Origin of the sequence: Salipiger bermudensis, from assembly GCF_020171625.1 — a bacterium.
Classification (GTDB): Bacteria; Pseudomonadota; Alphaproteobacteria; order Rhodobacterales; family Rhodobacteraceae; genus Salipiger; species Salipiger bermudensis_B.
In genome coordinates, this window is sequence record NZ_JAIUZY010000001.1 from 1 (window position 1) to 56,796 (window position 56,796).

Annotated in this window: 45 protein-coding genes and 3 tRNA genes (1 of these 48 only partly in view); 21 read left to right on the forward strand and 27 right to left on the reverse strand. The window is 68.3% G+C overall.

The features are described 5' to 3' along the window. Positions 1-674: 674 nt before the first annotated feature. Entirely contained in the window at positions 675-1,790 is a 1,116-nt protein-coding gene (locus tag LCM15_RS00005; RefSeq protein WP_224852188.1) for a TAXI family TRAP transporter solute-binding subunit, read from the reverse strand. 273 nt (positions 1,791-2,063) lie between these two features. On the opposite strand from LCM15_RS00005, the gene LCM15_RS00010 reads away from it, so the two are divergent. The 3 genes from LCM15_RS00010 to LCM15_RS00020 all read left to right on the forward strand — a co-directional run bounded on the left by LCM15_RS00010 (position 2,064) and on the right by LCM15_RS00020 (position 6,650). After that, positions 2,064-2,846 (forward strand): HpcH/HpaI aldolase family protein, encoded by a 783-nt coding sequence (locus LCM15_RS00010; protein ID WP_224852189.1) that lies wholly within the window; start codon positions 2,064-2,066, stop codon positions 2,844-2,846. 9 nt (positions 2,847-2,855) lie between these two features. Continuing rightward, entirely contained in the window at positions 2,856-3,755 is a 900-nt protein-coding gene (locus tag LCM15_RS00015; RefSeq protein ID WP_224852190.1) for a hypothetical protein, read from the forward strand. A gap of 588 nt (positions 3,756-4,343) precedes the next feature. Beyond that, positions 4,344-6,650: an FdhF/YdeP family oxidoreductase gene (locus tag LCM15_RS00020; RefSeq protein ID WP_224852191.1), complete on the forward strand. Its 2,307-nt coding sequence runs from the start codon at positions 4,344-4,346 to the stop codon at positions 6,648-6,650. 96 nt (positions 6,651-6,746) lie between these two features. On the opposite strand, the gene LCM15_RS00025 is transcribed toward LCM15_RS00020, so the two are convergent. Then, positions 6,747-7,514, reverse strand: coding sequence for a sulfotransferase family protein (locus LCM15_RS00025; RefSeq protein ID WP_224852192.1), 768 nt, complete (start codon positions 7,512-7,514; stop codon positions 6,747-6,749). Positions 7,515-7,651: 137 nt separating this feature from the next. On the opposite strand from LCM15_RS00025, the gene LCM15_RS00030 reads away from it, so the two are divergent. Genes LCM15_RS00030 through LCM15_RS00045 form a run of 4 tightly spaced genes read left to right on the forward strand, consistent with a single transcriptional unit; the run spans position 7,652 to position 12,505 of the window. Next, positions 7,652-9,661 (forward strand): HAD-IIB family hydrolase, encoded by a 2,010-nt coding sequence (locus LCM15_RS00030; protein ID WP_224852193.1) that lies wholly within the window; start codon positions 7,652-7,654, stop codon positions 9,659-9,661. Further along, the gene (locus LCM15_RS00035; protein ID WP_224852194.1) at positions 9,654-10,796 is read left to right on the forward strand and encodes a glycosyltransferase; all 1,143 of its coding nucleotides are present in this window, start codon (positions 9,654-9,656) and stop codon (positions 10,794-10,796) included. Before LCM15_RS00030 ends, LCM15_RS00035 begins: the two co-directional genes overlap by 8 nt. Continuing rightward, on the forward strand, positions 10,793-11,764 hold the full coding sequence (locus LCM15_RS00040; protein WP_224852195.1) for a galactosyltransferase-related protein: 972 nt from the start codon (positions 10,793-10,795) through the stop codon (positions 11,762-11,764). Before LCM15_RS00035 ends, LCM15_RS00040 begins: the two co-directional genes overlap by 4 nt. Before the next feature lie 6 nt (positions 11,765-11,770). After that, complete coding sequence (locus LCM15_RS00045) at positions 11,771-12,505, forward strand: hypothetical protein (protein WP_224852196.1); 735 nt, start codon at positions 11,771-11,773, stop codon at positions 12,503-12,505. A 171-nt stretch (positions 12,506-12,676) separates the two neighbouring features. On the opposite strand, the gene LCM15_RS00050 is transcribed toward LCM15_RS00045, so the two are convergent. Then, on the reverse strand, positions 12,677-13,639 hold the full coding sequence (locus tag LCM15_RS00050; protein ID WP_224852197.1) for a DUF2332 domain-containing protein: 963 nt from the start codon (positions 13,637-13,639) through the stop codon (positions 12,677-12,679). A 285-nt stretch (positions 13,640-13,924) separates the two neighbouring features. Here LCM15_RS00050 and LCM15_RS00055 point away from each other — a divergent pair, with 285 nt between their 5' ends. The 3 genes from LCM15_RS00055 to LCM15_RS00065 all read left to right on the forward strand — a co-directional run bounded on the left by LCM15_RS00055 (position 13,925) and on the right by LCM15_RS00065 (position 17,404). After that, on the forward strand, positions 13,925-15,148 hold the full coding sequence (locus tag LCM15_RS00055; protein WP_224852198.1) for a glycosyltransferase: 1,224 nt from the start codon (positions 13,925-13,927) through the stop codon (positions 15,146-15,148). Positions 15,149-15,535: 387 nt separating this feature from the next. Next, on the forward strand, positions 15,536-16,804 hold the full coding sequence (locus LCM15_RS00060) for a cation:proton antiporter (RefSeq protein WP_224852199.1): 1,269 nt from the start codon (positions 15,536-15,538) through the stop codon (positions 16,802-16,804). A gap of 99 nt (positions 16,805-16,903) precedes the next feature. Beyond that, the gene (locus LCM15_RS00065; protein WP_224852200.1) at positions 16,904-17,404 is read left to right on the forward strand and encodes a ferritin-like domain-containing protein; all 501 of its coding nucleotides are present in this window, start codon (positions 16,904-16,906) and stop codon (positions 17,402-17,404) included. 190 nt (positions 17,405-17,594) lie between these two features. On the opposite strand, the gene LCM15_RS00070 is transcribed toward LCM15_RS00065, so the two are convergent. Further along, on the reverse strand, positions 17,595-18,056 hold the full coding sequence (locus LCM15_RS00070; RefSeq protein WP_224852201.1) for an Lrp/AsnC family transcriptional regulator: 462 nt from the start codon (positions 18,054-18,056) through the stop codon (positions 17,595-17,597). Between the two features lie 154 nt (positions 18,057-18,210). Between LCM15_RS00070 and LCM15_RS00075 the strand changes: the two genes are divergently transcribed. Continuing rightward, positions 18,211-19,230: a 1-aminocyclopropane-1-carboxylate deaminase gene (locus LCM15_RS00075; RefSeq protein ID WP_224852202.1), complete on the forward strand. Its 1,020-nt coding sequence runs from the start codon at positions 18,211-18,213 to the stop codon at positions 19,228-19,230. Positions 19,231-19,455: 225 nt separating this feature from the next. Here LCM15_RS00075 and LCM15_RS00080 read toward each other — a convergent pair whose 3' ends face one another. From LCM15_RS00080 to LCM15_RS00160, 17 genes are all read right to left on the reverse strand, one after another. Continuing rightward, positions 19,456-20,154 carry an SDR family NAD(P)-dependent oxidoreductase gene (locus tag LCM15_RS00080; RefSeq protein ID WP_224852203.1) on the reverse strand — a complete coding sequence of 233 codons (699 nt, stop codon included), beginning with the start codon at positions 20,152-20,154 and terminating at the stop codon, positions 19,456-19,458. Between the two features lie 475 nt (positions 20,155-20,629). Next, positions 20,630-20,950: an antibiotic biosynthesis monooxygenase family protein gene (locus LCM15_RS00085; protein ID WP_224852204.1), complete on the reverse strand. Its 321-nt coding sequence runs from the start codon at positions 20,948-20,950 to the stop codon at positions 20,630-20,632. An 18-nt stretch (positions 20,951-20,968) separates the two neighbouring features. After that, on the reverse strand, positions 20,969-21,757 hold the full coding sequence (locus tag LCM15_RS00090) for a heme ABC transporter ATP-binding protein (RefSeq protein ID WP_224852205.1): 789 nt from the start codon (positions 21,755-21,757) through the stop codon (positions 20,969-20,971). Further along, positions 21,757-22,836: a FecCD family ABC transporter permease gene (locus tag LCM15_RS00095; RefSeq protein WP_224852206.1), complete on the reverse strand. Its 1,080-nt coding sequence runs from the start codon at positions 22,834-22,836 to the stop codon at positions 21,757-21,759. Before LCM15_RS00095 ends, LCM15_RS00090 begins: the two co-directional genes overlap by 1 nt. Positions 22,837-22,840: 4 nt before the next feature. Next, positions 22,841-23,719 (reverse strand): heme/hemin ABC transporter substrate-binding protein, encoded by an 879-nt coding sequence (locus LCM15_RS00100; RefSeq protein WP_224852207.1) that lies wholly within the window; start codon positions 23,717-23,719, stop codon positions 22,841-22,843. Then, complete coding sequence (locus LCM15_RS00105; RefSeq protein WP_224852208.1) at positions 23,716-24,771, reverse strand: hemin-degrading factor; 1,056 nt, start codon at positions 24,769-24,771, stop codon at positions 23,716-23,718. The genes LCM15_RS00100 and LCM15_RS00105 overlap by 4 nt, the downstream gene beginning before the upstream one ends. A gap of 705 nt (positions 24,772-25,476) precedes the next feature. Beyond that, complete coding sequence (locus LCM15_RS00110) at positions 25,477-26,616, reverse strand: energy transducer TonB (RefSeq protein ID WP_224852209.1); 1,140 nt, start codon at positions 26,614-26,616, stop codon at positions 25,477-25,479. Continuing rightward, complete coding sequence (locus tag LCM15_RS00115; protein WP_224852210.1) at positions 26,613-27,002, reverse strand: ExbD/TolR family protein; 390 nt, start codon at positions 27,000-27,002, stop codon at positions 26,613-26,615. The genes LCM15_RS00110 and LCM15_RS00115 overlap by 4 nt, the downstream gene beginning before the upstream one ends. Further along, on the reverse strand, positions 27,002-27,391 hold the full coding sequence (locus LCM15_RS00120; RefSeq protein WP_224852211.1) for an ExbD/TolR family protein: 390 nt from the start codon (positions 27,389-27,391) through the stop codon (positions 27,002-27,004). Before LCM15_RS00120 ends, LCM15_RS00115 begins: the two co-directional genes overlap by 1 nt. Continuing rightward, on the reverse strand, positions 27,384-28,052 hold the full coding sequence (locus LCM15_RS00125; protein WP_224852212.1) for a MotA/TolQ/ExbB proton channel family protein: 669 nt from the start codon (positions 28,050-28,052) through the stop codon (positions 27,384-27,386). Before LCM15_RS00125 ends, LCM15_RS00120 begins: the two co-directional genes overlap by 8 nt. Beyond that, positions 28,049-28,492, reverse strand: coding sequence for a hypothetical protein (locus tag LCM15_RS00130; protein WP_412103270.1), 444 nt, complete (start codon positions 28,490-28,492; stop codon positions 28,049-28,051). The genes LCM15_RS00125 and LCM15_RS00130 overlap by 4 nt, the downstream gene beginning before the upstream one ends. Before the next feature lie 252 nt (positions 28,493-28,744). Further along, positions 28,745-29,719: an N-acetyl-gamma-glutamyl-phosphate reductase gene (gene argC / locus LCM15_RS00135; protein WP_224852214.1), complete on the reverse strand. Its 975-nt coding sequence runs from the start codon at positions 29,717-29,719 to the stop codon at positions 28,745-28,747. A 399-nt stretch (positions 29,720-30,118) separates the two neighbouring features. Beyond that, positions 30,119-30,193: transfer RNA gene (locus LCM15_RS00140), tRNA-Gly, on the reverse strand. 34 nt (positions 30,194-30,227) lie between these two features. Beyond that, a tRNA-Gly gene (locus LCM15_RS00145) sits at positions 30,228-30,302 on the reverse strand. A gap of 46 nt (positions 30,303-30,348) precedes the next feature. Beyond that, positions 30,349-30,423 (reverse strand) — tRNA-Gly (locus LCM15_RS00150). 396 nt (positions 30,424-30,819) lie between these two features. Beyond that, the gene (locus LCM15_RS00155; RefSeq protein WP_224852215.1) at positions 30,820-31,221 is read right to left on the reverse strand and encodes a rhodanese-like domain-containing protein; all 402 of its coding nucleotides are present in this window, start codon (positions 31,219-31,221) and stop codon (positions 30,820-30,822) included. A gap of 259 nt (positions 31,222-31,480) precedes the next feature. Beyond that, entirely contained in the window at positions 31,481-34,924 is a 3,444-nt protein-coding gene (locus tag LCM15_RS00160; protein ID WP_224852216.1) for a pyruvate carboxylase, read from the reverse strand. Between the two features lie 351 nt (positions 34,925-35,275). On the opposite strand from LCM15_RS00160, the gene LCM15_RS00165 reads away from it, so the two are divergent. Then, positions 35,276-37,726: an ATP-dependent helicase gene (locus LCM15_RS00165; protein WP_224852217.1), complete on the forward strand. Its 2,451-nt coding sequence runs from the start codon at positions 35,276-35,278 to the stop codon at positions 37,724-37,726. A 65-nt stretch (positions 37,727-37,791) separates the two neighbouring features. Here LCM15_RS00165 and LCM15_RS00170 read toward each other — a convergent pair whose 3' ends face one another. After that, positions 37,792-40,467: a hypothetical protein gene (locus tag LCM15_RS00170; protein WP_224852218.1), complete on the reverse strand. Its 2,676-nt coding sequence runs from the start codon at positions 40,465-40,467 to the stop codon at positions 37,792-37,794. 167 nt (positions 40,468-40,634) lie between these two features. Here LCM15_RS00170 and LCM15_RS00175 point away from each other — a divergent pair, with 167 nt between their 5' ends. Beyond that, positions 40,635-41,330 carry an SIMPL domain-containing protein gene (locus LCM15_RS00175; RefSeq protein ID WP_224852219.1) on the forward strand — a complete coding sequence of 232 codons (696 nt, stop codon included), beginning with the start codon at positions 40,635-40,637 and terminating at the stop codon, positions 41,328-41,330. Positions 41,331-41,382: 52 nt separating this feature from the next. On the opposite strand, the gene LCM15_RS00180 is transcribed toward LCM15_RS00175, so the two are convergent. From LCM15_RS00180 to LCM15_RS00190, 3 genes are all read right to left on the reverse strand, one after another. Further along, positions 41,383-42,660 (reverse strand): O-acetylhomoserine aminocarboxypropyltransferase/cysteine synthase family protein, encoded by a 1,278-nt coding sequence (locus tag LCM15_RS00180; RefSeq protein ID WP_224852220.1) that lies wholly within the window; start codon positions 42,658-42,660, stop codon positions 41,383-41,385. A 377-nt stretch (positions 42,661-43,037) separates the two neighbouring features. Beyond that, on the reverse strand, positions 43,038-44,048 hold the full coding sequence (locus LCM15_RS00185) for a hypothetical protein (protein WP_224852221.1): 1,011 nt from the start codon (positions 44,046-44,048) through the stop codon (positions 43,038-43,040). Positions 44,049-44,127: 79 nt separating this feature from the next. After that, on the reverse strand, positions 44,128-44,820 hold the full coding sequence (locus tag LCM15_RS00190; protein WP_224852222.1) for a metal-dependent hydrolase: 693 nt from the start codon (positions 44,818-44,820) through the stop codon (positions 44,128-44,130). A 403-nt stretch (positions 44,821-45,223) separates the two neighbouring features. Here LCM15_RS00190 and gatC point away from each other — a divergent pair, with 403 nt between their 5' ends. From gatC to LCM15_RS00210, 4 genes are read left to right on the forward strand one after another with little or no spacing between them, the layout of a single operon-like run. Continuing rightward, the gene (gene gatC / locus LCM15_RS00195; RefSeq protein WP_224852223.1) at positions 45,224-45,511 is read left to right on the forward strand and encodes an Asp-tRNA(Asn)/Glu-tRNA(Gln) amidotransferase subunit GatC; all 288 of its coding nucleotides are present in this window, start codon (positions 45,224-45,226) and stop codon (positions 45,509-45,511) included. Continuing rightward, entirely contained in the window at positions 45,508-46,995 is a 1,488-nt protein-coding gene (gene gatA, locus LCM15_RS00200) for an Asp-tRNA(Asn)/Glu-tRNA(Gln) amidotransferase subunit GatA (RefSeq protein ID WP_224852224.1), read from the forward strand. Before gatC ends, gatA begins: the two co-directional genes overlap by 4 nt. A 31-nt stretch (positions 46,996-47,026) precedes the next feature. Then, positions 47,027-47,668, forward strand: a complete 642-nt coding sequence (locus tag LCM15_RS00205; RefSeq protein WP_224853031.1) for a hypothetical protein — start codon at positions 47,027-47,029, stop codon at positions 47,666-47,668. Next, positions 47,629-48,324, forward strand: a complete 696-nt coding sequence (locus LCM15_RS00210) for an N-acetylmuramoyl-L-alanine amidase (RefSeq protein ID WP_224853033.1) — start codon at positions 47,629-47,631, stop codon at positions 48,322-48,324. The genes LCM15_RS00205 and LCM15_RS00210 overlap by 40 nt, the downstream gene beginning before the upstream one ends. Before the next feature lie 97 nt (positions 48,325-48,421). Here the strand turns inward: LCM15_RS00210 and LCM15_RS00215 are convergent, their stop codons facing one another. Beyond that, positions 48,422-49,813, reverse strand: coding sequence for a helix-turn-helix domain-containing protein (locus tag LCM15_RS00215; RefSeq protein ID WP_224852225.1), 1,392 nt, complete (start codon positions 49,811-49,813; stop codon positions 48,422-48,424). 98 nt (positions 49,814-49,911) lie between these two features. Further along, positions 49,912-53,682 carry a methionine synthase gene (metH, locus tag LCM15_RS00220; protein ID WP_224852226.1) on the reverse strand — a complete coding sequence of 1,257 codons (3,771 nt, stop codon included), beginning with the start codon at positions 53,680-53,682 and terminating at the stop codon, positions 49,912-49,914. A 217-nt stretch (positions 53,683-53,899) separates the two neighbouring features. On the opposite strand from metH, the gene LCM15_RS00225 reads away from it, so the two are divergent. The 4 genes from LCM15_RS00225 to LCM15_RS00240 all read left to right on the forward strand — a co-directional run. Continuing rightward, a complete protein-coding gene (locus tag LCM15_RS00225) occupies positions 53,900-54,802 on the forward strand; it encodes a metal ABC transporter substrate-binding protein (RefSeq protein WP_318246050.1) in 903 nt (300 codons plus the stop codon). A 20-nt stretch (positions 54,803-54,822) separates the two neighbouring features. After that, positions 54,823-55,713 (forward strand): manganese/iron ABC transporter ATP-binding protein, encoded by an 891-nt coding sequence (locus LCM15_RS00230; RefSeq protein ID WP_224852227.1) that lies wholly within the window; start codon positions 54,823-54,825, stop codon positions 55,711-55,713. Between the two features lie 61 nt (positions 55,714-55,774). Then, positions 55,775-56,650, forward strand: a complete 876-nt coding sequence (locus LCM15_RS00235; RefSeq protein WP_224852228.1) for a metal ABC transporter permease — start codon at positions 55,775-55,777, stop codon at positions 56,648-56,650. Then, positions 56,647-56,796, forward strand: the start of a protein-coding gene (locus LCM15_RS00240) for a metal ABC transporter permease (RefSeq protein ID WP_224852229.1). 684 nt of this gene lie beyond the right edge of the window; 150 of the gene's 834 nt are visible here — the first part of the coding sequence; it begins with the start codon at positions 56,647-56,649; its stop codon lies off the right edge, out of view. The genes LCM15_RS00235 and LCM15_RS00240 overlap by 4 nt, the downstream gene beginning before the upstream one ends.

The following is a 56,796-nucleotide window of genomic DNA, read 5'->3' on the forward strand; positions in this document are numbered from 1 at the left end:
CGACGCTCTTCCGATCTGCCTGTGCGTCGGGCCACTTTTCGTTTGGGGGAGGGGCATGAGGGGGTCGGGCGGTGACCGGCTTTGCGTGCACTCCCGGGCCACATGGGTTGCTGGCGGCCACAGCGAGGTGGCGCGCCTAAGGCGGCCCGCACTGAGACGCCGCCCTCGCAATATCTTCCCGCCATATTGCCGGTGACACGAAAAGGCCTCGCCTGTTGGTGCGGCAGGTGGGGCCTTCGTGGTCAGGTCTGGAGAGCCAAGCCGGTCGGGTGCGGGGCCAGTTGCCTGCGTTGGAGAGCGCCTCGGTCCGGGCGTCCTCGCATCCTTCGGCGCGATCGTCCGGCAGTTCGGCCCGGGCGAGGCTCAGGACCCTCCGCCTTGCGATGAGGGTCCGAGCGGGGGCGTCGGCCCCAACACTAAAGGCCCTCCTCCCTCCCGCAGTTCGGCCCGGGCGAGGCTCAGGACCCTCCGCCTTGCGATGAGGGTCCGAGCGGGGGCTTTGGCTCCGTCACTCCAGAGGCCCGCCTCTCTCCCGTAGCGCGCGCCCATCGCGAGGCCCTCCGGCCATGCCGCCGGTGACGCGCCGCCGCTGACACGAAAAGGCCCCGCCTGCCAGTGTGGCAAGCGGGGCCTTTGTGGTCAGGGCCGGACGGACCGGCCGCTCGCGTGTGGCGTCAGTTGCCCGCCTCGGAGAGGGCCTTGCTCCGGGCGTCGTCCCATCCCTCGGCGCGCTCATCCTCCGACAGCGCGTCCCACGCGGCGCTCAGGACCTCTTGACGTGCGATCAGGCTCTGATTGTGGGCTTCGGCCTCGTCGCTCCAGAGACCCGCCTCTTTCCAGTAGCGGACGGCGCCGGGGTGATAGGGCACGACCCACTGGAAGTCCTGCAGGTCACCGGCGAACCCGCGCAGGCCGCTTTCGGCGTCCGCATAGGACTCGAACTGCTCCTGCAGGGCCTTCGTGGTGTTGTAGACCACGTCCTCGTCCTTGTCGCCGTAGGTCACGATGACCGGGTAGGGGAAGCCCGCGCATTCCACCGGGGCATCCTCGGACAGGCCGGGTCCCACTGTCGCGCTGCGCGGCGAGAATTGCGGCTTCTCCTCCTGCAACCGGTCCCAGCCCTCGGTGTCGGCTTCCGGCAGTTCCAGCCAGCTCAGGCCGACCGGCGAAGCCGCGGCCTGCGTGGCGAAGGTGGTCGTGGTCAGCGAGGTGATGGCATCGACCTGACCGTTCAGGAAGGCATCCCACGAGGCCCCGAAGCTGGCCACTTCGACCTTCTCGACATCGTCCCAGGTGAGACCACCGAAGGCGAGGAAGGCGGCGACGTTGGCCTGCAGGGCCGGAGAGCTCACGACCCAGCCCACGCGCTTGCCGCGCAGGTCCTCGGCGCTCTCGATGTCGGTGTCGCCCTGCAGGGCCAGCGTAAAGCAGTTCGACGAGTTGGCACCGGCCAGAAGCGCGATGTTCTGCGGGCCAAGTTCCGGCGCGGCAAAGGCCTCGGTGCCCTCGAAGGCATTGTAGGCCTCGGACCCGATCAGGGCGAAATCGATGCGGCCCTGCTGGATCGGCAGAAGACGCGCCACATCCGAGGTGGCGGGCAGCACGCGCAGGCTGACGCCGTAGCCGTCGCTGATCGCTTTGCCGAGGGCGACGGCCTGCGCATAGCCGGACGAGCCGACATCATAGGTGGTCATCGCCAGTCGGGACGGAAGCTGCGCGTCCTGCGCCATGGCGGGCAACGCGCCGCCTGCCAGCAGGCCCGCCGCAGCAAGCTTGATATAGAAAGTCATGGAATCCTCCTTTTTCCCCGGGTCGCGCCTGATGGCGCACCCCTGACCGCGCGGAGGCCGCCGTTGCGAGCTCTGCCCGAACGTCCTTCGCCGCGTGGCATTCTCCCCGGCAAGCTACGTTGCGGGGCGGAATGCCTCAATATCGGCCCCGCACCCGTTCCGCGTGGCGGAATGCTAGGATGGCCAGCTTGCGCGGCGGCCGCCCTCGGCCCGATGGTCGCCGCATCGGGCCGGGGCGCACAGCCTCTGGCCCCGCGCCGACAAGGAGAACCCATGCACCACGCTTCATCCAATTTCAGGCGACGTTTTCAGGCGGGCGAGCGGCTGGTCGGCAGCTTCCTGAAGATCGCCCAGACCATGCCCGCCGAGATCATGGGCACGCTCGGCTATGACTTCGTCGTGATCGACGAGGAGCACGGCGCCCTGAATCGCGAAAGCATCGACCACATGCTGCTGGCTTGCCGGGCCTACGGCGTCGGTGGCCTCGTCAGGGTGCCGTCGAGCGAGCCCGCGGCGATCCAGGCGGTGCTGGACTGTGGCGGCGACGGGGTGCTGGTGCCGCATGTCGACAGCGCCGAGAAGGCCCGTCGCATCGTTTCCGCCGCGCGCTACCGCTCGGGATCGCGCGGCTATTCCTCGACCACCCGCGCCGGTGAGTTCGGCGGCCGCACGATCGCCGCACATCTCGACGAACAGGACGATCGCGCCACCGTTCTCGCCATGATCGAGGACCCCGCCGCGCTCGACGTGCTGGACGAGATCCTCGCGGTCGAGGGGCTGGACGGGGTCTTCATCGGCCGGGGCGACCTGACCGTCGCCTATGGGCAGGACAAGGCGGGCTCGGCCCCCGTGACCGCCGCGACCGAGAAGATCTGCGCCGCCGCGCAGAAGGCGGGCAAGGGCATCTGCGTCATGGCCTCGGGGCCCGAGGACGCCGCCGCCATGGCCGGGCTCGGCGCCACCGGCTTCATCGTCTCCTCCGACCAGACGCTCCTGCGCAAGGCTGCGGCGGCCAGCCTTGCAGAGACGCGGAAGGCACTCGACACCCGATCCTGAGAGGCTCTCATGTACGACAAATCCGACCCGCGGGCGCAGCTTGCCCCCGCCCCGAAAGGTGCCGCAAAGGCGGCCCTGACCGGCCTCGTGGCCGAGGAACAGCTTGCGACCTTCTACGATACGGCGCCGCAGATCGACGATGTGGCGGGCAAGACGTGGTTCCTGCGCGGCCACAACTTCGTGCTGGCCTATTCCGAACTCAACCCCGGCGGCTGCCTGACCCGCGAGGGCCAGGTCGACGAGTATGTCGCGCTGATGCCCGACGCGCCCTCGGTCCTGACCGCGGGCGACGACCGCGAGGAACTGGCCGGCGGCCATATCGCGTTCGTGCCGCCGGGGGAGAGCAGCGTCACCCTGCCCGAGGGCGGGGTGCTGATCCGGCTCTTCACCGTCCGCTCCCCCGACATGGTCGAGGCCTGCCCGAACGCGCGGGCCTACGACACGCCGCGGACGCATATCCCCGAGTTCGCTCCGTGGCCGGAGCCGCCCGAGGGGCTGAAGCTGCGCAGCTACTCGCTGGACGTGCCGCCCGAGACGGGCCGTTTCGGACGCATCTTCCGCTGCACGACGTTCATGGTGAACATGCTCGACGTGCGCGAGGGGCCGCGCGCGCCGTCCTCGGTCTCGCCGCACCATCACGACGATTTCGAGCAGTGCTCGCTGTTGCTGGAGGGGGCCTATGACCACCACCTGCGCTGGCCCTGGACGACCGACATGGCCGACTGGCGCGCCGACAAGGCGATCGAGGTCACCGGCCCGTCGGCGCTGGTGATCCCGCCGCCGGTGATCCACACCAGCCGCGCCAAGGGGGAGGGGGTCAACCGGCTCGTCGACATCTTCTGCCCCCCGCGTGAGGATTTCAGCGCCAAGCCGGGCTGGGTGCTGAACGCGGACGACTACCCGGCCTGACGCTGCGGCGGGTCCGTCTTTGCCGAGACGGACCCGCCATAGCCGACCGCCGGCGCGAGGCCGTGCCAGGCCGGTGTTGGCAATCCGCCGGGGGAGGGGCCTGCTCCGGTTGCGCTGGCTCTGCGTGGCGGAGGTTCTCGCGGCAGCGAGGCGTCCCGTTCCAGAACATTGCGGCGGCGGTCCTGCTGAATGCCGAGAGACATGGATTGCAGCCGGGGCCGTTGAGGGCGGCGTCGGTTTGCCTCGCCGCGGCCTCGCGCGCCACGTGGCTGAAGTCTCCGAGCTTTGGCGATCTCCGTCGCGAATTTGAGAGCGCGCGCGCTTAGCAGACGCGTCGGCCCAAGCCGGCACTTCGGCGACGACAGTCCTCAGGCACCGTCTTTGGCAAGGAAACGCCTCATTGCCGAGCGGTCCGACGCGTCTCACCTCCAGTCATCAAGACTCCAACACCATCGCGCTACGGCGCCGGGCCAAGGATGCCGCCCCCAACGCGGACGGTCCATCACGCCTCCACGCATCCGGACGGGGGAACCGCGTCGCGTCACAGCCGTTGGACTGTCAGGCCTTGTCTCTACGAAAGCTCCCCCCATGACCGATCATCCCTCGGACCGCGCCGCCCGCGATCACTCCGCCACCAAGCAGGACGCCGATACGCCGGTCTATGACCATGCCACGGGCGGCTGGGGGTCGCTGAAGGGCGTGGCGCATATCTTTTCCGAGAAACCCTCGGCGGTGGCGCTGAAGATCCTTGGCGGTCTCAACAAGCCGAAGGGGGTGATGTGCAGCTCCTGCGCCTGGGCGAAGCCGGCGGACCCCGCGACCTTCGAGTTCTGCGAGAACGGCGCGAAGGCGACGTTGTGGGAGCTCGACCGCAAGAAGGTCGGCGCGGCGTTCATGGATCAGCACTCGGTGTCAGAGCTGAAGACGTGGCACGACCACGATCTCGAGGCGTCGGGCCGGCTGACCGAGCCGATGCGCTACGACGCGGAAAGCGATCGCTATGTCGCGGTGAGCTGGGAGGAGGCCTTTGCCGGGATCGGCCGGACGCTGCGCGAGATGGACCCCAAGGAGGCGGTGTTCTACGCCTCGGGGCACGCGGGGCTCGAGGCGTCGTTCCTCTATGCGCTCTTTGCCCGCGCCATGGGGCACCAGAACCTGCCGCAATCGTCCAACATGTGCCACGAGACCACCTCGGTGAACCTCAAGAGCTTCATCGGGACGCCGGTCGGCACCTGCACGCTGGAAGATTTCGAGCATTGCGACGCGATCTTCTTCTTCGGGCAGAACACCGGCACCAACAGCCCGCGCTTCCTGCACCAGCTGAAGGCGGCGGTGGAGCGCGGCTGTCGCATCGTGACCTTCAACCCGCTGCGCGAGCGGGGGCTGGTGGAATTCGTCGACCCGCAGGACCCGATGCAGATGGTGTCCGGCAAGTCGACGCAGATCTCCGAGCGCTATTACCAGGTCAAGCCGGGCGGCGACATCGCGGTGCTGGCGGGACTGATGAAATGCGTGCTTGCGGCCGAGGAGGCCGCACCCGGGACGGTGCTCGATCACGACTTCATCGCCTCCGAGACCGAGGGCTTCGACGAGACCGTCGCGGCGGTGCGCGCCGCGCCATGGTCCGAGATCGAGCAGCATTCCGGGCTGACCCGCGCGATGATCGAGGAGGCGGCAGAGATCTATCTCTCCGCCGACCGCGCCATCGGGATCTACGGCATGGGGCTGACCCAGCACGTCAATGGCTGGCTGAACTTGGGGATGCTGTGCAACCTGCTGATGATGCGCGGGAACATGGGCCGGAAGGGCGCGGGCATCTCGCCGGTGCGCGGCCATTCCAACGTGCAGGGCCAGCGTACCGTCGGCGTCGGGGAGAAATCGTCCCACATGCCGGCGGGCAAGCTGCGCGAACTCTTCGGCATCGAAGCCCCGACCGAGGACGGGCTGAACGCGGTCCATGCCTGCGAGGGCGTGCTTGATGGCTCGGTCAAGGCGATGGTCTCGCTCGGCGGCAATCTCATTCGCGCCCTGCCGGACCGGCAACGGCTCGAAGAGGCGTGGCCCTCGCTGCGCCTCACCGTGCACATCGCGACCAAGCTCAACCGCTCGCATCTCGTACCGGGGCAGGAGAGCTACCTGCTGCCGTGCCTTGGCCGCACCGACGAGGACATTCAGGCCTCCGGTGCGCAGGTCGTCACGATGGAGGACTCGCTGTCCCACGTCTCGGCCTCGGTCGGACAGGCCACGCCGCCCTCGGAGCATGTCCTGTCGGAAACCGCGATCGTCGCGCGCATGGCTCAGGCGGTGCTTGATCCGAACCCCAGGCTCGACTGGGAGGGCTGGACGGCGAATTACGACCGCATCCGCGATCTCATCGCGGCGTGCTTCCCCGATGATTTCGCCGGGTTCAACGAACGCATGTTTGAACCGGGCGGCTTCTATCGGGGCAATCCGGTGCGCGAGCGCACGTGGCAGACCGAAAGCGGCAAGGCGCAGTTTACCGCGCCCATGACCCTGTCGGCCCTCGGGCAGGCCCCAAGCGCGCGCGAGATGACGCTGATCACCCTGCGCTCCAACGACCAGTTCAACACCACGATCTACGGCTACTCGGATCGGCTGCGCGGCCTCGAAGGCTGTCGCATGGTGGTGCTGATGAACCGGGACGAGATCGCCCGTCTGGGGCTGGAGGAAGGGCGCGAGGTCTCGCTGACCTGCGCCATCGAGGACGGAGTGACGCGGCGCGTCGATGGCCTGACCGTGACAGCCTACGACCTGCCGCCGGGCTGTGTCGCGGGCTACTATCCGGAACTCAACCCGCTGGTTCCGCTGGCCTATCACGAGAAGAACTCCGCAACGCCCGCCTACAAGGGCACCCCGGTTCACGTGCTGCCCTAAGCGCGTGGAGCGCGGCGATGTTACCACGGGCGGAGGCGTCGCAAGGCGCCTCTGTCGAGTCTATGTGGTGAGATGACCAGCGGCGTGAAGACCGCCTCAGCGCGGGTTCAGGCGCTCAAAAGCGGCCTCGCGCTGTGCGCGCAGCGGGTGGGCGACATGCGGCGTCCAGGGCTGCGTGCCATGACCCGTGCCGTAGCCCCAGCGGTCGGCAGCCCCCGCCCGCAGAATTGGCTCGACCGGGTAATCGGCATTGCCGTCGCGCACCTCCTGTCGAACCGGATGCGGGGGCAGGCCCATGAACGCGTGGATCCCCTCGATGGTGGTGCCGGGCCGTGCACACAGATCTTCGTAGCGGATCACGCAGGCCGCGTGCAGGTAGCGCAGGTCGTCCTCGAGCTGTCGGTGCGCGGCAATCCAGTGCGCCACGAGCTCTTCCGGCGGATCGGGCAGCCACTTCGACACCGCCTGAGCCACCGCCTCGGGATGGCGCAGGATGACGACGAACTGCGACAGGGGAAAGAGCTGCTGATAGAGCCGCATCCGCGTCAGGTTCACCGGCGATTTCTCCACCCGCCACGGCTTTGAGGCGTCGAACCACGGTGCCCAGTCGGCCTCCATCCGGTCGCGCACGGCTCGGGTGTCGTACTGGCACCCCTCGACCAGATGCTGGCGCGGATCGGTGGCGAAGCGCATCGGCGCGCCGTCCAGAGCGGTGTGCGGGATCGCGCCCTGCAGGTAGCAGCCTTCGTTCTCGGGCACGGGGGCGTCGGTGATCGCGCTGACCTGCGGGTGATCGGAGATCAGCCGCGACAGCAGGCTGGTGCCCGAGCGGTGCAAACCGCCGATGAAAAGATACCTGTGCATGGATCGCGTTCTGGGTCTGCGGAGGGAGAAGTCAACGCGGCACCGCCCGGAATTATTTTCGGAACATTCCGCGTTCGAGGCGGGTTGCTCTGCAGACGACGAGACATTCCCACATTTTGAACCGAAAAGGGGCGACCATGCGCGTCATGCACGTGGCTCTGGGCGGCTGCCTGAAGGCCCCGCCGGTGAACTTTGGCCTGACCGAGGACACGGGCGGCCACATCGCCTATGTGCTGGGCGCCGCGCAGGCGCAGGCCGCGCACCCCGATGTGGCCCATGTCGATATCGTGACGCGCGCCTTCGTGGACCCGGGTCTTGGGGCGATCTACGACCGCGCCGAGGAACGCGTCGGGCCGCGGCTTTCGATCCTGCGGCTGCGGACCGAGGAGCGGGCCTATCTCACCAAGGAGGCCCTCGCGAATGCCCTGCCGCAGCTCGAGCGCGCGTTTCTGGACCTGCTCGCGGCGATGTCGCAGAAACCCGATGTCATCCACGCGCATTTCGCCGATGCCGCGCGGCTGGCGCGAGCCGCGCATCATCGCTTTGGCACGGCTTGGGTCTACACACCCCATTCGCTTGCGCTGGAAAAGGCCGGCGGTGAGAAAGATGCCCGCCGCGTCGAGGCCGAGCGCAGCGCGATCCAGACGGCGCAGGCCATCGTCGTGTCGTCGCGGGACGAGGCCGAGCGTCAGGTGATGCGGTATTGTCCCGATGCCGCCGGGCGCGTGCATCGCGTCTCTCCCGGTGTCTGTCTGCTGCCGGCGCAGGGCACGCGCCGCGCCGAGCAGCTGATCGGCGCGTTCCTGCGCGATCCCAAAAAGCCCATCGTGCTGGCCGTTGCGCGCCCGGTGCGCAAGAAGAACCTCGCCGCGCTGGTGCGCGCCTTCGCCTCCGAGCCGCGGCTGCGTCGGCGGGCCAACCTCGTGATCGTGCCCGGCCTGCGCCGTGCCATCTCCGAAGGTCCTCAAGAGCAGGCCGCCGTGGTGCAGGAGCTGTTCGATCTGGTCGATGCCCACGATCTGTGGGGTCATGTCGCCCTGCCGCGCCGCCATGATGCCGAGGACGTTCGCGCCCTGTACGAACTTGCGGCGCGCGATGGCGTGTTCGCCAACCCGGCGCTGCATGAACCCTTCGGGCTGACCATCGTCGAGGCGGCGCAGGCCGGGGTGCCGGTGGTGGCCACGAGAAGTGGCGGTCCGGCATCGATCCTCGCCGATCTCGGCGCAGGTCAGCTCGTCGATCCCGAGGAACCGGAAGCGCTTGCGCAGGCCCTGATGCAAAGCCTCGACGATCCCGAGCGCGACGCAAAGCGGCGCCGCGCCCAGAGCCGGGCGAAGGACCTCTACCGCTGGAGCGCGTGGGCGCAGGAGGTGCAGCCGATCTATGCCGCGCTTTCGGGCGCGGCTCCGGTGGCGCCGCGCCGGCTGCGGCACATTCTCGCCAGCGATATCGACGATACCCTGACCGGCGACCGCGCCGCCGCGCGTCGCTTCGGGGACTGGGCCGCGTCTCGGGCGGATGTCGCCTTCATGGTGGCCACCGGGCGCTCCATCTCCGAGGCCCGCCGCGTGATCGCGGCATGGGGGCTGCCCTGTCCCGACACCATGATCACCTCGGTCGGCTCGGAGATCTGGCGCGCCACGGGGCAGGGGGGATATGCGCTCTGCGCCGATTACGCGCGCCACGTCTCCACGGGCTGGCAGGGAAACGCGGTGGCAGAGTTGGTCGCCGAGCTTGGCATCGAGAGCCAGGGCGCGCAGGATCAGCGTCGTTGGAAACGCAGCTTCTTCGGCACGGCAGAGGAGGCCCGTCTTATCCGCGCCTCGCTCGCCGCACGGGGGCTGGCGGCGCATGTGATCCATTCCCATGATCGGCTGATCGACGTGCTGCCCGCGCAGGCCGGGAAATCCGCCGCGCTGACGTTCGAGGCCAAACGCCACGGTCTGCAAATGGCCGACTGCATTGCCGCGGGCGACAGCGGCAATGATCTCGACATGCTGCGCGCCTGCGGTCGGCCGATCCTGCCCGCCAACGCGCGCGACGGGATCGTCGAGGCGCTCTCCGGGCGCGGCTATCTCAGCGCTCTGCCCTATGCGGCGGGGGTGCTCGACGGGCTGGAGCACGTCCTTGCGGTGCAAAATGCGTGATTTCGCCGAAACGCGCCGGCCCTTCGGCTACTTCGTGCACCATCAGGGGCGGGGTCACGCCGAACGCTGCGCCAGCCTCGTGAACGCGCTGCCTGACTCGCGGCCCGTGACCATCTTCTGCGCCCGCGACGACATCTTTCCCGCGCTGAGAGGCAATGTCGAGATCAGGCGCATCCCGTCGCTCTTCGAGACGACCGGCGAGGAGCGCAGCGGCTTCGACGGCATCCCGACGCCCGAGACCGTGCATTGCGCGCCGCTCGGCTGGCCCGGCATCCGGCAGGCGATGGCGCTGATCTCGGGCTGGTTCGCCAAGGCCGATCCTGCGCTGATGGTCTGCGACGTGAGCGCCGAGATCGCGCAGCTGGCACGGATCTGCTCGGTGCCGCATGTGAAGGTGCTGCAGCATGGCGACCGCAGCGATCCCGGACACCGTGCCGCCTATGATGGCGCCGTGGGGCTTCTGGCGCCCTTCGCCGCAGAGCTCGCCCAGCCGGACTGGCCCGCGCAGATGCGAGAGCGCATCCATTTCGCAGGCGGCCTCGGCCTGCGCACGGAGGCGGCCGACCGCAGCGCGGCCCGCCGCATGCTCGGCCTCGATCCCGAGGCGCGCATGGCGCTGATCCTGACCGGCGGTGGCGGCAATGGCTGGAGCACCGCACCCTTCGGCGTGGCCGCCCGCACCTATCCCGACTGGCAATGGATCAGCATCGGCGCGATGCAGGGGGACTGGCATGCGACCGAAGGCGGCAACCTCCGGCACACCGGCTGGGTCGAGACGCCGGAGGACTACATCGCCGCCGCCGATCTGGTGATTTCCTCCGCCGGCAACACGACCTGTGCGCAGATCCTGCGTGCGGCCAAGCCGTGGATCGTCGTCCCGGAATGGCGCTATTTCGATGAACAGCTCGAGAAGGCCCGCGCCCTGGGCCGCGCCGGCGTGGCCCTGCACCTCGATCACATGCCCTCGAGCGCCCATGCCTGGCGCAAGGCCGTTGCCGCCGCGCTGGCCGGGCACGCGCCTGACGCGCAACAGGCGCTCATCGCCCCCGATGCCGCAGCGGCCGCAGCCCGCTGGCTGGACCGACTTGTCCCGGACCCCATGACAGAGATTGCCAACGAAGGAGAGTTCGCATGACCCGCATTTCCGCCCTTACCATTGCCTCGGGCCGCGCCGCTCATCTGAAGAACGTCGTTGCGGGCTTCGAGGCCCAGGCCATCAAACCCGACGAGCTCATCATCGGCGTCATGCAGGACGTGGACTACACCGACCTGCCGCACACCAGCTTCCCGGTGCGCCAGATGCGGGTCACAGGCGAGGAGCTGCCGCTGGCGGCGGCGCGCAATTCGGTGGCCAACGCCGCCTGTGGCGATCTGTTGATCTTCGTCGACGTCGACTGCATCCCGCAGCCCGATCTCGTCCGCGACTATCGCGACCACTTCATGTGGATTCCCGGCCTGCTGATGGGCGAGGTCGGCTATCTTCCCGGTGGCGCCACGGATGCCGGTCTCGATTTCGAAGAGTTTGAGCGCATCGCAGTCCGGCATTCCGACCGGCAGGGGCCGCCGAAGCAGGGCGCGAAGCGCTGCGAGGATTACCGCTGCTTCTGGTCGCTGAACTTTGCCATCGACCGCGACAGCTGGATCGTGTCGGGCGGCTTTGACGAGCGTTACGTGGGCTATGGCGGCGAGGACACCGATTTTGGCCGGACCCTCGACGACAAGCGCATCCCGATCTCGTGGGTCAAGGGGGCCAAGGTGTTCCACCAGTATCACGCCCATTGTATGCCGCCGATCCACAAGGTGGAGTCGGTGGTGCGCAACGCCGAGGTCTTCGCCTCCAAATGGGGGCACCGGACGATGGAGCACTGGCTCTACGCCTTCCGCCTGATGGGGCTGATCGAGAACACGCCTTCGGGCATCCGCATCCTGCGCGCGCCCTCGGATGAGGATTTCGCGCTCTGTGCCCAGATGGAAGACATGCCCTACGCCAACACCCGCCGCGTGATCGACATCCTCGACGCGCGCAAGGCGCAGGCGGAAGAGGATCGCCGGGCCGAGGTCGAACGCGCGCAGGAGGCGTTCCTGCTGCCGGCGGCGGAATAGATCGCCATGCTTCTGATCTGTCTGGGCGCGGTGATGACGTTTTACGTCAGCACCGATTTCCTGTTCACCACCATCGGCGCGACGCCGCGGCGGTTCGTGACGCACCGGCTTGCGCAGGGGGCGTACGCCGCCTTTGGCAAGCTGCCCGACGGCGCCATGCGTCATGCCTCGGTCGGTCCGGTCATCATGAGCCTCGTGGCGCTTTGGTGGGTGGTCGGGATCTGCCTCGGCTGGGGCATGATCTTTGCCGGGTTCTCAGACGGGGTGCGTTTGAGCGCCAGCGGAGAGCCTGTTGCCTTCCCGGGCGCGCTGTCGCACGCGGGGCACCTGCTGTCGACGCTGGGCGGCGGGATCACCGAAGCGTCGAGCGTGCCCTACGCCCTGCTCGGCGTCGCCTGCGCCGTCAATGGCATGGTGGTCCTGACCCTGTCGGTGAGTTTCGTGCTGAGCACCACGCAGACGGTCACCCAGGGGCGGGGCTTGCTGCTCCTGCGCGAGACGATCGGCCCGGACGATCCCGAGTGGCGCTCGACCGTGCTCCCCGCGCTTGCGACGCTGGTGGCGCAGCTGAACACGGCGCCGCTTGCCCTCTACTACAGCCATCCCGAACCGCGCCTGCGCCTGCCGCGGCAACTGGCCAAACGGTTCGCCGACGACCCCGAAGCGCTCAGGATCCTGCGCGACCTGCCGGGAGGCGGCGACCTCGACGCCTGGGCCGCCCAGTACCGCCTTTCGAAATAGCGCGGCGCTTTGGGGCGGCGGGTGTCAGGGCTGAGCGGCTGCGCATGGCGCGGCGCTTTTGGTCAGGCGGGTTGTCTTTCGCCGCGCGAGCGACGTCGGAGCGGTCATCCACTTCGCTGAGGCGAGCGCCGGCAGAGCGGACAGAGCTGCCGGTCAGGCTACGGCGCCAACTCAAATCCAGCGTATCTCCTGTCCATGAGGGCCGGTCCATGCCATGGGTTTGCCGTTAACGGCCAACAAGAACATGTCCTCGCGAACTGGCCCGGCCGCCTCGGCGAACTGGGGAAAGGTGCGTGGTCCTTCGTTGCTAAGCCAAGTCACTCTTGCATCGTCGATCATCTCGGCGGCAAATGCATCGCGCTCACCCTGGTCCGTGACATAGCTTAGGACGGCGGTATGAAACACGACGACGGTCGCATCGCCCGGCGCGTCGGCGATCAGCGCCTGCAAATCCTGTCTGAGATCCCCGGCCACAACGCGGGGACGCTCGGTTCGGGCAGTTTGGACGGCTTTGCGCAGGCGCGCAAGTCGCTCGTAGTGTTCGGGCCAGACAAGGGTTTCAAGCCATGCGACATCGTCTTCGTTCGCCACATCCAGGGGGGTCAGGTCCAGTCCCGCCCGCCAGACGATTTCGGGGTGCCTGACCGGAAGCGGTGTGTACTCCGAGGCATGGCACTGGAATACGGGCGCAGCTGAGCCGGATCGGTCGGGCGGAACCAGACTCTGGCGGCCCCAGTCGTAGCCATAGGCATCCGGCAGGAGACACAGACCCGCAGATGCACCGACCTCAATCACGGCCAGTGGGCCCTCGATCCGCGCGAGCACAGGCAGAAGTGCCGCGCAACGCCCGGGTTCATTCGTCTGTGTTGTGCGCGTCAGCATGACCTCGGCTATCGCGTTTGCATGCTCTTCAAGTGCATGGTCAAATTCTCTGACCGACGCGGGTGTTCCGGTGATCAGGCGAAGCGCGGCGAAAAGAAGATTCGGCTGTTGCCGGTCCCGGGGAAGACGGCTGAGAAATGTCAGTGCGTCTGGAGATTCGGCCACATGCTTGGCCATAGTCTCGTACAGCGCAGAACGCCCTGCGGCTTCTGCTCGTGCAAAGCGTTGATAGCGTTCGGCTATGGCATCCATGGCTTAATCCCCGGCCTTCCTACCCATCCGAGTCTGGCAGCGTCACGGGTTTGGAGCAAGGTCCGCTTAGGGCTCTCTCCCGACCTTCGCCGCGTGCTGCCTGAACGGCAGCTTCGGGTTCTGACGAAGGCCATCCGGCCCGCGAGGTCTCCGGCATCGGCGCCGTCAGACAGACGCACCGACCCGCAGGGAACCGGAGTGCGCTCCCGCCGGTTGCATCTCTGCAGACCGCCGCCCGAAGGGCGACCTCGCGGGGGTCCGTCCCAACACGTGACCGGAGCCTCCATGCGTATTGCCCTCATCTCGCACATCCGCCATCCGATCGCGCCGCCCTTCATGGGAGGGATGGAAGCCCATTCCCACGCCTTGGCGGCGGACCTCGCTGGCAGGGGGCATGATGTGACGCTCTATGCCGCGGGGGACAGTCGCCCTCCGAACGGCGTCCGCCTGCGCCCGATCGTGGCCGAGCATTACGATCGCGTCTATCCATGGCACAAGTTCCACGGGACCGATGCCCTGAACGCGCATCTCGATCAGGCCTTCGCGTCGATCCTGCCCGAGCTTGCCGAGGGCCGATACGACATCCTCCACAACAACAGCCTGCACCGCTATCCGCCCCGGCTGGCGCGGCAGCTTGGTGTGCCGATGCTGACCTCTCTGCATGTCCCGCCGTTTGAGGCCTTGCGGCGGGCGGTCCATGCCTCCGGCGCCCCGTGGTGCCGCTTCACGGTCTGCTCGGAGCATCAGCGCCAGCTCTGGTCCGACGGGGCGGGGGACCGGTTCACCCATGTGGCGCCCAATGGCATCGATCCCGACCTCTGGCAGTTCCGCGCCGAGGGGGATGGCTCGGCGGTCTGGTTCGGGCGGATCACCCCCAACAAGGGCACCGGAGACGCGGTGCAGGCGTTGCGTCAGGCGGGTGTCCCGCTGAGGATCTTCGGCCCGATCGAGCATGAGGATTACTTCAACGAGGCGGTGCGGCCCTGGCTGGGCGACCGGATCTCTTACGGCGGCAACCTCGCGCCGCGCGATCTGGCCTTGGAGGTCGGACGGGCCTCGGTCGCCCTGTTCACGCCGTGCTGGGACGAACCTTTCGGCCTCGCGGCGGTCGAGGCGATGTCCTGCGGTGTTCCGGTGGCGGCCTATGACCGGGGCGCCGTGTCCGAGGTGGTAACGGACGGCTGTGGTGTGCTCGCGGAGCGCAACGACGTGCCGGGCCTTGCGAGCGCGGTGCTGCAGGCGCGGGGCCTTGACAGGCGCAGGGTGCGCGATCTGGTGGTGCGGCGGTTCGCCCTGCGCCACATGGTCGACTGCTATGAAGAGTTGTACCGGCTTTGCCAGGCCGGGCGCGCCGACCGCGCGGATGAGGTGCGTTTCGCACCGTGGGAGCTGCCGGACATCGGCCTTGTGGGCGGGTCCGCCACGGAATCGGGTGTTGGCGCCGACGGAATCCCGCTGACCGCCAGCGAGACGGCGTCCCCCCTGACGACCGAGATGCGGAGTGTCTGAATGCGATCCGTCCACCACGCCTGCCATAGAGAGCGACGATTGCGGCCCCCTGACCTGACCGACATCGGCAGCCGTTTGTCCGGCAGGGGCCGGGCGAGAGCGGTAGGGACGCTCGTAGACGTGATGCGTCCGTCTGCCGCTCGCGCTGTTCCTCACTGATCGCTCGGCCCTGCAGGTCGGATCTGGGACCCCGGCCTCGATCTGTTGGCAGAGAACCGTTAGCAATCACCCCTGCGCGGTAGGGGAACCACAGAGCCGAAACGACGCAAGACCCTCCCCGACGAGGTAAGGGGAAACCCCCTGATTCCAACCAGGCTCTGACAACGAAAAAGAAACGGTCGCGCAAGCGGCGGCACCTTGGCATCGGCAACCCCAGCGCGGTCATCTATGAGTTTCGAGCACCTTCAGTCCTTCTTCGTCTTCGACGCCTACCACCTTCAGCTCGCCTTCGTCGGGCTGATCATCATCCTGTCCTACTGGGTCCCCCGGCTGGTCTCGCGGAGGGAACCCGTCGCGGCGCCCTTGCTGTTGATCTCCGCCGGCTTGGTCGCGTGGCTGTTTCCCGAGGTGAAGCCTCTGCCTGACCCCGGCAAGGCGCCGGTGATCTGGGAGCGTCTCAGCGAAATGGCGGTGATCGTCGCGCTCTTCGGCGCCGGGATGCGCATCGACGAGATCGGGAGCTGGCAGCGCTGGCGGCCTGCGACGCGCCTTCTGGTCATCGCGATGCCTCTGACCATCATCGCGGTGGCGCTCCTTGGCGCGGGCCTCGCGGGCCTCTCGCTGGCAAGCGCCATCCTGCTTGGCGCCGTGCTCGCACCCACCGATCCGGTTCTGGCCTCGGACGTCCAGGTCGGGCCGCCGCACAAGGGCGGGGAGCGCCCGGTCCGCTTCGCGCTCACCACCGAGGCGGGCCTGAACGACGGGCTTGCCTTCCCGTTCGTCTACCTCGCCCTGTTCGTGGCCTCCGAAGGCATGGCGCCATCGTCCTGGGGGCTGGAATGGGTCGTCATCGATGTGGTCTACAAAATCATCGTGGGCGGGCTGGTCGGCTGGGCTGGCGGTTGGATGCTGGGCTACGTGCTGTTCCACTTCCCCAGAAAGACCGCGCTTGCCGAAACCGGCTCGGGCGTGATCGCTCTTGCCGGCGTCTTCCTCTGCTACGGGTCGAGCGAGCTGGTCGAGGGCTATGGGTTCATCGCGGTCGCCGTGATGGGCTTCACCTTGCGGCGGGTCGAGAAGGAGCATGACTTTCACCGTCGGCTTCACGATTTCTCGGAGGCCATCGAGCACGGGCTGACGGCGCTCCTCCTGGTGGCGTTCGGAAGCGTGCTGCCGGTGCTGTTTGCGGATCTGAGCTGGTCCCACATCGCCGTTGCCCTGCTGCTCATCCTCGTGATCCGGCCGCTGGCCGGCTGGCTCAGCCTCGTGGGGACCGGCCTGCACCGCGACGAGCGGCTCGTGATCGCGGTCTATGGGGTGCGCGGGATCGGCTCGATCTACTATCTCGCCTACGCAGCCTCCGAAGGCGAGATCGCACAGATGACCGACCTGTGGTCGATTGTGGCGATTGCCATACTGCTCTCGACGATGCTGCACGGCTTCACCGTGGGGCTTGCGATGGACCGGTTGCATCGGGACGTGCCGCATGACGACTAGGCCGCCGCCGCGGCGGGGCGCTTTAAAAGCAGGCAGGCCCAAGGAACTTTCCACCGGCGTCTCAGGTTGGTCCATGAACACGAACGAAAGGACGCCGGCATGGCCATGAACACGCTCAAAGACCTTTATCTCGACCAACTTCAGGATATCTGGAGCGCCAACACGCAATCCCTTCCGGTTGTCACGGAACTGGGACGCGCGGCGCAGGACAAGGAGCTGTCCGAGGCGCTGATCGACGGCGGCAACGGCATTTCCGACGGCATTTCCGAGATTGAAAAGCTGTGCAACGAGCACGGCATCAAGCCCAACGCGGAACACTGCAAGGGCATGGAAGGCCTCGTGAAGGAAGCCCGCGCGCATGGTCTGTCCAACGACATCGAGGATGCGGACGTGCGCGATGCCGCGATCATCCCGCAGTACCAGCGCATGGTGCACTACGCGCTCGCGGGCTACGGCACGCTGGCCGCCTTCGCCAACCGCCTCGGCCTCGACAGCGATGCGGCCGTGCTGAAAAAATGCCTCGACCAGACCTATGACGGCGACCGCCGCATGACCGAGATCGCCACGCGCGGCGGCGTCAACAAAGACGCCGTGAACTGACCTCGGGCGTTGTCACCCTTCAAGAGCCACGCGGGAGACCGCGTGGCTTTTTTGTGTTTCAGGACTTCGTTCGCGCTGCTTGCCGCAACGCGGAAGCCCGAAGCAAGGCGGTCGGGCGACAGGCGGGGGGCAGTCCCTGTGAGGGCATACACGCATGGTTGCCCGATCTACGCGCCCCCTCGCCCGGGCGTCAAAACGGCAGCGGGGCGCTGTCCTTCACTTCCTTCATGACAAAAAACGTCCGCGTCTGGCGCACGCCGGGCAGGGCGATCAGCTCCTTCCCGTGCAGTTTGTTGAAATCCGACATGTCCCGCACGCGGATCTTCAGCAGGTAGTCGAAATCGCCCGCCACGAGGCTGCAGTCGAGAACCTGTTCCATCCGGATCACGGCGTCCTCGAAAGCCGCGAAGCTCTCGGGGGTGGAGCGGTCGAGCACGACCCCGACCATCACCACCGCCCCAAGCCCCACCGGCTCCGGCGCGATCTGGGCGTGGACACCGGTGATGTAGCCCTCCTCGAACAGACGCTGGGTGCGGCGGTGGCATGTCGGGGCGCTGACATGCACCCGCGCGGCAAGCTCTGCATTGCTTAGCCGCCCCTCGGTCTGAAGCGCGCGCAGGATCTTGATATCGATTCGGTCCAGATCGTGCATGAAAGAAGCTTTCATCTTTGGTCAGTGTTATTTCGCAGGATCGAAGCATAGGCGCTCGAAGATGGAAATACCGAAAGTCTCCCGGTGTAATCTGAAAGCACCTTTCCGGCGGTCTCGGCTAGCGTCAGGGCAGACGCCAATCAGGAGACGCCCGATGTCACTTCTCGAGAACTTCGACCGCTACCCGCTGACCTTCGGCAAGACGCCGATCGAGCCACTGCCGCGCCTGTCGGAGGCGCTGGGCGGCAAGGTCGAGATCTATGCCAAGCGCGAAGATTGCAATTCGGGCCTCGCCATGGGCGGCAACAAGCTGCGCAAGCTGGAATACATCGTGCCCGACGCCATCGCCTCGGGGGCGGATACGCTGGTCTCGATCGGTGGGGTGCAGTCGAACCACACGCGTATGGTTGCCGCCACCGCCGCCAAGCTCGGCATGAAATGCGTCGTGATTCAGGAAAACTGGGTGCCACATTACGATGCGGTCTATGACCGGGTCGGCAATATCCAGATGACCCGCCTGATGGGCGCCGACAGCCGGCTCGTGGATGACGGCTTCGACATCGGCATCCGCAAGAGCTGGGAGGACGCGATCCAGTCGGTGAAGGATGCCGGCGGCAAGCCCTATGCGATCCCGGCGGGGGCCTCGGTGCACAAGTTCGGCGCGCTGGGCTATGTCGGGTTTGCCGAGGAGGTCGCCGAGCAGGAGGCGGAGCTCGGGTTCACCTTCGACTATATCGTGGTCTGCGTGGTGACCGGATCGACGCAGGGCGGGATGATCGTGGGCTTCGCCGCGCAGGATCGCGCCGACAGGGTGATCGGGATCGACGCCTCGGGCACGGTCGAGCAGACCCGCGCGCAGGTGCGCGGCATCGTCGACAACACCGCCGACCTGGTCGGCCTCGGGCGCGCGGTGCGCGAGGACGAGATCGTCATCCATCCGGACTACGCCTATCCCGCCTATGGCGTGCCATCCGAGGAGACCAACGAAGCGATCCGGCTGGCCGCGCGGACCGAGGCGATGATCACCGACCCGGTCTACGAGGGGAAATCCATGCAGGGCATGATCGACCTGACCCGCAAGGGCGTCTTTCCGGAAGGCTCGAAGGTGCTCTACGCCCATCTCGGCGGCGCACCCGCGCTCAACGGCTACAGCTATCACTACAAGGACGGTTGAGGTTTCGCCCGCTCGCGCCGCATCCGGTCCCGCGTGTCCGGGGCGGGCACAAACTATGGCCTGCGGGTGCGGACGTCCGCACGGTCCGCGGATGCGTAGGACGCCACGGACCGCGGGTGCGCAGTGCCCAGAGCCCGGGCACCCCACGGGCCGAAAGGGCGGACGGTCAACAGCTCATGGAAGGCGTGCACCGGTGCGCGCCACCCCACGGGGTGCCCCGGGCCTTCACCAAGGAACCGGGGCGGCCGCCCAGTCGAAGAACTGCCCGGTCTGCTCCGGCGCGAGCCCGTCGAGCACGCCGAGCAGATTGCGCGCGGCCTCTGCCGGCGCCAGCTTGCGATGGGCCGGGTAGGCGCTTGTGAACTCGGTGGCGACTGTTCCGGGATGGAGCGCCACGACGATGGCGCCCGGATGGGTGCGGGCGATCTCGATCGCGGCGGTGTGGACGATCTGGTTGGCGGCGGCTTTCGAGGCGCGGTAGCTGTACCAGCCGCCCAGCCGGTTGTCGCCGATCGAGCCGACGCGGGCGGTCAGCACCCCGACAACCGAGCGCCCCTCGCGCGGCAGAAGCCGCGGCACGTGCCTGAGGACCTGTGCCGGCCCGATGGCATTGGCCGCCATCACCTCGGCCATCCTGCCGGCGTCAATCTCGGCGAGGGACTTCTCGGGTCGCGCGCCCTCGGGCGCCAGCATCCCGCTGGCCACCACGATCGTCCGGAACGGCCCGGACAGCGCCTCGAGCCGAGCGCTCACCGACGCAGGGTCGGCGAAATCGATGCCATCTGCGGACCGCGACAGACCTGTGACCTCGACGCCACCTTCGGACAGCGCGGCGCACAGGGCGGACCCGATGCCCCCGGAGGCGCCGATGACAAGGGCGCGGGTCTGCGCCGGGGGGCTGTCTTGCGAACGCGTACTGCTCAAGCGGGTCTCCTGTCCTTGGATGTGCGCGAAGGCTCGTCACAGGACCTAGGCCAGAGCCGCCGAAGGCAAAGGGCTGGCGCCTGCAATGATCGGAGAACGGGGCGGTCCGCCTCGGTGACGCTGCCCGGAGGTTCTCGGACATGGGCCCCCCAGCCGTTGGGACGCTCCCTACAGACCTGCCGCGTTTTACGGGTCGGGTGGAGACGAAGACGGGAGGGGCCATCCCGCGCGGCGTTATGAAGCCGGTCAGGAAGCGGCCCGGCGCCCGGCTTTGCGGGGGGGGCGGTTTCGGTCTTGCGGCGGGCGTCTGTGGCGGTCTGGGACGCGAGGTGCGCTTGATTGGCGCGCCGCGCGTGGCCGGCGTCGGGCGGTGAGGGGCCAGCCCCTCACACTCCCCGGAGTATTTTCGACGAAGAGAAGAGAGGGGACGGGGTGGGCGGGCCGCGCCTCTTGTCGGAGAGGACGCGGCGCGTGGTCAGGCCGGCATGGCGATCTTCTGGATCGCGGTGAAGCCCTCGAAGCGGGGGGCGCCGCTATGCAGTTTGCGGGTCTCGCCGGCGCGGGCATGGGCGGCGCGGAAGCTGTCGCTGCGGGTCCAGTCGCGGAAATGCGCTTCGCTCTCCCAGACCGTGTGCGAGGCGTAAAGGATGGCGCCGTCCTCCTCGGGGCCTTTCAGCATGTGGAATTCCACGAAACCGGGGTTCTCGTGCAGCTTGCTGTCGCGGCTCAGCCAGAGCTCCTCGAACTCGGCGGCGTTTTCGAGCGGCACGGTGAAGCGGTTCATCGCGAGATACATCTTGGGTCCTTTCGGGGGTCATTCCGCCGCGAGGCGCGCGGCGTGGGGAAGCAGGAACGGGGTGCCGGGGGCCGGTGCAAGTCCCACCCGGAGGCGGCAGCCATAGGCGCGCGACAGCGTATCAGAGGTCATCACCTCGGTCACGGGGCCGGCGGACAGGACGCGGCCTCGTGCCAGAAGCACGATGCGGTCGGCGAACATGGCGGTGAGGTTTAGATCGTGCATCACCGCCACCACGCCGCCGCCGGCATCGGCGAAGTCGCGGGCGATCTGCATGACCTCGAGCTGGTGCGCGATGTCGAGCGCCGAGACCGGCTCGTCGAGGAACAGCCAGCGCGGGCCGTCCGCATCGACGGGCGCGCCGACCTGCGCCAGAACGCGCGCGAGCTGGGCGCGCTGCTGCTCGCCGCCCGAGAGCGACTGGTAGGGCCGGCCCGCGTGATGGGCGAGGTCGACCCGCGCCAGCGCCTGCAGGGCGGCGCGGGCCTGCCCCGCGGCGCGGCCACGCGACAGGCCGATCTCGACCACCTCGAGCACGGTGAAGGGGAAGGCCAGCGCCGAGGCCTGCGGCAGCACGCCGCGCATCGCGGCCAGCTCCCACGGGGCGAGGCGGGCGATGTCGTGGCCGTTGAGCGTGACCCTGCCGGTGCAGGGCAGATCGCCGGTCACAGTGCGCAGCAGCGTGGTCTTGCCCGACCCGTTGGGGCCGCAGATCGCGGTGAGCTGGCCGGGCTGCGCCTCGAAATCCACGCCGCGGAGGATCTCGCTGCGGCCAAGGCTGACCGAGATGTCGCGTGCCTCCAGCATCACAGGTCCACCACGCCACGCTGCCGCAGTAGGATCCACAGGAACACCGGCGCGCCGAGCACCGCCGTGACGATTCCGATCGGAAGCTCGGCCGGGGCCACGACGCTGCGCGAGATCATGTCGGCGCCGACCAGAAGCGCCGCCCCCAGAAGCGCGGCGTTGGGCAGCAGCGCGCGGTGGTCCGGGCCGGAGGCGAGGCGCAGCAGGTGCGGCACCACGATGCCGATGAAGCCGATGCCGCCCGAGACCGCCACGGCGGCGCCGGTGGCGGCGGCGACGCAGAGGATCGCGAGGCGCTTCATGCGCTGCACCGGGATGCCGATATGGGCGGCGGTGGCCTCGCCGAGCGCCAGCGCGTTGAGCGAGCGGCCAAGCAGCATAGCCCCGCTTACAGCGATCAGCAGGATCGGCAGCGCCGCGGCAAGCTTGGTCCAGCTCGCGCCTGCCAGCGAGCCAAGGCCCCAGAAGGTCAGGTCGCGCAGCTGGGTGTCGTCGGCCATGTAGACCAGCACGCCCGAGACGGCGCCGGAGAGCGCGGCCAGCGCGATGCCGGCCAGCAGCATGGTCGCCACCGAGGTCTGTCCGCGCCGGGTGGCGACACGGTAGAGCAGCAGGGTGCTGATCCAGCCACCTAGGAACGCGGCGAGCGGCACCAGATGGGCGCCCGCAAGGCCGAGAAGCGCCGGCGGCAACAGGCCGCCCAGCACGATGGCGAGGATGGCGCCGAGCCCTGCGCCGGCGCTCACGCCGACGATGCCGGGATCGGCGAGAGGGTTGCGGAACAGCCCCTGCATCACCGCCCCCGAGACCGCCAGCGCCGCGCCCACCGCCAGCCCCATCACCAGCCGGGGCAGGCGGATGTCGAGCAGCACGACCCGCTCCATGCGCGAGAGCGCCTCGCCGCGGGCGAGGCTGCGGGCCACGTCGAGGAGCTGCACCCCGGTGGCGCCGACGGTGAGACTGGCGAGCGAGATCGCCACCAGCGCCAGCGCCAGCCACAGGTGCAGGCGCCGGGCGCGGGCCAGACGGTCGGGCGGCGCGGGGGCGTCGAGCGCCGTGGGATCGGTGAGCGCGACCATGGGGTCAGTCTCCGTAGAGCGCGGTGGACAGCTCGGTGACGGCGGCGCCGGTGCGCGGGCCGAAGCCCAGCAGCTTGAGCCCGTCGATCTTGATCAGCGCGCGGGCCTCGGCGGCGGGGGTGACCGCGAGCGCGGGCAGGGCGAAGAGCGCGTCGGGGCTGGCGCCGTGATCGCCGTCGCGGTCCATCATCAGGATCACGTCGGGGGCCGCGGCGGCGGCGGCCTCGTCCGAGAGCGGCTTGTAGCCCGACACGCCCTCGAGCGCGTTGACCCCGCCGGCCAGCTCGATGATCGCGGCGGCGCCGGTGTCGTCGCCCGCGCCCATCAGGCGCCCGCCCTGTGCCGACAGGATGAAGAGCACCCGCTTGGGGGCGTCGGCATGGGCCGCCGCGCGGGACGCGGCCGCCTCGATCTCGCCTGCCACCTGCGTGGCCAGCGCGTCCGCCGCCTCGGGTGCGTTGAGAGCGTCGCCCACGGCGCGGATCTTGGCGGCAACGCCTTCGGCGGTGAAGGCACTTGGCACGGTGACGAAGGGGATCGCGGCCTCTTCCAGCACGGCCAGCGTCTCGGGCGGGCCGGCGCCCTCCTCGGAGACGATCAGGTCGGGGCCGACCGAGAGCACGCCCTCGGGCGAGAGCGCGCGCATGTAGCCGACATCGGGCAGGGCGGTGGCCTGCGGCGGATAGGTCGAGGTGGTGTCGCGCGCCACGAGCCGGTGCTCCTGACCGAGCGCGTAGACGATCTCGGTGACCGAGCCGCCGATGGCCAGCGTGTCGGCCTGGCCGCGGGCGGCCTCGGCGGGGCTCAGCGTGGCGCCGAGCACGCCAAGCGCGAGATAGACCGCGCAACTCACGGCGATGGCGGGGAAGGGGCGGCGTCTCATGCGGGCACCCCGGCGCGCTCGGGCAGCGCCTCGACGATCTCGCGCCACGCCGGGCGATGGTCGTTGCCCTCCTTGCCGACGCCGAAACACTGGAAGATCAGCCCGCCCTCGGCGTCGAACCCCTCGACCGAGAGGGCCGGGCCGCGCTGGGTCGGCTTCTCGACCGCCCAGAGCTCGGCCACCTTGTCGCGGCGCAGGTGGAGGTTGAAGCCCGGATCCATGATGTTCTGCCACGGGCCCATCGGCCTGAGGCTGTGGATCGGGCCGGAATGGATCTGGATGCAGCCACGATTGCCGACGAAGAGCATGAGGCCGGTCTCGCGGTCGCGCGCCGCCTCGAGCATGGTGTCGACCGCCATCGGGTTGAGCGCACGTACGAAGGGCGCCCCGGCGATGCGGTAGGCGCCAAGGCGGTTCATCCTGAGCTTCGAGCACAGGCGCAGGAACTGGTGGGTGTCGGTGAGCCGCGCCCATTCTTTGCGCAGGATCTCGCGCTTGGCCGGGTCGGATTTCGCGGCTTCGGTGGGCTGGCGCGGCGCGAGGTCGAGCGTGTCGGCGCCGTCGCCGGTGGCCAGCGTTTCTTTCAACGCGGTCCAGCCAGCAAGCGAGGACCCCTCGCGCATGTGGATCTTGTGCACCGCGTCACCGGCGGCGTCAAAGACCTGAAGGCTGCGGCGCATGCCGTGCTCGGCCTCCTGCTCGACGAGGAACCCGTGCACCCAATGCTTGGGGAAGATGCGCAGGTCTATGGCGTCGTTGAGCACCATCGAAGCGTGCGGGCCGGGATGGTAGTTGCCATATTGGCCGACCTTCTCGTGCACGGCGGCCTCGACGCGGGTGAGGGCCATGACCTCGCCCAGCGTTTCGGCGGCGGGCATCAGCAGATCCGGATCGGCGCTGATCCGGGTGACGCCATCGCCGGTCTGGGCGGCCAGCAGCTGCGCCTCGGAGATGCCGAGCTGGGTGGCAAGATCGCGGCTGCGCAGCTTGGGCGAGGCCGCAAGGGCCGCGCGAATGTCGGATGGGGTGGGGGGTATGTTCGTGTCGCTCATGGGGCCGGTCCGGTCCTTCACATCAATCAGGGAAGTGACGGCTGGCACGAACGGGCTGGCGGGTCGTTGTTGACTGTTTTACTTGGTCAAATTGCGTGCCGCAAGCGTCAACCGAAGGACCTCACGAAAACGCGCCTGTTTCGGGGGCCGGGCCGGCTGAGTGATCTTGCGATCCTTCGGGGCCCGGCGGTGCGGGGTCGTTCTTTCGGGGCGGGTGACCTAAGGACGCATGTCCTTCGACCTTCTGCCGAAGGGGGGAGTTGCAAACCGGGTCCGCCGCCTCTGACAAAGATGGCGCGCCCGACCCCCTCGATCCCCCCGGCGCAGCCGTCGCGACAAAGCGGCGCAGCTCGTAGCCCGCACGGAAGCAACGCCCCCGATCCGGCCCGATGAGGCGCGCGGAATCCCCGTCAAACATGAGGTTCCGGAGCCGGGCGCGCCCGACAAAACGCGCGTTTCATGCGCGACGCAGGGTCGCCGCTGCATAACCTCATCAATGGCATCCGTTTCCATCTGGAGAACGCCGTCGACCTGCACTAAAGCTCGATTCCGGGAACCCGTAAGGCGCCCGCTCGCACCGTCAAGGTGAGTCTGCCCGAGCTCTTCCGATGCCGCTGCTGTTTCCCTCGCGGCGCCCGGAGAGAGACGCCCCCCGAAGCAATCCGGGGGGCGTTTCTGTTTCTGCCGGGAGGGTGCGCAAACCGGTCAGCGCGCCTTGATCTGGATCGAGAAGCTGCGCTGCGCACCGGCCGGCGGGGCCGGGAAGGGCGCGGCGCGCTGGACCACCTGAAGGGCCGCGCGGTCGAGCGCGGCCGAGCCGGAACTGCGCGCCAGGGACACCCCCGAAAGCCCGCCGCTGCCGGTGATGCTGAAGGCCACCACGGCGGCGCCGCGGGCGTTCATGCGCGGACGCGGCACGCGGCTGAGCTTGCGCATGACCTGACCGGGATAGTTGCTTGCGGCGGCATTGCCGGCCTCCTGCGAGCGCCCGCCACTGCCGCTGCGGGTGGCCGTTGCGGTCTCGCTGCCCTGCGCCTGACCGGCGCGGGCGTTGCGGTCGGAGTTGCCCTGCGGCGCGCGCTGCGTCTGCCGGGTCTCGGTCGGCTCGGGGCGGGTCTCCCGGCGCGGCGCCGGTTGCGGCTCCGGCTCGGGGCGGCGCAGCGTGTCGGGCCGTTCCATCGGGCGCAGCGAGCTGGCCAGCGCGGTCTCGGGGGCTTCCTCGGTCGCGTCTTCCGGTTCGACCTCGGGCTCCTCTTCGGGGGCCAGCGCCTCGGTGGTCTCCTCGGGCTGGGTGGGCTCGGGCGCCTCCGGCGTCACCGCTTCGGCGGTTTCGGGCTCTGCCGTCTCGGTCGCGTCGGGCTGAGGCTGGATCGCCTCCGGCTCGAGCTCTTCGGGCCGTTCTGCCGCGTCCGGCTCGGGCGGCGCGAGGGCGGCCACCACGTCGGGCGAGGGGGCGGCGGTAAAAGGCGCCACGGGCGCGGGCGCGTCCGGCTCGACAGGCACGGCCTCGGCGGTCTCGGTGACCGGCTCGGGCGGCGGCGCCGGTCGGGCCTGTTCCGGGGCGATCGGTTCCGCCTCGGCCACTGGCGCGGTTTCATGCGCCGTATCGGGCTGGGGAGCCTCATCGACCGGTTCCGCCTTGACGATGTCCTCCGACGGCGTCGGGCTCAGCGTGCCGGCGGCCATGTCCTGAAAGGAAGACCCGATCCGCGCCTCGGCGGCGCCGCCGCTGCCTTCGATGAGGGTGGGCGGATCGTCCGGCAGGAGCGCCAGCGCCAGCGCGCCGTGGGCACTGCCGGCCAGCAGGATCGCGACGAGTTTCGCAGTGCGAGAATGGGCGATCATTCCAGCCCCCTTTCGCTGACGATCAGCACCCGCTGCGCCCCCCCGGCGCGCAGCTCGCGCGCCAGCGCCACCAGCTCGGCGGCGGGCAGGTCGCGGTCGGGCACGAGGCGCACGGTCTCGAGCGCCGCCTCGTCCAGCGTGGCGAGGAAGCTCCCGGCATCGGCCACGTCGCTGCCGCCCTGGCTCAGCCGGCCATCGGGGTGCACCACCAGCGCCTCGGGCGGCGGTGCGCTGCCGTCGAGATCGGCGGTGCTGACCAGCTTGAGTGCCGGGTCGAGCGGCTGCGCCAGCGTGCCGGCGACAAGGAAGAAGATCAGCATCAGGAAGACGATGTTGATCAGCGCGATGGTCGGCTCGCGCTCGGATTTGGGACGTCGGGCGCGCATCACGAGGCTCCCAGAATGGTCGGTGAAATGCCGGTCACGCCGCGCAGCACCACGAGCAGGTCGGTCAGTCGCTGGGCGCTGACATCGGGGCGCATCGCCACCAGCAGCTGGCGCGGCGTCTCGCCCTCGCCACGCGCCTCGGACAGCGCCTCGGCCAGCCCGTCGAGCGGCAGCTCGACATTGTTGAGCTGCGCGGTCTCGGCGCCGAGCCGCAGAAACAGCGGGGCCTCCGTAGGGGCCTGCGGCGGCGTGCCCGAGCCGGCGGCGGTAAGCTCGACCTCGGAGAAGCGGGTAAAGGTCGAGGTCAGCATGAAGAACAGCAGCAGCAGGAAGATGACATCGATCAGCGACGTCATCGACAGCCTCCGCCTGCGCCGGGCCTTACGCATGGGCCAGCGACCGCTCCGGGGCGGGAACGCGCCGTTCGCCGAGGTTCGAGGGCGACTGGATGCTGCGCAGCGCCTTCTCGGCGAGCACGCGCTCGGCCTCCATGCGGGTCTCGAGCCAGCTCAGGACGACGGAGGTGGGCATCGCCACGGCAAGACCGACGGCGGTGGTCAGAAGCGCCACCCAGATGCCGCCTGCGAGGATCGAGGGGTCGACCTGCGAGCCCGCGTCCTGCAGCGCCTGAAAAGCCGAGATCATGCCGAGCACGGTGCCGAACAGGCCCATCAGCGGCGACAGCTGCGCCACGGAATCGAGGAAGCGGAAGCCGCGCTCGAGCTTGGCGAAGCGGGTCTCGGCCTCGGCGTCGAGGCGTGCGGTGTCGCAGCGCCCGGTCATCGCCAGTTCGACCACCGGCTTGAGGTAGCTCTTGGAACGGGCCAGTTCGCTGCGGGCGCGGGCCTCGTCGCCGCCATCCCATGCTTCGACCGCATGGCGCAGCGCCTTGTGGCGCCCGACGCCGGCGGCGCGGAACTGCCAGAGCTTGTAGAACACCACGGCGAGCGTGACGATCGACACCGCCACGAGGATCAGGACGACGGGGCCGCCAAGCTCGTAAAGCTCGAGCAGCAGGCCGCGCAGGTCGGAAGACACTTGATCGATCATCCCATCATCTCCACGTCGGTGCGGCTGCTGAGGCTCAGGCCTTGAAGGCAGGCCGCGGCGCCAAGCTCACCGGCCTCGCAGGTGCTGGCGCCGTTGATCAGGATCTGCCCCAGCGCCTCGCATTGCAGGCCCGGCACCACGAACTGGCGCAGCCGCGGCTTGCCGGCGGGCAGGGTGCCGAAATCGAACAGGGTCAGGCGCTCGACCTGTCCCGCGTTGTCGAACAGCACGGTCTCGTAGACCGCCTTGGCGATGTCGCCGTCGAGGCCGTTGCGGGCGAGGAAGCTCAGCTTGCAGCCGGCCTCGACCTGCTCCTGGGCGTTGAGCTCGACCGAGATCGCGGCCTCCTGCGCCGCGAGCGGGGGGGCAAGGACCAGCGCCGCGACAAGCGGCACGGCAGAGGCGAAGCGGGATAGGGCTGAAGGCACCGGCGACTCCATCGACAAACAGGATATGCAGAATCCGGCTGGCAGTGCCGGATCGGGCACGAGCTTGCCGCCATTTGCGGGCGAGAGTCACCACAAAGCCGGGTGGAAGACAATACCTTATAAACTTTATCAACTATTCCTCGTCGGCGTTTTTCTTGTGAGCGCGTCGCGCAAGCCGCTGGGGACGGGGGATTTCTCATGTGGAAAACGAAAGAACGCGGTGTATGGGGCCGCCCGGCGCGGGGTGGGCGGCCCTTTCCTGCGTCAGGGCCAGACTGGTGCGCCCTCCAGCCCGGCGGTTTCGGGCAGCCCGCAGATCAGGTTGGCGTTCTGCACCGCATGTCCCGCCGCCCCCTTGCCGAGATTGTCGACCACCCCCATCGCGATCACGAGGTTGCGCTCGGGATCGGCGGCGTAGCTGACGAAGGCGAGGTTCGAGCCGCTCGCCCACTTGGTCTGCGGCGGCCGCTCGGTCACCCGCACGAAGGGGCGCTCGGCATAATAGCGGCGCGCCGCCTCGAGGCACTGTTCGGTGCTGGCGCTGCCGCGCGCATAGATGGTGACCAGCAGGCCGCGGGTCATCGGTACGAGATGCGGGGTGAAGACCAGCCCCTCGGCGGGCGCGCCGCCGAGCCGCGCGATCGTGCGGGCCATCTCGGGCATGTGCACGTGCTCAAGCAGGCCGTAGGGCTGCAGGTTCTCGTTGCTCTCGGCATAGCCGAACCGGCTGTCGCCGCCACGCCCGGCGCCGGAAATCCCGGTCTTGGCGTCGACCACGATGTTGCTAGGCGCGATCAGCCCACCCGCCAGCAGCGGCGCCAGCGCGGTCAGCGTCGCGACCGGAAAGCAGCCGGGATTGGCGATGCGGCTCTCACCGCGGATCTGCTCTGGCCAGACATCCGCCAGCCCGTACGTCCAGCCCTCGGCGTCGCGGTGATCGCCGCCGATATCGACGATCTTCACGCTCTCCGGTACGCGCGCCAGCGCCTCGGCCGAGGCGCCGGTGGGCAGCGAGGCGAACAGCAGGTCGAGATCGGGCAGGGCCTCGGGATCCCATCTTTCGATCTCCAGCCCGGCGAGGCTCTGCGGCACGCCGGGGAAGCGGTCGACGAGACGGCTGCCGGCGCTGCTCTCGCCGGCGGCGTAGACCAGGTCGAAGGAAGGGTGGCCCGCGATCAGGCGCAGCGCTTCGCCGCCGCCAAACCCGCTGATGCCGACGATGCCGACGCGAATGCTCATGGTGATGTCCTTTCGGTTTGGGAAAAACAAAAGCCCCCGAAGCCGGGGGCTGCGGGGGATCAGGAACGCGGGTCTGCGGTGCCTTGCTCAGGAGCGCCTGCGGCGCGCGCGGGCTAGCTCTCGTGGGGGGCACGGATCGACGCGCAGCCTGAGCGGCCGCAGCATGGGGGTGCTGCGTCGGCGTCGGTCGAACTGGTGCGCGGTCCTGAACATCGTCAGAAGACATGTCGCCGGAGCGGGCCCGGGTCAAGCGCTTCGATGCACGCGGGGGAGCGGTTTTGCGCGATATGGGGCGGGCAGGGCGGGTGGTCACGCGAAACGACGACGGGCCGCCCGGAGGCAGCCCCTTGCGTCACGGTTCCCGTCGCAGTCCGTTCTGAAGTCTGTCGCGAGGAAAGTTGGAGCGGGCGAGGCGATTCGAACGCCCGACCCTTACCTTGGCAAGGTAATGCTCTACCCCTGAGCTACGCCCGCTCGGCGCGGCGGATCTCTCCGCCTTGGGTCGGTCTGGAGCGGGCGAGGCGATTCGAACGCCCGACCCTTACCTTGGCAAGGTAATGCTCTACCCCTGAGCTACGCCCGCATATCAGACCGTTTGCCGGGTGACCCCGGCCGGGTAAACCACCATCTGGAGCGGGCGAGGCGATTCGAACGCCCGACCCTTACCTTGGCAAGGTAATGCTCTACCCCTGAGCTACGCCCGCCCCCTTGGTGGTGGAGGCGATTTAGAGTCTCCCGCGCCGGTCTGCAAGAGAAAAACTCATCTTTCTCACCGAAACCTGCCAGGGGCCCCGCGGGGCGGGCGTTTCAGGCGCTATGGCGCCGAAGCTCCGGCGCGACGTCGTTTCGCGCCCGGCAGCAGCACAGAGTTTTTCGCCATCTCCGGGCGTGCATTGCGGCCTGATCCATCTCTCCGGCGCCCCTCGCGCGAAGCTCATCGCCTCAGACCTGCCGATGGGGGACGTCTCGCGCGCCTTGCACGCACGACTCAGCCTCGCGCCCGGATTGTCCGCTGCATCGCCGACACCAACGGGCCTGCGCCGTGTGGACGCCAACAGCGACGAGAACCGCTCGATGCACGGGGCCGCTGACCTCTCAGCTCAGTCCTTCGGCGCCGAATGCTCGACCGGCCCGCCCTGTTCGACCCAGTCGGTGAAGCCGTCGCGCAGGTGGGCCGCGTCGAAGCCCATGTCCTGCAGCATCGCCACCGCCAGCGCCGAGCGCCAGCCGCTGGCGCAATGGAACAGGTAGCGTTTGCCGGGCTGGGCGAAGACCTCGCGGTGGTAGGGGCTTTCGGGATCGACCCAGAATTCCAACATCCCGCGCGGCGCGTGCACCGAGCCGGGGATGAACCCGCTGCGCTGCCGCTCGCGCACGTCGCGGATGTCGACGATCACGAGATCCTCCGCGCCCAGATCCGAAATCGCGTCGGCGGTCTCAACTTCCGGAATGCGCGCCCGCGCCTCCGCCACCAGCGCCGCCGCGCTCACCTTCAAAGCCATACCCTCTCCTCCCAAGTGCTCCCCCCCCAGCTTCTTTGGTTCAAAAATACCTCGGGGGTGAATTGGCGCACAGCGCCAAGAGGGGGCAGAGCCCCCCTCTCTTATCTCTAAAAAGGCGCTCCTCCGGTGCGAGAGGCTGCGCCCCCACGCTTCGCTTCTACAGAGCGCACCTCCAGGTGCGACAGGAGGCACACCCCCCACACACCCTCACCCTGCAAGCAAAGACCGGGCAGGGGCGCAGACCCCCGCCCGGACCTAATCACTCGAGCTCAATCAGCAGGTCCTTGGCATCGATCTGGCCGCCGGGCTGTACGTGCACCGCCTTGACCGTCGCGTCGCGCTCGGCGTGCAGGCCGGTCTCCATCTTCATCGCCTCGATGGTCAGCAGCAGGTCGCCCTCCTTGACCTGCGTACCCGCCTGCACCGAGACCGAGGCCACCACGCCGGGCATCGGCGCACCGATATGGTTGAGGTTGCCGACCTCGGCCTTGGGCCGCGCGGCCGAGCTGGCCTTGGCCTTGCGGTCGGGCACCCGCACCGTGCGCGGCTGGCCGTTGAGTTCGAAGAACACCCGCACCTCGCCATCGTCCTGGGTCTCGCCCACGGTGATCAGCCGGATCTCGAGCGTCTTGCCGGGATCGATCTCGGCGGTGATCTGCTCCTCGGGCTCCATGCCGTAGAAATAGGTCATCGTCGGCAGCACCCGCACGGGGCCGTATTCCTCGTGCCGCGCCACGTAGTCGGTGAAGACCTTGGGATACATCAGGTAGCCGTTGAAATCCTCGTCGTCGAACTCGACATCGGGGAAGCTGTCCTGAAGCTGCTTGCGCAGGGCGTCGAAATCCGCCGGCGCAAGGTGCTTGCCCGGGCGCTCTGTGTTGGGCTTCTCGTTCTTCAGCACCTTCTTGACGATGCCCTTGGGGAAGCCGCCCGGCGGCTGGCCGAGATTGCCGCGCATCATGTCGACCACCGAGTCGGGGAAGCTCACGTCGCTCTTGGGGTCCTCGACCTGGGACCGGGTCAGCCCCTGGCTGACCATCATCAGCGCCATGTCGCCCACCACCTTGGAGGAGGGCGTCACCTTGACGATATCGCCGAACATCATGTTCACGTCGGCATAGGTCTTGGCGACCTCGTGCCAGCGATCCTCGAGCCCGAGTGAGCGCGCCTGCGCCTTGAGGTTGGTGAACTGCCCGCCCGGCATCTCGTGCAGGTAGACCTCGGAGGCCGGGGCCTGCAGCCCGCTCTCGAACGCGGTGTACTGGCCGCGCACCGCTTCCCAGTAGTTCGAGATCTCGCGGATCGCGTCGATCTCGAGCCCGGTGTCGCGCTCGGTGTGGCGCAGCGCCTCGACCACGGACCCCAGCGTCGGCTGCGAGGTGTTGCCCGAGAGCGCGTCCATCGCCGCATCGACCGCGTCGACGCCGGCCCGGGCGGCCTCGAGGATGGTGGCGATGCCGGCGCCCGAGGTGTCGTGCGTGTGGAAGTGGATCGGCAGGCCGACCTCTTCCTTCAGTGCCTTCACCAGCGGGCCGGCGGCGGAGGGCTTGAGCAGCCCGGCCATGTCCTTCAGCCCCAGCACGTGCGCGCCGGCGTCGCGGAGGGATTTGCCCATCTCGACATAGTACTTGAGGTCGTACTTGGCGCGGTCGGGATCGAGGATGTCGCCGGTGTAGCAGATCGTGCCCTCGCAGATCTTGCCGCTGTCGATCACCGCGTCCATCGCCACGCGCATGTTCTCGACCCAGTTCAGGCTGTCGAACACCCGGAACACGTCGACGCCGCTCTCGGCGGCCTGCGCCACGAAGCTCTGCACCACGTTGTCGGGATAGTTGGTGTAGCCCACGCCGTTGGAGGCGCGCAGCAGCATCTGCGTCATGATGTTGGGCATCTTGGCGCGGATGTCGCGCAGGCGCTGCCACGGGCATTCCTGCAGGAAGCGGTAGGCCACGTCGAAGGTCGCGCCGCCCCAGCACTCGACCGAGAACAGCCCCGACATGTTGGCGGCATAGGCCGGCGCCACCTTTATCATGTCGATCGAGCGCATCCGCGTCGCCAGCAGCGACTGGTGGCCGTCGCGCATGGTGGTGTCGGTGATCAGCAGCTGCTTCTGCGCCGCCATCCAGTCGGCCACCGCCTGCGCGCCCTTTTCCTCGAGCAGGGTGCGGGTGCCCGACGGCGGCGTCTCGACGCGGCGCTCCGGCGGGCGGGCGGGCTTGAGATCGGCGGCGGGGCGGGCGCGGCCCTGCACCTCGGGATGCCCGTTCACCGTGATGTCGGCGATGTAGGTCAGCACCTTGGTGCCGCGGTCGCGGCGCTTCTTGAAGTCAAAGAGCTCGGGCGTCGTGTCGATGAACTTCGTCGTGTACTGGTTGTTGAGGAAGGTCGGGTGCTTGAGCAGGTTGATGACGAAGTCGATATTGGTGCTCACGCCGCGGATGCGGAACTCGCGCAGCGCGCGGTCCATGCGGCTGATCGCCTTTTCCGGCGTCGGCGCCTTGGCCGTCACCTTCACCAGCAGCGAGTCGTAGAAGCGGGTGATGACGCCGCCCGCATAGGCGGTGCCGCCGTCGAGGCGGATGCCCATGCCGGTGGCCGAACGGTAGGCCGAGATGCGGCCGTAATCGGGGATGAAGTTGTTGGTCGGATCCTCGGTGGTGATCCGGGTCTGCAGCGCATGGCCGGTGAGGCGCACGTCGTATTGCGAGGCCTTGCCGGTGGCCTCGGACAGGCTCTTGCCCTCGGCGATCATGATCTGCGCCTGCACGATGTCGATGCCGGTGACCTCTTCGGTGACCGTGTGCTCGACCTGCACGCGCGGGTTGACCTCGATGAAATAGAACTTGCCGGTGTCCATATCCATCAGGAACTCGACTGTGCCGGCGCATTCATAGTTCACATGGGCGCAGATCTTGCGGCCCAGCTCGCAGATTTCCTCGCGCTGCGCCTCCGAGAGATAGGGGGCAGGAGCGCGCTCGACGACCTTCTGATTGCGGCGCTGCACCGAGCAGTCGCGCTCGTAGAGGTGGTAGATGTTGCCCTGCTTGTCGCCGAGGATCTGCACCTCGACGTGACGGGCGCGGGTGATCATCTTCTCGAGATAGCCCTCGCCATTGCCGAAGGCGGCCTCGGCCTCGCGACGGCCCTCGAGCACCTTTTCCTTCAGCTCCTTGCCGCTCTCGATCGGGCGCATCCCGCGCCCGCCGCCGCCCCAGCTCGCCTTGAGCATCAGCGGATAGCCGATCTCCTCGGCCTCCTTGGCGATGGCCTTGAAATCGTCGCCCAGCACCTCGGTGGCGGGGATCACCGGCACGCCGGCCTCGACGGCTACTTTGCGGGCGCTGGCCTTGTCGCCAAGCGCGCGCATGGTCTCGGCCCTCGGGCCGATGAAGGTGATGCCGGCCTCGACGCAGGCATCGACGAATTCCGGGTTCTCGGACAGCAGACCGTAGCCCGGGTGGATCGCGTCGGCGCCGCATTCCTTGGCGACGCGGATGATCTCGGGGATGCTGAGATAGGCCGCGACCGGGCCGAGCCCCTCGCCGATGCGATAGGCCTCGTCGGCCTTGAAGCGGTGAAGTCCGAGCTTGTCCTCTTCGGCATAGACGGCAACCGTCTTCTTACCCATCTCGTTGGCCGCCCGCATGATGCGGATGGCGATCTCGCCGCGATTCGCGATCAGGATCTTTTGAAATTCGGACATACTTTGACTTCCTCCTTTGGGTCTCGCTCCAGACCGTCGGCGAGATAGAACGCGATGCCGCGATGCAGCGCAAGGTGGCTTTGCAAATTTGACATGTATCTTACATGTCTTTGCAAAGATCGTTCTTCTGAGACCGAATGGCGGCGATTTCCGGCAGAACCGGCCTGGCGGTTTCGGAAATTCTTGCGCCGCTCCGGGGCGCCCCGACCGCGTGGCCGGGGCGGGCGCGGAGCAGATGTGCCGCGCGTCGGGGCCGGTGCCCTGCGCAATGTGGTCTCGTGTCGAAGATTGCCGAGAACATTGCGCGAACGCCGTCTTTCCATCCGGTCCCGCAACCGCTAGATTGGCGGCATGAGCAGTTTCGATGACATGGACGCCTTCGAAGGCGCTTCGCTGTCCGCGCGCGCCATGGCCGCGCGCCCGGCGCCCTATCTCGACGATCTGAACCCGGCGCAGCGCGAGGCGGTCGAACGGCTCGACGGGCCGGTACTGATGCTGGCCGGGGCCGGCACCGGCAAGACCAAGGCGCTGACCTCGCGGATCGTGCACCTGCTGGTGAGCGGCAAGGCCCGTCCGAACGAGATCCTGTCGGTGACCTTCACCAACAAGGCCGCGCGTGAGATGAAGACCCGGGTGGGGCGGCTGCTGGGCCAGCAGATCGAGGGGATGCCGTGGCTCGGCACCTTTCACGCCATCTGCGTCAAGCTGCTGCGCCGCCATGCCGAGCTTGCGGGCCTCAAGTCGAACTTCACCATCCTCGACACCGATGACCAGATCCGCCTGCTCAAGCAGCTGCTCGCGGTCAACAACATCGACGAGAAGCGCTGGCCGGCGCGGCAGCTGTCGGGGCTGATCGACCACTGGAAGAACCGCGCCTGGACGCCCTCGAAGGTGCCCGCGTCGGAGGCCTCGGCCTTCAACCACCTCGGCACCGAGCTTTACGAGCAGTACCAGACCCGCCTGCGCGAGCTGAACGCCTGCGATTTCGGCGACCTGCTGCTGCATATGGTCACGATTTTTCAGGCCCATCCCGACATTCTCGAGCAGTACCAGCGCTGGTTCCGCTACATCCTCGTGGACGAGTATCAGGACACCAACGTGGCGCAGTATCTCTGGCTGCGGCTGCTGGCGGGCGGGCACAAGAACATCTGCTGCGTCGGCGACGACGACCAGTCGATCTATGGCTGGCGCGGTGCCGAGGTCGGCAACATCCTGCGGTTCGAGAAGGATTTTCCCGGCGCCCACGTGGTGCGGCTCGAGCAGAACTACCGCTCGACCGAGCATATCCTCGCCGCCGCCGGCGGGGTGATCCGGGGCAACGAGGGGCGCCTCGGCAAGGAGCTCTGGACCGCGGCCAAGGGCGGCGAGAAGGTCCGCCTGATCGGCCACTGGGACGGCGAGGAAGAGGCCCGCTGGATCGGCGAGGAGATCGAATCGCTGCAAAAGGGCACCCGCGGTCTCGACCCCAAGTCGCTCGACGACATGGCGATTCTGGTGCGCGCCTCGCACCAGATGCGCGCCTTCGAAGACCGCTTCCTGACCATCGGTCTTCCGTACCGGGTGATCGGCGGGCCGCGCTTCTACGAGCGCATGGAGATCCGCGATGCCATGGCCTATTTCCGCCTCGTGGTCTCGCCCGACGATGACCTCGCCTTCGAGCGCATCGTCAACACCCCCAAGCGCGGCCTTGGCGACAAGGCGCAGCAACTGATCCAGCACACCGCGCGCGAGTTTGGCGTGTCGCTGCTCGACGGGGCGCGCATCGCGGTCGACGAGGGCCGGATCAAGGGCAAGGGCGGCGGCCACCTGCGCCAGCTCTGCGAGAACCTCGCGCGTTGGCGCGAGGCGATGCTCGGCCCGGTGCTGCGTGGCGGAGAGGTGCCCGATGACGGGCCGGCGGACGCGGTGATCGACGACGAGGAGCCGCTTCCCGTGGGCGAGACCCGGCGCGCCGCGCCGCGCATGACCCACATGGAACTCGCCGAGATGATCCTCGACGAGAGCGGCTACACCGCCATGTGGCAGAACGACAAGACGCCGGAGGCGCCGGGCCGGCTCGAGAACCTCAAGGAACTGGTCAAGGCGCTCGAGCAGTTCGAGAACCTGCAGGGCTTTCTCGAGCACGTGGCGCTGATCATGGACAACGAGACCGAGGAGAGCGGCGCCAAGGTCTCGATCATGACCCTGCACGCGGCCAAGGGGCTGGAGTTCCCGGCGGTGTTCCTGCCGGGCTGGGAGGACGGGCTGTTCCCGTCGCAGCGCTCCATGGACGAGAGCGGCCAGAAGGGCCTCGAGGAAGAGCGCCGTCTGGCCTATGTCGGCATCACCCGCGCCGAGGAACTCTGCACCATCTCCTTTGCCGGCAACCGCCGGGTCTTTGGCCAGTGGCAGAGCGCACTGCCGTCGCGATTCATCGACGAGCTGCCCGAGCAGCATGTCGAGGTGCTGACCCCGCCGGGTCTCTATGGCGGCGGCTTCGGAGCCGCGGCGCCCTATGGCGCGGGGTCGGGGCTCGAGAACCGCGCCGCCGATGCCAACGTCTACAATTCGCCGGGCTGGAAGCGGCTGCAGGAGCGCTCGGGGCAGCGCCCGGTCAGTCAGCCGCGCGAGAGCCGCAACACGGTGATCGACCTGCAGGCGGTCTCGGCCTTCGAGACCGGGCAACGGGTGTTCCACCAGAAGTTCGGCTATGGCGAAGTGGTCGGCATCGAGGGCGACAAGCTCGAGATCGCCTTTGAAAAGGCCGGGACGAAAAAGGTCGTGGCGCGCTTCGTGCACGCCGAGAACGACGTGCCGTTCTAGAGGTGCGGTCGTAACGTCGCCGTCCAGAGCTCTGATCTGAAAGGTCTATTCCAGATCGGGCGGCGTCAACCGCCCGGCATTCTCAGCACGATATTGCGTCCGCTCTTGGCGACACGCAGCTCGCTGTCGCCGATCGCGGCGACCCGGCCGCCATCGAGCCGGTCGCCGACCTTGACGTTCTGCAGCCGTCCGTTCGACAGCCGCACCAGCGCGCGCCGGTTCGAGGCGCTGCCGAAGACACCGATCAGGTTCACGTCGCGCAGGTTGATCTGGTTCGCCGTGGTGGCCTCGCGCGCCACGTTGGCGTTCTGCGGCACCCGCGGGGCGGGCTGCGTCCGCACCGGCGCGGCGCTGGCGGTCTGCGCGGGCTGGGGCGCGCGGCGCGCCGCTTGCTGCACGAGGCTCGACATGTTGCCGGGCCGGGTCTGCGGCTCGAGCGAGCTGGCCACCGCCTGTTCGGTGCCGCTGGGCACCTCGGGCTCTTCGAGCGCCTCTTCCACCGCAGTCGCGATGCCTTCGGGCACCGGTGCGACGGCGGTGTCCGTCGCGTCGTCTGCAGCCTCCGGGTCGGCCTCCTCGGCCCGGGCGCTGACGCTCTCGGGGCGGCGCACCGGGCGCATGTCACTCAGCTCGGAGCGCGAAATGCCTCCGAGGCTCGCGCGTTCGGTCTGCTCGATCAGGTCCTCGGGGCGATCCAGCGGCCGCACGGCGCGCAGGGCAGCCTCGGTGGGGCTGTCGTCTGCCTCGGCTTCGCTGGCGTCGCCTTCGCCGGCATCGCTGGCTTCGGGGGCGGGCTCTTCAACTGTGCGCTGCGGCGGGCGTTGCGGCGGCGGGCCGGTGAAGACCCGATGCCCGTCGGGCGAGATCGCGCCTTCCGGCGTGGCCCGGACAAGCCCGAGCGGATCGAGGTCAAAGCGTGTGTCGGGGCCCGGCGGCAACCGCACCGGCTCGAGCGCGATATCGTCGTTGAGCCCGGGCGCCGGGGGCAGCGCGATGGCGTCGAACTGACCGACCTCCGGGTCGACGGAGGACAGGTAGACCGCATCGACCGTGTCGCCGCCGGGCTGGCGTGGGGCGGTCGGCGCGCGCTGCCAGATGCCGGTCGCGGCGTAGCTCGCCGCCGCCTCATCGGAGGAGATCGCCTCTGCGGCGGGCGCGGGCGTGTCAGACGGGGCCACCGCCTCGGGGTCGGTTTCCTCGCGGGCGTCCGGCACAGGGTCGGCGCTCAGGGCCGCTGTTTCGAGCAGCGCCTCGGGCTCTGCGTCTGCCGGCGCGCTGTCGGCCTCGTCCGAAGTGTTTGCCGCGATCGCGGTGGGCTCGTCGTTGGTCTGGAACAGGCCCGAGATGCCCTCGTCGAGGAACACCGTGGCCCAGGCGGCAACGGCGGCCATGAACAGCAGCAGCGCTGCGGTCAGCATGAGGCCAAGGTAGCGGGGTTTGCCACCGATCGGCTGTTGCCGGGCGCCGAAGACCGTCATCCGGCGGCGCTCTTCCTCCGGGTCGATGACCGTCGACGCCGCTGCGGCCTGCGCCTTGGCAGGGCCGGGATCTTCGCCGCGGTCGCGCCGCATGGCGGCGACCTGAAGCGGGTCGCGCGCGGGCTTGGCGGCCCCTTCGGCCGTCGCCGGAATGTCCGCCTTCAGGCCCTTTTCCGGCGCTTTGTCGGGGGCCTGTTCCGGCGTCTTTCGCGTGGCTTCCGGCGTGACGGAGATCGCGCGCGGCGACTTGTTCGGGGTCGGGGCCGCGGCCAAGACCGACGGCGCGCTGCCCGAGGCCGTGGCCGCCGGCGTGGCGCTCAGAGAGGGCGCGCTTGCGGACGTGGGCGCCGTGCGGCTCGCGCGGATGCTCGAAAAGCTCGGGGTGGCGGGCGGTTCACTGTCGGCGGACGGGGCGGGCAGGACGGTGCGCTTGGCGGGCAGGGGCGGCACCTCGGCCTCGCTGGGCGCCGCGTCCTCCGGGCCGGACGTGCCATCCTCAGCGCTGACCGGACGCTTGGGCGCGGCGGGGGCGGTGTCTGGCGATGGCGTCCGGGCGTCGGCGTTGTCCGCACCCGGCTCAGGCGTTGCAACTGCGCTGTCCGCAGCCGGCAGATCCGGCGCCGGGGCGCTTTCGGGCGCGGTCTTGTCGACCTCGGCGGTGTCAGGTGCCACCGGCGCCGGCGGCACGTCCGGCGTGCGCCGCGCTGCGGCACCCCACGGGACATCGGGCACGGCGTCGACGATCTCGATCGGGGTGCGCAGGCGCTCTGGCGTCGCACCGCTCCAGCCCGGCGCGGTCCCGAACCACACCGTGCCCTCGAACGCGCCCTGCGGCGGAACCGTGGTGAAGGCCATTGCCGTGAACCCGTGCGCCTGCACGAAGCTCTCGGCCTCGGCAAGGGTTTCCAGCGCCACCGCCGCGGCGCAGAGCCGGTCGCCCCTCAGCGCCCAGTCATATCGCAGCTCGTCGACCGCGTAGGGCGTCGCGCCGTCGAGCGCCGCGCGGACGGCGGCCTCACGGGCGGCGTCGTCCGGGCCGGGATCCGCGATGTCGAGAAAGCGGATCTGTTCGCTGGGCAGCACCAGAAGGACCTGCGCGCCGTCGGCGGACAGGGCGGTGGCGCGGCTGCGCAGCGCCGCCAGCGACTGGTCCAGCGCGGCATCGTCAAACGCCACACGGTCGATCTGCATCCAGCCGGTGACCGCCCGCCGAAGCAGGGCGATGCCGTCAAAGGACAGGGAAAGCGCGAAATTCGGTACCATGTCCGGTCTCTATCACTGCTCGGCTGTCTGTGGGAGTCTCCAGCCCTTGCGAGGCAGACTACAGCAGCCTTCCGCCGAGCGGAAGAAAGCTTGCAGCGCAAAGCCTTGCGAGAGGCGGTCCGAAGCCCGATGTTGACGATATCTTTACCACTCCCAAGGAGAATCTCATGCGTCGTCTCGCCTTGATCACCGCCTGCACCATCCTGATGTCGGCCGGTGGCGCCTTTGCACAGGACAGCGCGCCAAAGCTCACCGTCACCGGCGAGGGGGAAGCCGTCGCCGTGCCCGACATGGCCACGGTCAGCCTCGGCGTGAGCGCCCAGAACGCCGACGCGGGCACCGCGATGGACGAGGCCTCGAAGGTCGCCGAGGCGATTCTCGCCCGGCTCGATTCCATGGGCATCGAGGCGCGCGACCGGCAGACTTCGGATGTCGGCCTGCAGCCGATCTGGAACAATCCTACCAACTCGGACGATGCGCCGGAAATCACCGGCTACGAGGCGTCGAACCGGCTCACCGTGCGGGTGCGCGACCTCGACCAGCTTGGCGAAGTGCTGGGCGCGGTGACCGAGGATGGCGCCAACCGCCTGTCGGGGCTGAGCTTCGGCCTGCAGGATCCGGACCCGGTGACCGAGGAGGCCCGCCGCGATGCGGTGGAGGACGCGATGGCGCGCGCCAAGGTGCTGGCCGAGGCGGCGGGCGTGACGCTCGGCCCGGTCGTGTCGATCTCCGAGAACGGTGGCGGCGGCTATGCGCCCTCTCCGATGCCGATGATGGAGGCGCGGATGTCCGCAGCGCCGGTCGCCGCGGGCGAATCGACCATCAATGCCCGCGTCACGATGGTGTTTGAACTGGCCGAATAAGGCCCGTGTGAAACGGGGGACGCGCCGCGGCGCGCCCCCCATGAGGCTTGGCTCAGCCGGCCTGCGCCAGCGCCTGCTCGAGGTCGGCGATCAGGTCCTCCGGATCCTCGATGCCAATCGAGATCCGCACCACGTTCGGCGCTGCCCCGGCGGCGATCTGCTGCTCCTCGCTGAGCTGGCGATGGGTGGTCGAGGCAGAGTGGATCACCAGGCTGCGCGCATCTCCGAGATTGGCGACGTGGCTGAAGATCTGCAGCGCATCGACGAACTTCGTGCAGCTCTCGTAGCCGCCCTTGAGCGCCACGGTGAAAAGCCCGCCGGCCCCTTCGGGGCAGATCTTGGCGACACGGTCGTGGTAGGGCGAGGAGGGCAGGCCGGCATAGGTCACCTGCTCGATTGCCGGATGCTGCTCCAGCCACGCCGCCACGCGCTCGGCGTTTTCCACGTGTCTGCGCATCCGCAGGCTCAGCGTCTCGATCCCCATCAGCGTGTAATGTGCGCCCTGCGGGTTCATCGTCATGCCAAGATCGCGCAGGCCGATCGCGATGGAGTGGAAGGTGAAGGCGAGCGAGCCGAAGGTCTCGTGGAACTTGAGCCCGTGATAGGCGGGCTCCGGGTCCGACAGCGAGGGGAACTTGCCCGAGGCGGACCAGTCGAACGTGCCGGAGTCGACCACCGCGCCGCCGGTCACCGTGCCATTGCCGGTCATGTACTTGGTCAGCGAATGCACCACCAGCGTGGCGCCGTGCTCGATCGGCCGGCAAAGGTAAGGCGTGGCCGAGGTGTTGTCGACGATCAGCGGCAGCCCTGCCTTGTCCGCGATCGCTGCGATGGCGTCGAGATCGGTGATGTAGCCGCCGGGGTTGGCGATGGTCTCGCAGAACACCGCGCGGGTGTTGTCGTCGATCGCGGCCTCGACGGCGCCGAGATCGTCGAAATCGACGAATTTGCACGACCAGCCGAAGCGCTTGATGGTCTGGCTGAACTGGGTGATCGTGCCGCCATAGGCGCGCGTGGAGGCGACGATGTTGAGCCCCGGACCCATCAGCGGGAACAGTGCCATGATCTGCGCTGCGTGGCCCGACGAGCAGCACACCGCGCCCGCGCCGCCCTCGAGCGTCGCGACCCGCTCCTGCAGCGCCGCCACCGTCGGGTTGGTCAGGCGGGAATAGATATATCCCACCTCCTGAAGGTTGAAGAGCGCGGCGGCGTGATCGGCGTCGCGGAACACGTAGGCGGTGGTCTGGTAGATCGGTGTCTGCCGCGCGCCGGTGGCCGGGTCGGGCCGGGCGCCCGCGTGCACCTGCAGCGTGTCGAAGCCGTGTGTCATGAAATCCTCCCTGGTGATGCCTCGCCCATAGGCCTAGGCCATTGCGCTGCGCCCCACAATATCCGGGATCCGGTTTCTCCCGGGGCCGGCATCGCGCGCTTTTCTGACGCGCCGCACGGGCGTGACAGACCAGCCTGCCTCCGGCGGGAGTATTCTTGACGAAGAGAAGCAGGGGGCGCAGCGCCTTCGTCTTCTTTGGTTCAAAAATACCTCGGGGTGAATTGGCGCAAAGCGCCAAGAGGGGGCAGAGCCCCTTCCTTCTCCGTTTTGTTGGCGCTCCTCCGCTGGGACAGGGGACGGCGCGCCGCCTTTCGGACCGGGCATCTGGCGCGAAACACACCATACGGCATGGCGCAATCCTGACACCGCGAGCGTCCTCAGCGCATCCAGAAGCCTTCGCGCTTGAGCCGGTTGCGAAATCCCTGCTCGCGCCGGGGCAGGTTGTTGCGGTCGAACAGCGCCCTCGCCTTGCGTCCGCGCCCTTGGTAGACCATGCGCTTGATCGGCTCGTACTGTTTCAGCACCTTCTTGATCCGGTTCGGCGCGGTGATTTCCTCGAGCCAGTCCACCACCGCGTCGCTCTCTCGCGCATAGAGCAGCGGCAGGGTCCGGTAATGGCAGCTCACGGTGCCGTCGATGAGGCCGTCGGGCAGCGTGTCGCGCCCACCGCCGAAGGCGTGGATCACCAGCGGCAGGACAACCTGGTCGAGCCATGGATCGAGGTTCTGGCAGACCAGCTCGGGCGGCGGGTCGTCGCGGATCGCGAGCGCATAGTCGAGAAAGCGCTGTCCGAAGCGGCGCGGGCAGGGGCCGAAGAAGAACCCCGCATTGAAGTAGAGGTAGCGCTGCCAGTACTCGTCGGGCCAACGCGGATCGAGGGAACTCTCGAAATCGAGGCCGAAGCGGTCGTAGAGCGCCCGCCAGGTCTCGGTATAGCCGGGGCCGTAGAGTTCGATCTGCGGCCAGGTGCCCTCGCGCCGGAGCGAGGCGGTCGGGCGCGCGAAATCGAACGGCACGCGGCCCAGATCGTCGAGGATCAGGGTGTCGGTATCGAAGAAGACGAAGGGTTCGCCCGGCGGCAGCGCAAGCAGTGCTTCGATCTTGTTGCCATAGGGGTAGGCCGCGCCGAAATGCCGGCTTTCGAAGGGCAGGATCTCGGCCCCCTGCGCCGCGAGCAGGGCGCGCAGGTCCCGGTCGTCGATGCGGGGATCGCGCGGCCAGAGCGCGCCGGGCTGTGGCTCCGCCACGTAGAGCTTGGCGTGGCGGGCAGGCGTGGTCAGCGCCAGAGAAATCGCGAAGAGCAACGCCTCGTATTGCAGCCGCCCGGACTGACCCACGATCACCACGTTGACCGGGCCCGTTTCCTCGCTCGTATCCTTGTCAGCCATATGGTCCCGCGCGCGCCCCGCCTGTCCTTGCCGCACTATAGGCAGGGCGGGGCGCGCCGGAAACCCGGGGCGTGCGGCCTCAGAGGTCGATCGCCTCGAGCACTTGCGGCTCGATCACCTGCACGCCGGGCAGATCCGCTGCCAGCGCCTCGGCCGATTGCGCGAGCGCCGGGAAGGTGCGGTAGTGCATCGGGATCACGGTCTTGAAATCGAAATAGGTCTTCGCCGCCCAGGCCGCCATCTCCATGTCCATGGTGTAGTAGCCGCCGGCGCTGAGGATGCCAATGTCGGGTTTGTAGTAGGCGCCGATCCAGCTCATGTCGGCCATAATCGTGGTGTCGCCCGAGAAGTAGATCGTCCGGCCCTCGCCGCGGATGATGAAGCCGGTCTCCATGCCGGTGTAGCGCGCGGTGCCATCGACCACCATCGAGGAGCTGTGCGAGGCCGGCACCATGCTCACCGAGACCTTGCCGAATTCCACGGTGCCGCCCTTGTTGAAGGCCTGTCCCGCCACCGCGCCCCGGCTCTCGAGAAGGTTGATCAGCTCGAACATCCCCGAGACCGGCAGCGACCGGTCCTTCGAGATCTGCACGCAGTCATCGGTGTGGTCGAAATGGCCGTGGGTCATCAGGATCTGCGTGACGCCGTCCAGCGCCTCGTCGATGCGGTCGTCGGGCATCATCGGGTTGCCGTTGACCCAAGGGTCGATCAGCAGCACCTGATCCTCGATCTCGATGCGGAAGCCGCCATGTCCAAGCCAAATGAGTTTCATGGATCCATCCTCGTTTGAATGCGTCTGCCCGTAGCCTAGCGCGCGGCGGGACGCGGTAAAGGGGGTGGAGTCGCACCAAAGGTGCGCCCTTGAGAAAGCCCAGGAGGTGCGCCTCTCAATAAGAAGGAGGGGGCTCTGCCCCCTCTTGGCGCTGTGCGCCAATTCACCCCCGAGGTATTTTTGAACCAAAGAAGCCATGAGCGCCGCGCCCCTGCTTCTCTTCGTCAGAAATACTCCCGCCGGAGGCAGGCCGTCCCCTGCGGCCGGGCGTTATGGCCGGCCTTTCGCGCGCGTTTTGACGCCCCATCGGCCCGGCATCCGGCGCGGGCGCTTGCGGCGGCGCGGCTGCGGCGGTAAAGCGGGCGAAAGTTTTGCGGACATTTGCAGACAGGGGAGCCTCCCGATGTCGATCGACACCGACACCGCCGCCCGCGTGGCCAAACTCGCCCGGATCCGGGTCGAGGACGACCAGCTTCCGGCGCTGGCACAGGAATTCTCGAACATCCTCGAGTTCATCGAACAGCTCAACGAGGTCGACGTCGACGGCGTCGAGCCGATGGTCTCGGTGACCCCGATGCGCCTGAAGCGGCGCCAGGACGGCGTGACCGATGGCAATCAGCAGGAGAAAGTCCTGTCCAACGCCCCCGATGCCCGCGAGGGCTTCTTTGCCGTGCCGAAGGTGGTGGAATGACCGATCTGACGAAGATGAAGGTGGCCGAGGCGCGCGACGCGCTGCGCGCCGGAGACGTGACCTCGGTCGAGCTGACCGAAGCCTGCCTGGACGCCATCGAGGGCGCGGGCGCGCTCAACGCCTATGTCCACAAGACCCCCGAGATCGCCCTCGAACAGGCGACCGCCGCCGATGCCCGCATCAAGGCCGGCGACGCCCCCGCCATGTGCGGCATCCCGATGGGCATCAAGGATCTCTTCTGCACCCGTGGCGTCGCCTCGCAGGCCGCCTCGCGGATCCTCGAAGGCTTTCGGCCCGAGTACGAATCCACCGTCACCACGCAGCTGTTCGACGCCGGCGCGGTGATGCTGGGCAAGCTCAACATGGACGAGTTCGCCATGGGGAGCAGCAACGAAACCTCGTGCTACGGCAAGGCGGTCAACCCGTGGCGCCGCGGCAATGACGACAGCCAGCTCACCCCGGGCGGCTCGTCGGGCGGCTCGGCCGCCGCGGTCGCGGCAGATCTCTGCCTTGCCGCCACCGGCACCGACACCGGCGGCTCGATCCGCCAGCCCGCCGCCTTCACCGGCATCACCGGCATCAAGCCGACCTACGGGCGCTGCTCGCGCTGGGGCATCGTGGCCTTCGCAAGCTCCCTCGATCAGGCCGGCCCGATGACCAAGGACGTGCGCGACGCGGCCATCGTGCTGCAGGCCATGTGCGGACACGATCCCAAGGATTCGACCTCCGCGAACCTGCCGGTGCCGGATTTCGAGGCCATGCTGACCGGCGACATCAAGGGCAAGACCATCGGCATTCCGCGCGAATACCACATGGACGGAATGCCCGAGGAGATCGAAACGCTCTGGGCCAAGGGCCGCGAGATGCTGGCCGAGGCTGGCGCCAAGATCGTCGACATCTCGCTGCCGCACACCAAGTACGCGCTGCCGGCCTATTACGTGATCGCGCCGGCGGAGGCGTCGTCGAACCTCGCGCGCTATGACGGCGTGCGCTACGGCCACCGCGCCACGCTCGCTGCCGGCGAGGGCATCAACGATCTCTACGAGAAGACCCGCGCCGAGGGCTTCGGCCCCGAGGTGCAGCGCCGCGTCATGGTCGGCACCTACGTGCTGTCGGCGGGCTTCTACGACGCCTATTACAACCGCGCCCGCAAGGTCCGCACCCTGATCAAGAAGGACTTCGAGGACGTCTTCGCGCAGGGCGTCGACGCGATCCTGACCCCGGCCACGCCGTCCGCGGCGTTCGGCCTCGGCGAGATGCAGGACGCGGACCCGGTGCAGATGTATCTCAACGACGTCTTCACGGTGACGGTGAACCTTGCCGGCCTTCCGGGCGTTAGCGTTCCAGCGGGTCTGGACAAGCAGGGCCTGCCGCTGGGGCTGCAGCTGATCGGGCGGCCGTGGGAAGAGGGCGATCTGCTGAACACCGCATACGCGCTCGAGCGCGCCGCGGGCTTCGCGGAGAAGCCGGCCAAATGGTGGTAACAGCACCGAAACAGAGGTGACAGGCAACATGATGAGATCTGGATTTCTTCTTGGCGTGGCAGCGCTGGCGCTGTCCGCCTGCACCGGAAGCTCGGTGCCCGACAGCGGCGTCGGCTTCGACGACTACCAAAGCTACGACGCCGCTCAGGCCGGCGGCACCGTGAGCGTGAGCGCGCCCTCGCCGGTCGAGACCAGCTCGCTCGACGGGAATGCTGTGGCAGCCGGCGCCACGCCCGGCGTCGCAGGGCAGGCCGCCACCACAGAGGTCGTGACCGGGGCGGACGGGATCTCGAACGAGAACAACTTCGACGCGGTCTCGGCACAGCGCGACATCGCGGACGATGCGGCGCTGATCGCCCAGAACCGGGCGCAGTACCAGATCATCGCGCCGACCGACCTGCCGCCGCGCCCGAACAGCAGCGCGCCGAACATCGTCGCCTATGCGCTGCAGACCACCAATCCCAAGGGTGTGGCGCTCTACGACCGGTCCGGTCGCTACGACGGCAACCCGGTGCCGCGCGCCTGCGGGGCCTACAACTCCTCCGACCTCGCGCAGGAGGCCTTCCTGTCGATGGGCGGCCCGCAGCGCGACCGTCGTGGCCTCGATCCCGACGGTGACGGCTTCGCCTGCGCCTGGGACCCCGCGCCGTTCCGCGCGGCGCGTGGCGGCTGACACCGCTCTGGCACCCGAGCGACAATTTCGGCCCGCGCCGTGAGGGCGCGGTGCCGGATATCGTCGTGCTGCACTACACCGCAATGGCCAGCGCCGAGCGCGCGCGCGACTGGCTCTGCAATCCCGAGTCCGGCGTCTCGGCGCATTACGTGATCGGCCGGCAGGGCACGGTCTGGCAGCTGGTGCGCGAGGATATGCGGGCCTGGCACGCGGGGCTTGGGGCTTGGGGCAGCGTCGGGGAGGTGAACTCGCGCTCGATCGGCATCGAGATCGCCAATACCGGCGCCGAGCCGTTCCCGGAGCCGCAGATGGCGGCGCTCGAGTGTCTCCTGAGCGGCATTCTGCAGCGCTGGCGCATTCCGCCGGAGCGGGTGATCGGCCATTCCGACATGACCCCGGGGCGCAAGATCGACCCCGGCCCGCGCCTCGACTGGGCGCGCCTTGCCCGTCGCGGCCTCGCCATCGCGGCCACCCCGGCGGAACCGGGCGATTTCGCCAACGACGCGCATCGTTTCGGCTACCGCGTCGACGCGGACCGCCATGACGTCCTGCTCACCGCGTTCCGCGACCGCTTCCGCCCCGGCGCGCGCGGCCCCCTCGACGAGACCGACCGCCGCCTCATGGCGGGGCTCGCCGCGCGATACCCCGCCCTCTGACATGACGCCCTTTTCTCGGGCGTTGTACCGGCGGCACGTAACGGCCTGCCTCCGGCGGGAGTATTTTTGACGAAGAGAAGCAGGGGCGCAGCGCGGGTCACTCCAGCGAATAGGGCAGCACGTCGCGGCGTTCTGGATGGATGGAGAGGCGCTTTTCCAGCGGCGGGACCGAGCGCTGGTGGCAATCGGTGCGCTCGCAGATCCGGCAGGAGATGCCGATCGGCTCGAAGGCCCCGTCGCGGGCGAGGTCGAGCCCGTCGGCATAGACCAGCGCGCCGGCGTGCTTGACCTCGCAGCCGAGCGCCATGGCGTAGCGCCGCACCGGCGCGCCGAAATGGCCGCCGCGCTTGGTGACGTCGCGGGCCAGAAGCACGTAGCGCACCCCGTCCGGGGTCTCGGCCAGCTGGCGGAGGAAGCGTCCCGGCGTCTCGAAGGCGCGGTGCACGTTCCACAGCGGGCAGGCGCCGCCGAAGCGGGCGAATTGCAGGCGCGTGGCGGAGTGGCGCTTGGTGATTGTGCCGGCCTGATCGACGCGGGCAAAGAAGAACGGGATGCCCTTGGCGCCGGGCCGTTGCAGGGTCGAGAGCCGGTGCGCGACCTGCTCGATCGAGGCGCCGAAGCGCGCGGCCAGCAGCTCGAGGTCGTGGCGGGTCTCCTGCGCGGCGGCGAGGAAGGCGCCATAGGGCATCATCGCGGCGCCGGCAAAGTAGTTGGCGAGGCCGAGCTTGGCGATGGCGCGGGCGGCGTCGGACTGGAAGCGGGCGAGATCGAGCGTCGCTTCGAGCAGGTCGTTCTGACGCAAGAGCGCCACCTGCACCAGCAGCTGGAAGTTCTGGGTCTCGACCGGCACGAGGTTCGACAGCGTCAGCAGTTTGCGCTCGGCATCATAGGCCCGCAGGCTGCTGGTCCTCGCCGTCTCGACCGCGACGCCGCGCTCGCGCAGGCGGGCCACCAGCGCGCCGCGCAGATCGCCCCTGAGCATGTTGGCGAAATGCTCTGCCGCCCGGTCCACCGCGTCGATGTAGTTGTCGCAGTAGTGGAAGAAGTCGCGCACCTCCTCCCACGGGCTGGGCTGCAACTGCGCATCCTCGCGCCCCAGCGCCTCGTCGAGCGAGGCGAGCCGCTCGTGGGTCTGGCGGTAGGCGCGATGCAGCTCGAGGAAGGCGCGCGCCAGCGCCGGGGCGTTCGACGCGGTCAGGCGCAGATCGGCCAGAGGCGGGCTTTCGCCGAAGATCGGGTCGGCCAGCGCCTCGCGCATGTCCGAGACCAGCCGCTCGCTGTCGCCCTGGCCGAGCTCGGTGACGTCGAAGCCGAATTCCTGCGCCAGCGCCAGCACCACCGTGGTCGAGACCGGGCGGTTGTTGTTCTCCATCTGGTTCAGGTAGGGCAGGGAGATCCCCAGCTTGCCGGCGAAATCCTTCTGCGTCAGCCCGAGCCGGCCGCGCAGGTCGCGCAGCTTGGCCCCGGCATAGAGCTTGCGTGTCGCCATCGGTCCCCCTCCCGCGGTATTTGCAGCTTAGCGTCTCGTGAAGCGCCAGTTTGCAAATTTCGCGGGCGGGGTCCAGTGCGGCCGTGCGCGGGCAGGGCTTACTCTGCCGCCACCGCGCCGCCGCCGGGGATGTAGTTGAGGATCGGCGCCAGCCAGCGCTCGACCTCCTCGACCGCCATGCCCTTGCGCGCGGCATAATCCTGCACCTGGTCGCGCTCGACCTTGGCGACGCCGAAATAGTAACTGTCGGGGTGCGCGATATAGAGCCCCGAGACCGAGGAGCCGGGCCACATGGCGTAGCTCTCGGTCAGCTCGACCCCGGTGGCCTTGGTGGCGTCGAGCAGCTCGAAGAGCGTGGTCTTCTCGGTGTGGTCGGGCTGCGCGGGATAGCCGGGGGCCGGGCGGATGCCGGCGTATTTCTCCGAGATCAGCTCGACATTGTCGAACGCCTCGTCCGGCGCATAGCCCCAGAACTCCTTGCGCACACGCTCGTGCAGGCGCTCGGCCATGGCCTCGGCAAAGCGGTCGGCCAGCGCCTTGACCATGATCGAGGAGTAATCGTCGTGCTTGGCCTCGAAGGCCTTGGCGATGCGCTCTTCCTCGATGCCGGCGGTGACCACGAAGCCGCCGACGTGATCGGGGCGGCCCTCGGGCGCCACGAAATCCGACAGCGCCACGTTGGGCCGGTCGCCGCGCTTGGCGGTCTGCTGGCGCAGGGTGTAGAAGGTGGCCAGTTCCTCGGCGCGGTCCGCGTCCTTGAACAGCCGGATGTCGTCGCCCACGGCGTTGGCCGGCCAGAAGCCCACCACGGCGCGCGGATGGAACCACTTCTCGGCGATGATCTTTTCGAGCATCGCCTGCGCGTCGGCAAACAGCGCGCGCGCGGCCTCGCCCTGTTTCTCGTCGTCGAGGATCTTGGGATAGACGCCCTTCATCTCCCATGTCTGAAAGAACGGCGTCCAGTCGATGTAGCGCGCCAGTTCGGCCAGGTCCCAGTCCTCGACCACCTTGCTGCCGAGGAAGGAGGGGGCAGGAGCGTGGTTGCCGAAATCGAGCTTCAGCGCGTTCTCGCGGGCCTGCTCGACCGAGATGCGCTTCTTGGCGAGCTCGGCGCGGGCGTGCTTGTCCGCCACATCGGCATATTCGGTCTGGATGTTGGCCACGTAGTCCGGCTTTTGCGTCGCGGAGAGCAGCGAGGAGACCACGCTCACCGCGCGGCTGGCATCGGTGACATAGACCGCCTGACCCTTGCCGTAGCGCGGGTGGATCTTCACCGCCGTATGCACGCGCGAGGTGGTGGCGCCGCCAATCAGCAGCGGGATGTCGAAGCCTTCGCGCTCCATCTCGGAGGCCACGTGCACCATCTCGTCGAGCGAGGGGGTGATCAGGCCGGACAGGCCGATCACGTCGACTTTCTGTTCCTTCGCGGTGGCGAGGATCTTCTCGGCCGGGACCATGACGCCAAGGTCGATGATCTCGTAATTGTTGCAGGCCAGCACGACGCCGACGATGTTCTTGCCGATATCGTGCACGTCGCCCTTCACCGTGGCCATCAGCACCTTGCCGGCAGCCTCGCGCTCGGTGCCGCCGCCGAGGCGCTTTTCCTCTTCCATGTAGGGCAGCAGCACGGCGACCGCCTGCTTCATCACGCGGGCCGATTTCACCACCTGCGGCAGGAACATCTTGCCGGCGCCGAAAAGGTCACCGACCACGTTCATGCCGGCCATCAGCGGCCCCTCGATGACGTGCAGCGGGCGCTCGGCGGCCTGCCGGGCTTCCTCGGTGTCGCCTTCGATGAACTCGGTGATGCCGTTGACCAGCGCGTGCTCGAGCCGCTTCTCGACCGGCAGCTCGCGCCAGCTCATGTCCTTTTCCCGGCCCTTGGCGCCGCCCTGACCGCGATAGCGCTCGGCGATGTCGAGCATGTTCTCGGTGGCGGTGCCGCCATTGGCGGGGGTGCGGTTCAGCACCACGTCCTCGCAGGCCTCGCGCAGGTCGGCGTCGATCTGGTCATAGACCGCGAGCTGGCCGGCGTTGACGATGCCCATGTCCATGCCGTTCTGGATGGCGTGGTAGAGGAACACCGCGTGCATCGCCTCGCGCACCGGCTCGTTGCCGCGGAACGAGAAGGACAGGTTCGACACCCCGCCCGAGATGTGCACATGCGGGCAGTCGGTGGTGATGCGGCGGGTCGCTTCGATGAAGTCGACGCCGTAATTGTCGTGCTCCTCGATGCCGGTCGCGACGGCAAAGACGTTGGGGTCGAAGATGATGTCCTCGGGCGGGAAGCCGACCTTCTCGGTCAGCAGCTTGTAGGCGCGGGTGCAGATCTCGACCTTGCGGTCCTCGGTGTCGGCCTGGCCCTGTTCGTCGAAGGCCATGACGATCACCGCCGCCCCGTAGCGGCGGCAGAGCGTGGCCTGCTCGAGGAAGGCCTCTTCGCCTTCCTTCATCGAGATCGAGTTGACCACGGATTTGCCCTGCACGCATTTCAACCCGGCCTCGATGATCTCCCACTTGGAGCTGTCGATCATGATCGGCACGCGGGCGATGTCGGGCTCGGCGGCGATCAGGTTGAGGAACTCGACCATCGCCTGCTGGCTGTCGATCAGCCCTTCGTCCATGTTCACGTCGATGATCTGGGCGCCGTTCTCGACCTGATCGCGGGCGACGTCGAGCGCGGTGGCATAATCGGCATTGGTGATCAGCTTGCGGAACTTGGCCGAGCCGGTGACGTTGGTGCGCTCGCCCACGTTGACGAAGGGGATGTCCTCGGTCAGCACGAAGGGTTCGAGCCCCGACAGGCGCATCAGCGGCTTGGGCTGCGGGATCTCGCGCGGGGCGAATCCCTCGACGGCCTTGGCAATGGCGCGGATGTGCTCGTAAGTCGAGCCGCAGCAGCCGCCCACGACGTTGAGCAGGCCTTCCTTGGCAAAGCCCGCGATCTGCGCGGCCATCTGCTCGGGGGTCTCGTCATACTCGCCCATCTCGTTGGGCAGGCCGGCGTTGGGATAGGCGCAGATCAGCGTGTCGGCCACCCCCGAGATCTCGGCGAGGTGGGGGCGCATGGCCTCGGCGCCGAGGGCGCAGTTGAGGCCGATGGTGAAGGGCTCGGCATGGCGCACCGAATGCCAGAAGGCGGTGGGCGTCTGGCCCGAGAGGGTGCGGCCCGACAGGTCGGTGATGGTGCCCGAGATCATCACCGGCAGACGCTCGCCGCGCTCGGCGAAGACCTCTTCGCAGGCAAAGATCGCGGCCTTGGCGTTGAGCGTGTCGAAGATCGTCTCGATCAGCAGCAGGTCGGCGCCGCCGTCGATCAGCGCGCGCGCCTGATCCGCGTAGGCGATGCGCAATTGATCAAAGCTGACAGCACGATAGCCGGGGTTGTTCACGTCCGGACTGATCGAGGCGGTGCGGTTGGTCGGCCCGAGCGCGCCGGCCACGAAGCGGGGGCGGCCATCCTCGGCCTCGGCCCGGTCCATCGCCTGACGGGCCAGCCGGGCGCCGTGGAAGTTGAGGTCGTAGACCGCCATCTCCATGGCGTAATCGGCCTGCGCGATGGTGGTCGAGGAGAAGGTGTTGGTCTCCACGATATCAGCGCCCGCCATGGCGTAGAGATAGTGGATCTCTTCGATCGCCTCGGGCTTGGTGAGGTTGAGCAGGTCGTTGTTGCCCTGCTGCGGCTTGTCGCTGTCATGCGGCAGGTGGCAGCTGCAGGCGCCGCCGCCGCAGCCCTGGAAATCGCCCTCCGACAGCCCGAGCTGCTGGATCTGCGTGCCCATCGCGCCGTCAAGGATCAGGATGCGCTCGCGCGCGGCCGCGCGGAGGCGGTCGAAGACGGCGGAACGGGTCGGGACGGTGCTGGACATGGGGTGTCTTTCCGGACTGTTTGGCGGCCTACCTATATGTTGGGCGAAGCTAAGGCCAATTCATAATGGTCAAGGGGAACATGAGGCGCCTTCACATTGTGGGCCGGCGAGGGGGCTCATCACGGTTTTGCGATCCATTCTCATTTGCATCGTTGACAAATGCGAATGGTTCGCATTTACATCCTCCAAACAGGACCGACACGACAGGGGACACCTCATGCTCAAGCCCGCGATCCGTCTCGCCACCGCCTCGATGCTCACGCTGGCGCTGGCGCAGGCCGCCACTGCCGAAGAGAAGCTCAAGGTGGTCACCACCTTCACCGTGCTGGCCGACATGGCGCAGAACGTGGCGGGCGATGCCGCCGAGGTGGTCTCGATCACCAAGCCCGGGGCCGAGATCCACGGCTACGAGCCGACGCCGCGCGACATCGTCGGCGCGCACGATGCCGACCTGATCCTGTGGAACGGGCTGAACCTCGAGCTGTGGTTCGAGCAGTTCCTGCGCAATCTCGGCGATCTGCCCTCGGCGACCCTGAGCGATGGCATCGATCCCATCGCCATCTCCAAAGGCGCCTACGAGGGTCAGGCCAACCCGCATGCGTGGATGGGGCTGGACAACGCGCAGGTCTATGTCGACAACATCGCCGCCGCGCTGAGCGCGCACGATCCCGACAATGCCGAAACCTACGAGGCCAACGCGGCAGCCTACAAGCAGCAGCTGCGCGACACGCTCGAGCCGCTGCGCGCGCAGATCGCCGAGATCCCCGAGGACAAGCGCTGGCTGGTCACCTGCGAGGGCGCGTTCAGCTATCTCGCCCGCGATTTCGGCATGAAGGAGCTGTACCTCTGGCCGATGAATGCCGACCAGACCGGCACGCCGCAGCAGGTGCGCGCGGTGATCGACGGGGTGAAGACGCATGATATTCCGGCAGTGTTCTGCGAAAGCACCGTCAACACCGCGCCCGCCGAGCAGGTCGCGCGTGAAACCGGTGCAGAATATGGTGGTGTGCTCTATGTCGATAGCCTGAGCGAGGCCGACGGCCCGGTTCCGACTTACCTTGATCTGCTGAAGGTGACCTCGCAGACCATCGCGGACGGGCTGTCCGGGGCCTCGAACTGAGAGCGCGAAAGAGAAACGTGATGCACGACAGCAAGACCGCCACAGAGGCGCAGGCGGCAGCGGGCGGCGGAATCTCCGCCCGCGACGTAACCGTGTCCTACCGCAACGGCCACACCGCGCTGCGCCACGCCAGCTTCGAGATCCCGCGCGGCACCGTCACCGCGCTTGTCGGGGTGAACGGGGCGGGCAAGTCGACGCTGTTCAAGGCGATCATGGGCTTCGTGCCGGCCTCGGCGGGCGAGATCTCGTTGCTGGGCCTGTCGGTCAGGGAGGCGCTCAAGCGCAACCTTGTGGCCTATGTGCCGCAATCGGAAGAGGTCGACTGGTCCTTCCCGGTGCTGGTCGAGGACGTGGTGATGATGGGGCGCTACGGCCATATGGGCTTCCTGCGCCGCCCCAGGCGCGCCGATCACGCGGCAGTGGCCGAGGCGCTGGCGCGGGTCAACATGCAGGACTTCCGCCATCGCCAGATCGGCGAGCTCTCGGGGGGGCAGCGCAAGCGGGTCTTCCTCGCCCGGGCGCTGGCGCAGGAGGGGCAGGTGATCCTGCTCGACGAGCCCTTCACCGGCGTCGACGTGAAGACCGAGGAGCAGATCATCGCGCTGTTGCGCGCGCTGCGCGACGAGGGGCGGGTGATGCTGGTCTCGACCCACAACCTCGGCTCGGTGCCCGAGTTCTGCGACCGCACCGTTCTGGTCAAGGGCACGGTGCTGGCCTACGGCCCGACCGAGACCACCTTCACCCGCGCCAATCTCGAGGCGGCCTTCGGCGGCGTTCTCCGGCACTTCACGCTCGGCGGCGACGCGCTGCACGACGATGACGATGCCCGCCACGTCACCATCTTTTCCGACGATGAGCGCCCGCTGGTGCAGTACGGCGACGAGATGCGCACGAGGGGGCCGGGCAAATGAGCCGTCTCGCGCACGCCGCCTTGGTCGCGGACCCGACATGCCAGCCCGGGGAGGGGTCGCGATGAGCGTCCTTCTCGAGCCGTTCTCCTATGGCTACATGACCAACGCCATGTGGGTCTCGGCCCTCGTGGGCGGGGTCTGCGCCTTCCTGTCCTCCTACCTCATGCTCAAGGGCTGGTCGCTGATCGGCGACGCGCTGTCGCACGCGGTCGTGCCCGGCGTCGCGGGCGCCTACATGCTGGGGCTGCCCTTCGCCCTGGGCGCCTTCCTTTCCGGAGGTCTCGCGGCGGGGGCGATGCTGTTCCTCTCGGGCCGCTCTGGGCTGAAGATCGACGTGGTGATCGGGCTGATCTTCACCGCGTTCTTCGGGCTGGGGCTGTTCATGGTCTCGGTCAACCCGGTCTCGGTGTCGATCCAGACCATCACCATGGGCAATATCCTCGCCATCACCCCCGGCGACACGCTGCAACTGGTGCTGATCGGGGCGATCTCGCTCGTGGTGCTGCTGGCCAAGTGGAAGGACCTCATGGTCGTCTTCTTCGATGAAAGCCACGCCCAGAGCGTCGGGCTGCGGCCGGGGCTGCTGAAAGCGGTGTTCTTCACGCTGCTCTCGGCCTCGGTGGTGGCGGCAATGCAGACCGTGGGGGCGTTTCTCGTCATCGCGATGGTGGTGACGCCCGGCGCCACCGCCTACCTGCTCTGCGACCGCTTCCCGCGGCTGATCCTGCTGTCGGTGAGCATCGGCGCGCTCACCAGCTTCACCGGCGCCTACCTGAGCTACTTCCTCGACGGCGCGACCGGCGGGGTGATCGTGGTGCTCCAGACACTGATCTTCCTCGCGGCCTTCGTCCTTGCCCCCAAGCACGGGATGCTCGCCGCGCGGCGCAAGGCGCGGCTGGCCCTGCGCGCGGACCCGTCGCAGGAGGGCGCGGCATGAGCGAGCTTCTTCTGCCGTTCCAGTTCCCCTTCATGCAGAACGCGTTCCTGATCTGCGCCATCGTGGCCATTCCCACGGCGCTGCTGTCGTGCTTTCTCGTGCTCAAGGGCTGGGCGCTGATGGGAGACGCCATCAGCCACGCCATC

Excerpts from the sequence above, each read along its gene's own strand:
- LCM15_RS00180 (WP_224852220.1), bottom strand. The coding sequence starts at position 42,660 with ATGACACACGGCTTCGACACGCTGCAGGTGCACGCGGGCGCCCGGCCC.
- LCM15_RS00205 (WP_224853031.1), top strand. The coding sequence starts at position 47,027 with ATGAGATCTGGATTTCTTCTTGGCGTGGCAGCGCTGGCGCTGTCCGCC.
- LCM15_RS00155 (WP_224852215.1), bottom strand. The coding sequence starts at position 31,221 with ATGGCTTTGAAGGTGAGCGCGGCGGCGCTGGTGGCGGAGGCGCGGGCG.
- LCM15_RS00225 (WP_318246050.1), top strand. The coding sequence starts at position 53,900 with ATGCTCAAGCCCGCGATCCGTCTCGCCACCGCCTCGATGCTCACGCTG.
- argC (WP_224852214.1), bottom strand. The coding sequence starts at position 29,719 with ATGAGCATTCGCGTCGGCATCGTCGGCATCAGCGGGTTTGGCGGCGGC.
- LCM15_RS00010 (WP_224852189.1), top strand. The coding sequence starts at position 2,064 with ATGCACCACGCTTCATCCAATTTCAGGCGACGTTTTCAGGCGGGCGAG.
- gatC (WP_224852223.1), top strand. The coding sequence starts at position 45,224 with ATGTCGATCGACACCGACACCGCCGCCCGCGTGGCCAAACTCGCCCGG.
- LCM15_RS00185 (WP_224852221.1), bottom strand. The coding sequence starts at position 44,048 with ATGGCTGACAAGGATACGAGCGAGGAAACGGGCCCGGTCAACGTGGTG.
- LCM15_RS00215 (WP_224852225.1), bottom strand. The coding sequence starts at position 49,813 with ATGGCGACACGCAAGCTCTATGCCGGGGCCAAGCTGCGCGACCTGCGC.
- LCM15_RS00005 (WP_224852188.1), bottom strand. The coding sequence starts at position 1,790 with ATGACTTTCTATATCAAGCTTGCTGCGGCGGGCCTGCTGGCAGGCGGC.
- LCM15_RS00100 (WP_224852207.1), bottom strand. The coding sequence starts at position 23,719 with ATGAGACGCCGCCCCTTCCCCGCCATCGCCGTGAGTTGCGCGGTCTAT.
- LCM15_RS00170 (WP_224852218.1), bottom strand. The coding sequence starts at position 40,467 with ATGGTACCGAATTTCGCGCTTTCCCTGTCCTTTGACGGCATCGCCCTG.
- LCM15_RS00085 (WP_224852204.1), bottom strand. The coding sequence starts at position 20,950 with ATGTATCTCGCGATGAACCGCTTCACCGTGCCGCTCGAAAACGCCGCC.
- LCM15_RS00120 (WP_224852211.1), bottom strand. The coding sequence starts at position 27,391 with ATGCGTAAGGCCCGGCGCAGGCGGAGGCTGTCGATGACGTCGCTGATC.
- LCM15_RS00040 (WP_224852195.1), top strand. The coding sequence starts at position 10,793 with ATGACCCGCATTTCCGCCCTTACCATTGCCTCGGGCCGCGCCGCTCAT.
- LCM15_RS00060 (WP_224852199.1), top strand. The coding sequence starts at position 15,536 with ATGAGTTTCGAGCACCTTCAGTCCTTCTTCGTCTTCGACGCCTACCAC.
- LCM15_RS00125 (WP_224852212.1), bottom strand. The coding sequence starts at position 28,052 with ATGATCGATCAAGTGTCTTCCGACCTGCGCGGCCTGCTGCTCGAGCTT.
- LCM15_RS00230 (WP_224852227.1), top strand. The coding sequence starts at position 54,823 with ATGCACGACAGCAAGACCGCCACAGAGGCGCAGGCGGCAGCGGGCGGC.
- LCM15_RS00115 (WP_224852210.1), bottom strand. The coding sequence starts at position 27,002 with ATGCGCGCCCGACGTCCCAAATCCGAGCGCGAGCCGACCATCGCGCTG.
- LCM15_RS00030 (WP_224852193.1), top strand. The coding sequence starts at position 7,652 with ATGCGCGTCATGCACGTGGCTCTGGGCGGCTGCCTGAAGGCCCCGCCG.
- LCM15_RS00090 (WP_224852205.1), bottom strand. The coding sequence starts at position 21,757 with ATGCTGGAGGCACGCGACATCTCGGTCAGCCTTGGCCGCAGCGAGATC.
- metH (WP_224852226.1), bottom strand. The coding sequence starts at position 53,682 with ATGTCCAGCACCGTCCCGACCCGTTCCGCCGTCTTCGACCGCCTCCGC.
- LCM15_RS00050 (WP_224852197.1), bottom strand. The coding sequence starts at position 13,639 with ATGGATGCCATAGCCGAACGCTATCAACGCTTTGCACGAGCAGAAGCC.
- LCM15_RS00055 (WP_224852198.1), top strand. The coding sequence starts at position 13,925 with ATGCGTATTGCCCTCATCTCGCACATCCGCCATCCGATCGCGCCGCCC.
- LCM15_RS00160 (WP_224852216.1), bottom strand. The coding sequence starts at position 34,924 with ATGTCCGAATTTCAAAAGATCCTGATCGCGAATCGCGGCGAGATCGCC.
- LCM15_RS00190 (WP_224852222.1), bottom strand. The coding sequence starts at position 44,820 with ATGAAACTCATTTGGCTTGGACATGGCGGCTTCCGCATCGAGATCGAG.
- LCM15_RS00175 (WP_224852219.1), top strand. The coding sequence starts at position 40,635 with ATGCGTCGTCTCGCCTTGATCACCGCCTGCACCATCCTGATGTCGGCC.
- LCM15_RS00035 (WP_224852194.1), top strand. The coding sequence starts at position 9,654 with ATGCGTGATTTCGCCGAAACGCGCCGGCCCTTCGGCTACTTCGTGCAC.
- LCM15_RS00015 (WP_224852190.1), top strand. The coding sequence starts at position 2,856 with ATGTACGACAAATCCGACCCGCGGGCGCAGCTTGCCCCCGCCCCGAAA.
- LCM15_RS00025 (WP_224852192.1), bottom strand. The coding sequence starts at position 7,514 with ATGCACAGGTATCTTTTCATCGGCGGTTTGCACCGCTCGGGCACCAGC.
- LCM15_RS00020 (WP_224852191.1), top strand. The coding sequence starts at position 4,344 with ATGACCGATCATCCCTCGGACCGCGCCGCCCGCGATCACTCCGCCACC.
- LCM15_RS00095 (WP_224852206.1), bottom strand. The coding sequence starts at position 22,836 with ATGGTCGCGCTCACCGATCCCACGGCGCTCGACGCCCCCGCGCCGCCC.
- LCM15_RS00235 (WP_224852228.1), top strand. The coding sequence starts at position 55,775 with ATGAGCGTCCTTCTCGAGCCGTTCTCCTATGGCTACATGACCAACGCC.
- LCM15_RS00075 (WP_224852202.1), top strand. The coding sequence starts at position 18,211 with ATGTCACTTCTCGAGAACTTCGACCGCTACCCGCTGACCTTCGGCAAG.
- LCM15_RS00130 (WP_412103270.1), bottom strand. The coding sequence starts at position 28,492 with ATGGAGTCGCCGGTGCCTTCAGCCCTATCCCGCTTCGCCTCTGCCGTG.
- LCM15_RS00045 (WP_224852196.1), top strand. The coding sequence starts at position 11,771 with ATGCTTCTGATCTGTCTGGGCGCGGTGATGACGTTTTACGTCAGCACC.
- gatA (WP_224852224.1), top strand. The coding sequence starts at position 45,508 with ATGACCGATCTGACGAAGATGAAGGTGGCCGAGGCGCGCGACGCGCTG.
- LCM15_RS00110 (WP_224852209.1), bottom strand. The coding sequence starts at position 26,616 with ATGATCGCCCATTCTCGCACTGCGAAACTCGTCGCGATCCTGCTGGCC.
- LCM15_RS00165 (WP_224852217.1), top strand. The coding sequence starts at position 35,276 with ATGAGCAGTTTCGATGACATGGACGCCTTCGAAGGCGCTTCGCTGTCC.
- LCM15_RS00070 (WP_224852201.1), bottom strand. The coding sequence starts at position 18,056 with ATGCACGATCTGGACCGAATCGATATCAAGATCCTGCGCGCGCTTCAG.
- LCM15_RS00105 (WP_224852208.1), bottom strand. The coding sequence starts at position 24,771 with ATGAGCGACACGAACATACCCCCCACCCCATCCGACATTCGCGCGGCC.
- LCM15_RS00065 (WP_224852200.1), top strand. The coding sequence starts at position 16,904 with ATGGCCATGAACACGCTCAAAGACCTTTATCTCGACCAACTTCAGGAT.